This window comes from Haloarcula litorea, from assembly GCF_029338195.1.
GTDB lineage: Archaea > Halobacteriota > Halobacteria > Halobacteriales > Haloarculaceae > Haloarcula > Haloarcula litorea.
Window position 1 is genome coordinate 1,596,543 of sequence record NZ_CP119779.1, and the last position, 54,806, is coordinate 1,651,348.

A 54,806-nucleotide genomic window follows, 5' to 3' on the forward strand; every position below is an offset into this window, starting at 1 on the left:
ACCGGCGTCCCGAGCGGCTACCTGATGGTCCTGTTCGACGAGGTGTCGGCGGTCAACGTCGCCGAGGCGATGATGCCCGTCGAGATGACCGGCGACGAGCTCACGGACCAACACGAGTCCGCTATCGAGGAACTGGGCAACATCATGACGAGCGGGTTCGTCGACGGCTGGGCGAACGTCCTCCAGACCTCCGTCGACCACACGCCGCCGCGGCTGGTCCACGATATGGGTCGGTCCATCGTCGACCCGCTGGCCGCACAGGTCGGCCAGCACCAGGAGCACGCGTTCATCATCGACTCGGAGATGCGGACCGACGACATCGAGTTCAGCGCCGAGATCCACGCCCTGCCCAACGAGAAGGAACTGCGGGCGGCCCTCGACGACTTGGACGTCGAGCGCGCCGACCAGACCGACGCCGACGTCGAACAGATCTTCGAATAATGAAAGTCTACGACGGCAGTCAGACGGACGGGACACAGGACAGCGAACCGGAGCGGGTCAAGGTCGGTATCGCCGAGTACCGGACGACGACGGACTCGGCCGTGTTGACGACCAGCGGCCTCGGTTCCTGTATCGGGGTCGGGATCCACGACGAGCTGTCGGGGGCTGCCGGACTCGTCCACGTTATGCTCCCGACCGCCGACGAGGTCGAGGGCGGCAACCGCGCGAAGTTCGCCGACACCGGCGTGGCCGAACTCGTCGAGGCACTGGAGGAGGCCGGTGCCTCCCGGGAGACGATGCGCGCGAAGATCGCCGGCGGGAGCGATATGCTCGACTTCTCGGAGAACGGCTCCTCCATCGGCTCGCGCAACGTCGAACAGGTCCGCGAGACCCTCGCGGAGTACGACATCCCGATCGTCGGCGAGGACGTCGGCGGGGACCACGGTCGCTCGCTCCGGCTGGAGTCCGCGACCGGGGACCTCGTCGTCAAGAGCGCCAACACCGAGTCGACTACCCTGTAGTCTCGTCAGTGATAGCGAGGCTGCGTCAGACGAGCGGCAGCCGACCGTCTGTCGCGAACGCGGGTGTCGGCGCGTCTCGGCGGCGATCTCCAGTCGAAGCGCCCCTCGACGGGCGACGCGTGGGGCGAGGTGGACTTTATTTAGCAAGCAAACGTACGTATCTTGGGGTTTTGTTATCAACGGTGATAGACTAGACGGAATATTCAAGGGTGTTAGTGGCCTCTATCGAAGACGATGAGTAGTCTCGCTCTCGCCTCGGCGCTCCAGTCGTTCGCGCCGAGCGCGGCCGTGCTCGTCCCCGCGCTCGTAGTGTTGCTCTCGGGCGGGCTGGTCGGTATGAGCATCAAGAACATGTTCGACTCGATCATGTCCGACGACGAGAGCGAGGACGACGGCGACGAGATGGCAGACGGCGGTGGGCTGATGGCCGAAGAGGGCGGCGGTGGCGGCGACGATCTGGGCGGCCTGGGCGGCCTCGACGACGGCGGCGACGATATGGGCGCGTTCGGCGACGACGAGTTCGGCGATATGGACGACGCCGGCGGGGGGCAGGATCTCGACGAACTGGAACACCGCCTCGACGAACTGGAGAACGAGGTCGGGAGCCTCTCCTCGACGGTCAACACGGTGCGGACGGAAAACGAGTCCATCTCCGAGTCCGTCGAGGAGGTCGAGGAGAACGTCCGCAAACTGCTGGACATCTACGAGATGGTCACCCGGGGGGTCAACCCCTTCGCGGACGACGTCGACGCCGGGATGGGCGGCGGGATGGACGGCGACGGCTCGTTCGGCCTGTTCGACGACGACGGCGGGAACGGCGACGAGGAACAGATCGACGACTCGGTCGCCGACGCCGACGCGGAGGGGTTCTTCGACGAGGACCTCGTCGAGGACGACGACGGCGAGATGTCGATGGGCGGAACCGACGAGATGTTCGACGACGGCGGCGACGAGATGGGTGGCTTCGAGGACGACGGCGGCGAGTTCGACGAGGAGTTCGACGACTTCGAGGAGGACGACGACATGAGTATGGACGACGGACTGGACGTGGACGAGGGTGGTAGCGACGACGGTGACGGCGAGGGCGGCAAGTCCTTCGCCGAACTGAAAGACGAGTACGAGTCCGGCGAAGCCGAGTGGGCCGAGGGCGACGAGGACGACGGCGAGGCCGACGACCCGGCACTCGACGACGCGCCCGCCGACGAGGACCAGGCAGACGGGGACGCCGCCGACGCCCTCGCGGACGACGACCTGTTCGACGAGGTCATCGAGGACGAGGCCGACGACACCGACGACCCGTCCGAACTGGTGACGGAACCGCTGTCCGAGGACGATCCCGACGAGCCGGCGACCGACGCCGTCGACGAGGACGCCGCGGCCGGCGGATCACCCACGGACGCAGTCGCCGACGCCGTCGCGACCGACGCCGAGGACGCCGCGGCTACCGAGTCCAGGACCGACACCGACACGGAGGCCGACTCCGAGCCGTCGACGGCCGACCCGGAGCCGGCGGCCGAGGACGACGGCAAGCCCTACCTCGCGACGATGCCCGAGGGGTTCGCCGCCGACCTCATCGTCGTCGAGTGGCTGGAGTTCCTCGTCTCCCAGGCGGGCTACCGCGAGGCCACCCGCGCGATCGACTACTACGAGACCATCGGCTGGATCGACGAGTCCGTCGCCGACGGGCTGACCGACTACCTCCGTGGGTTCGACGACGTCGACGACACCGGCGACGGACTCACCGTCGACCACCACACCGAGAGCCTGCGTTACATCTCGCAACTGGACGAGGACAGCGGGGCCGACGCCGTCGCGCTCTCGAAACTGGTCGGAGGTGGTGCCGATGGGCTTCAGCGTTAGCGGCTCCGCTGCCATCATCTTCGTGGCCGCGTTCATCGGGTTCGGGATGTTCTACACGGCGACGGCCAACAGCTTCGAGCGCGTCACGAACGCCCGCGAGGCCAGCGCCGACCAGGCGCTCGAGGAGGCGAACACGGGGATCCGGCTGGACTCGGTGGTGTACAACTCGACCGCGGACTCGCTCAACGTCACCGCGACCAACACCGGTTCGACCTCCCTGGAGGTCAGCGAGGTCGACGTGTTGGCGAACAACGAGTACCTGACGGGCTACCGGACCGCAGTCGAGGGCGACACCGCGACGGACCTCTGGCTTCCCGCGGAACGGCTGGTCGTCAACGCGACCGGCATCACGACCGACCCCGGCCGCGTGAAGGTCGTCACCGGCCCGGGCGTCTCCGAGATCGACACGACGACGGAGGTGAGCTAGGATGGCGAGCGTCTCCGTCTCGCACCTCATCATCTTCATCGCGTCGATGATGATCGCCGCCAGCGTCGCGGGCGTGTTCACCGAGAGCGTCGGCCGCCTGAGCAACGCCGTCTCCGACCAGGGGCTCGACGTCAGCGGCGAGGTCCGGACCGACGTCGAGATCATCTCCGACAGCGGGAGCTCCGCGGTGTACGACAGCGAGGGCGACGGGAACATCACGCTCCACGTCAAGAACACGGGATCACAGGACCTCGCGGCCGACCCCGGGCAGATCGATCTGTTCGTCGACGGGACGTTCGTCTCCGACTTCGGCGTCACGCTGCTTGCCGACGGGGCCTCCTGGCGGCCCGGCACCGTCGTCCGGGTCGAGATCTCTCAGCCGGGCCTCTCGGCGGGCGACCACCGGGTGAAGCTGATCGTCAACGGCGACGAGGAGGTGTTCGAGTTCCGGGTATGAGTCTCGCGAGCACCGACCTCTTCTCGCTGGGGTTAGACGACCACGACCGGCTGAACAAGGAGCTCGGCGGGGGCATCCCGCCCGGCAGCATCATCCTCGTCGAGGGGGACTACGGGGCGGGCAAGTCCGCGATGAGCCAGCGGTTCAGCTACGGCCTCTGCGAGGAGGGCCACGAGGTCACGTACCTCTCGACGGAGCTGACCGTCGGGAGCTTCCTCGACCAGATGCACTCGCTGTCCTACGACATGGTGAACCACCTGCTGGACGAGAACGTCCTGTTCCTGCACGCCGACATCGGCGAGTCCAACGCCCTGACCGGCGGCGACGACGAGGGCGAGCGCAAGGACCTGCTCAAGCGCCTGATGGAGGCCGAGGTGATGTGGGACGCGGACGTGATCATCATCGACACCTTCGACGCCATCCTCCGGAACGACCCCAAGTTCGAGGCGCTGGTCCGGCAGAACGAGGAGCGCCAGGCCGCCCTGGAGATCATCTCCTTCTTCCGGGAGGTCATCTCCCAGGGCAAGTGCATCATGCTCACCGTCGACCCCTCGACGCTGGACGAGGAGGCCATCGGCCCCTTCCGGGCGATCGCCGACGTGTTCCTCGAACTGGAGATGGTCGAGGTCGGCAACGACGTCCGCCGGCAGGTCAACGTGATGCGCTTCGCCGGGATGGGCGAACAGGTCGGGGACACGATCGGGTTCTCGGTCCGCTCGGGGACCGGAGTCGTGATCGAGTCGCGGAGCGTCGCATAGGAGGTCACAGGACATGACAGACCACGGACGCGCGAAACCGTCGGACGAGCTCCGACAGATGGCCGCTCGCCGCCCGCACCTGCGGGACCACCTCAAGAAGTTCAAGCAGATCACCGGCGAGTTCCCGATGCTCATCGACGAGGCCGACGACGACTACGAGTCCGACCGGCCCAACGTCCTCTACCCGGTCGGCGGCCCCATCTTCTGTCACGTCTACGGCGACGTGGGGCAGGACATGCGGTACTACGCCATCGAGCCGGAACTCGACCAAGACGAGCAGGCCGTCTTCGGCAAGGTCCGCAACCGCCTGCTCCAGAAGAGCGTCAACAAGCCCGCCCCCGAGAGCGAGGCCGAGTACGACGACCGGATCGAGGAGCTGCTCCAGGAGACGACGACGATCCGCGACGAGGACAGCGACAGCGGCGTCCTCACCCGCCTGTCGAACATGGCCAGCGTCGGCAGCGTCGAGGTCACGGAGTCCACCTACGAGAACATCCTCTACCGGCTGAACCGCGACATCGTCGGCCTCGGCCCGCTGGAGCCGGTGATGCGCGACCCGGCCAACGAGGACATCCACGTCATCGGCAAGAGCGAGTGTCACGTCGACCACAGCGTCTACGGGATGCTCGAGACCACCGTCGAGTGGGAGAGCGAGGAGGACTTCGACCAGTGGCTCCGCAACATGGGCGAGCGGATGGGCGACCCGGTCAGCGACTCCGACCCCATCGTCGACTCGACGCTGCCCGACGGGTCGCGCCTGAACCTCATCTACTCCGACGACGTCTCGGTCAAGGGCCCCTCGCTGACCATCCGACAGGGCGACGAGATCCCCCTCTCGATCTTCCAGATCACGAAGTGGAACACGCTCTCGCCGGAGCTTGCGGCGTACCTCTGGCTCTGCCTGGAGAACGAGCAGACCGTCTTCGTCGTCGGGGAGACCGCCTCGGGCAAGACGACGACGCTGAACGCCATCACCTCGTTCATCCCTGACGACGCGAAGATCTACACCGCCGAGGACACCGCGGAGGTGCTGCCCCCGCACAACACCTGGCAGCAGCTCCTGACCCGCGAGGGCGAAGACGAGGGCACCAGCATCGACATGTTCGACCTCGTCGCCGCCGCGCTCCGGTCGCGGCCCGACTACATCATCGTCGGCGAGGTCCGTGGCGAGGAGGGCCGGATGGCGTTCCAGGCAGCCCAGACCGGTCACCCGGTGATGCTGACGTTCCACGCCAGCGACATCGTCTCGATGATCCAGCGGTTCACGGGCGAACCCATCAACGTCCCCGAGACGTTCATGGACGTCGCGGACGTGGCGCTGTTCCAGAACCGCGTCAAGCAGGGCGACCAGGTCCTGCGCCGGGTCACGTCGGTCCAGGAGATCGAGGGCTACTCCAAGGAGATGGACGGGGTCGTCACCCGGCAGGCGTTCAACTGGGACCCCGTCGAGGACGAGATCAACTTCCAGGCGATGAACAACTCCTACGTCCTCGAAGAGCAGATCGCGACGCTGCTTGGCTACGAGGACACCCGCGACATCTACGACGACCTGGAGTTCCGCGCGGACCTCATCCGCCGGGCCATCCAGGAGGGGATCACGGGCTACCACGAGGTCAACGACTTCATCTCCGACTTCCAGCGCGACGGCCTCGAAGGCGTGCCGTTCACCATCTCCAGACCCGACTGATGGCCCAGAGCGAAGCCGACTCCTCCATCGACCTGACGATCACCGAGACCGTCGAGAGCCTCGTCGAATCGTACCGGAAGATGACGATCCCGCTGGAGCGGTATCTCCTCTTCATCCTCGGTCCGGCCGTCGCCTTCTTCGTCCTGTCGACCGTCGCGGCGCTCCTGCTCGACCTCCCCGTGATGGTCCGCGCGCCGATCCCGCTGCTTGGCTTCCTGGCGATGGTGTCGGCGCTTTTCTACCCCAAGATCCTGCTCTCCCAGCGCAAGCGCGAGCTCAACAACCGGTTTCACCTCCTCATCACGCACATGACGGTGCTGGCGACGACGAAGATCGACCGGATGGAGGTGTTCCGGACGCTGGCCAAGGAAGACGAGTACGGCGAACTCGCGATGGAGATGCACCGCATCACCCAGCTGGTCGACACCTGGAACCAGAGCCTCGACGACGCCTGCCGCCGTCGGGCCAAGGAGGTGCCCAGCGACGCCTTCTCGGACTTCCTCGACCGGCTGGCCTACACGCTCGGTGCCGGTCAGTCCCTGGAGGACTACCTCCTCTCCGAACAGGAGCAGATCATCCAGCACTACACCACCGTCTACCGGTCCTCGCTGGACAGCCTCGAGGTGATGAAGGACCTCTACCTGTCGATGATCCTCTCGATGACGTTCGCGCTGGTGTTCGCCGTCGTCCTGCCCGTCCTCACGGGGACGAACCCGACGATGACGGTCAGCGCCGTCATCGTGATGTTCATCTTCGTCCAGTCGGGCTTCTTCCTGGCCATCCGCTCGATGGCTCCCTACGACCCGGTGTGGTTCCACCCGGAGGAGTACCCCTCGCCCATCGAGGGGAAGCTCGACCGCTCGATGTTCGCCGGCGTCGCCCTCTCGGCGCTGCTCGTGTTCGTCACCGTCGGCGGGATGTTCGGCGTCTCGCCGGTGACGCTTGGCGACCTCCTCTTCATGTTCCCCGAGCCGCCGCTGCCGTTCTACGCCGTCGTCCCGATCACCCCGATGCTCATCCCCGGGATCGCCTTCCGCCAGGAGGAACAGCGCATCAAGGGCCGCGACGAGGAGTTCCCGAGCTTCATCCGGGCGCTGGGGGCGACGGAGGGGGCCAAGCAGTCCACCACCGGGATGGTGCTGCGGACGCTGCGCAAGAAGGACTTCGGCCCGCTGACGAGCAACGTCGACGACCTCTACAAGCGGCTCAATATGCGCATCGAACCCTCCGCGGCCTGGCGGTACTTCACCGCCGACTGTCGCTCCTACCTCATCCAGACGTTCTCGGAGATGTACCTCATCGGCCGCGAGATGGGCGGCTCGCCCAAGCAGCTGGGCGAACTCATCGCCGCCAACATGAACGAGGTGCTGCAACTGCGCCAGAAGCGCAAGCAGGCGACGACCACGCTGGTGGGCCTGCTGTACGGGATCACCGCGGCGTCGACGTTCGCCTTCTTCATCGGGCTCCAGGTCGTCAACATCCTGGCGCAGATGTCGCTGGACCTCAACGCCGGCAGCCGGTTCGACGTGGACACGCTCATCAACACCGGCGTCTACAACATCCCGCTCATCGAGTTCCTGCTGGTCATCGTCATCATGTTCTCGGCGATGCTGTCGGCGCTGATGATCCGCACCGTCGACGGCGGCCACAAGGCCAACACCTACCTGCACTTCGTGATCCTCTCGTGGATCGGCGCGCTCACGGGGACGTTCACGAAGTGGCTGGTGACGCAGTTCCTCGCCATCTGAGTTTTACGTCGTCGGGTTTCCTCGCTCGCTTCGCTCGCTGCGGGAACCACTCCTCGCAAAACTCAGTCCAAAACTACCGGCCACTCGCTCCGCTCGTCTCCGGTGAAACGCGGCGCTTCGCGCCGCGTATGCTCGCGTCGGGCCTGCCCTCCCCCAGGTCGCGGCACGGAGGCCGCTCCCGGCCGGACCAGTACGACCGTTCCCGACACGCGGCCGCGACGCTCACGGACTCGCGCGAAAAAAGCCGAAGGGAGCGTATCCGATCAGTCGTCGGCGGGTGCGGCGTCGTCGCCCGCGTCGTGTTGCATCTTCGTGTGGGGGAGCTTGCCACCGTCGGCGAGGATCTCGCGCTCGCGCTCGGAGGCGTCGAGTTCGGCACTGGCCTCCCAGTCGTCGTTGACGCGGATGGTGAACTCCTCCTGGCCGGAGCGGACGGCCTCGGCCACGTCGTCGACGATCTCGACGTCGTCGCCCTGGTCGATCTTCTCGTAGGTCTCTTCGTCGATCTCGAGGGGCACGATGCCGAAGTTGAACAGGTTCGCCTTGTGGATGCGGGCGAAGCTCTGGGCGAAGACGGCCTCGATCCCGAGGTACATCGGACACAGGGCCGCGTGCTCGCGCGAGGAGCCCTGGCCGTAGTTCTCGCCGGCGACGAGCACGCCGCCGTCGGACTCCAGGGCGCGCTCGGCGAAGGTGTCGTCCACCCGCGAGAGGGTGAACTCCGAGAGCTTCGGGACGTTCGACCGGTACATCAGGATGTCCTGGGTGGCCGGGATGATGTGGTCGGTCGTGATGTTGTCCTCCATCTTCAGGAGGGCCTCGCCGCCGACCTCGCTCTCGAGGGGGTCCTTCAGCGGCACGTCGCCGATGTTCGGGCCCTTGATGAGTTCGTCGTCGACGGCCTCGTCGGGCGCGATGAGGTCCGACTCGGAGTTGCCGATGTACTGGTCGGGCATCTCCAGGCCGGGGGCCTCGAGGTCGCCCAGCTCGTCGGCCAGGTCACGCGGGTCGACGATCTCGCCCTTGATGGCCGCCGCGGTGGCGACCTCCGGCGAGCAGAGGTAGACGTTGTCGTCCTCGATGCCCGAGCGACCCTCGAAGTTGCGGTTGAAGGTCCGCAGCGAGACGGAGTCGGAGGCGGGCACGTGGCCGATGCCGATACAGGCACCACAGGTCGCCTCGGAGAAGTTGACGCCGGCGGCCATCATCTCCGCGGTCCAGCCCTGCCGGGCCAGCATCTCGGAGGCCTGCTTGGAGCCGGGCGCGACGATCATCTCGGTCTTCTTGTCGACGTTGCGGCCCTCCAGCATCTTCGCGGCCGGGAGGATGTCCTCGTAGGCACCGTTCGTACAGGAGCCGATGATGACCTGCTCGACGTCGACGCCCTCGACCTCGGAGACGGGCACGACGTTGTCGGGCATCGACGGCTCGGCGATCAGTGGTTCGAGGTCCGAGAGGTCGACGACGATCTCGTCGTCGTACTCGGCGTCCTCGTCGGGGCCGATGTCGACGAACTCGTCTTCGCGGCCGAGCCGTTCGAGGTAGTCGCGGGTCTGCTCGTCGGTCGGGAAGATCGACGAGGTGGCACCGAGCTCGGTGCCCATGTTGGTGATGGTCGTCCGCTCGGGGACGGTCAGGGTCTCGACGCCGGGGCCGGTGTACTCCAGCACCTTGCCGACGCCGCCCTTGACCGAGAGCCGGCGGAGCAGCTCGAGGATGACGTCCTTGGCGGTCGCCCAGCCGGGCAGCTCGCCCTCGAGGCGGACGTTGACGACCTCGGGCATGTCGATGTAGTACGCGCCACCGCCCATCGCGACGGCGACGTCGAGCCCGCCGGAGCCGATGGCGAGCTCGCCGAGGCCACCGGGGGTCGGCGTGTGGGAGTCCGAGCCCAGCATCGTCTTGCCGGGCGCGGCGAAGTTCTCCTTGTGGACGTTGTGGCAGATCCCGTTGCCGGGCCGCGAGAAGTGCGCGCCGAACGTGCCGGCGGCGGAGCGGAGGAAGCGGTGGTCGTCCGTGTTCTTGAAGTCGAACTGGTAGGTCTGGTGGTCGCAGTACTGGGCGGCAAGCTCCGTCTGGACCTCCTCCAGGCCCAGCGCCTCGAACTGCAGCCAGACGAGGGTCCCGGTCGTGTCCTGCGTGAGCACCTGGTCGATCTCGATCCCGATCTCCTCGCCGGGTGTCAGCTCCCCTTCGACGAGGTGGTCGTCGAGAATCTTCTCCGTGAGCGTCTGTCCCATAACGTCCGAACGTGGACGACGAGAAGGTATAAATCCCGCGTATTCCACCCTATTTTTCATCGACCGACAGCGCAGTCCGCGGGTTTCCCCCGCCGAACCGCAGGGTTTTGCCGGTGGCGCGCACAGCCCCCCGTATGTTCAAGAGCGGTCGGTTCCTCGCCGATCACCTCGGGGACGTGCGCGACGACCAGATCCAGCCCAACGGCGTCGACCTGACGCTCGGAGCCGTCTACGAACAGACGGAGCCGGGACGCGTCGGCCGCGACGGCAAGCGCGTCGGCCAGCGGCGCGAACTCGACGCCGAGGACGGCGTCTACGCCCTGGACCGGGGCGGCTACGTCGTCGAGTACGCCGACCGCGTCGCCATCCCCGAGAATCACGTGGGGTTCCTCTACCCCCGGTCGTCGCTGCTGCGCAACTCCTGTATGCTCGACACGGCGGTCTGGGACGCCGGCTACGAGGGCCGGGGCGAGGGGCTGCTGGAGGTCCACCACCCCGTCGAACTGGAACGGGGCGCACGCGTCGCACAGCTCGTCGTCGCCGAGGCCGCCCACGTCGGGACGTACGAGGGGAGCTACCAGGGCGAGAACCTCGAGTGACCTCGGCGGCACCGACCGTGTCACCGCCCCACACTCTACCTTCAAGTGGTATCGGGGAGTAGTATCACGTGGTGGTGGCGGGACGGGGAGTGCCTCTGACAGCGACCCACGTCCGATCCCGCCACCGTCGTTCCGCACTCCCAGATAGGGTTTTAAGTTCGGTCGGCGTCGATTAGACGATATGATAACCGAGTTTCACGTCCAGTCGCCGTTTCTCGCCGGCGTCGGCAGCGTCGCCGACGAGGTCACCGTCCGGCAACTCGACTCGGTCGACGGTCGGTGTCGCGCCGGCGTCTGGGTGGACGGTGCGGACCGGGCCTCGATCGAGGCGGCGCTGGACGGCGACGACGACGTCGTCCGGGCCAGCCACGTCGGAACCGAGGGCACCGGCGAGTGGTACCTCACCTACACCGACGAGGCGACGCTCGCGGCGCTCGCGGGGACACTGCTGCGGACGGACTGTCTGTTCGCCCGCGCCGAGGTCGCCGACGACTGGGCGATCACGGCGCGGTTCCCCGACCGGAGCACGGTGCTGGCCTTCCGGGACGAACTGGTCGAGGACGGGGTCGAGGTGTCCTTCGAGCGGATGACGACGGAGGAACGGGCCCTCGAGGGGTTCGGCGTCACCGACCCTCAGCGGGAGGTGCTGTTGCTCGCACTCGAAGAGGGGTACTTCACGGTCCCGCGCGACGCCGCGCTGTCTGACCTGGCGGCACACCTCGGCATCTCCAGTCAGGCGGCCTCCGAGCGGCTCCGCCGTGGCACCGGATCGCTGGTGGAAAACACGCTCGCAGCCGGCGGAGACCGGGTCCGCCCGCGCCGGCAGTGACGGCCCGACGGCTGCCGGCCAGTTGTTTCACGCTCTGAAACCACGCATCCCCCGTTATATCCGTCGACGGAATACTGTGGCCTATGGATTCGAACGACGGGACAGTGTACCTGATACGGGGCGACGAGGACGACGAGTGGGTCAGCCCCGAACCCGCCGGCGAGGTCATCGCGGACGCCGTCGTCGACGCGACGGACCTCGACGTGGCCGACCTCGAACCGATCGAGTCGTACGCCGACGCCGACGCGCTCCGGGCGGTCCTGGGCGACGGCGACCGCGAGTCGCTGTCGTTCGACGTCGAGGGCCACGAGGTGACGGTCACCGGCGACGGCGACGTGTCGGTGGCGTAGCCAGTATTCCTTTGCCGTCCGGGCGCGTTACCCGAGGTATGACACGCGTCGCCCTCATCGCCCACGACGACGAGAAACCCGAGATGATCGACTTCGTCACCGCCTACGAGGACACCCTCTCGGCGTTCGATCTCGTCGGGACCGGGACGACCGGCAAGCGCATCATGGAGGAGACGGCCCTCGACATCGAGCGCAAGCAGAGCGGCCCCCTCGGCGGCGACACCCAGATCGGGGCGGAGGTCGCCGAGGGCCGAATGGACGCCATCGTCTTCCTCCGGGACCCCCTGACCGCACAGCCTCACGAGCCGGACATCTCGGCGCTGTTGCGCATCTGTGACGTCCACGACGTGCCGATGGCGACCACGCGCACGTCCGCGGAGTACGTCGTCGAGGGGCTCGCGGCCGACCTGCGCGACGACTGACGCCGCGGGGGGTGTGACCCCACCGCAAACGATACGTCGGTCGAATCCTCAGGAACGGTCGTGACCAGAACGGCCGTCGAACGGGGGTTCGAGACGTACCTCTCGGAACTGGTCGACGAGACGTACGCGGCGTTCGACGTGACCGCGGTGCTGAAGGGGTCCCGCGGTGGCGGCGGTCGGGCCGTGAACGAACTGCTGAAGAACAGCCGACCGCTGGACCGCCACGTCGTCCGCCCGCGCCTGCGGGAGTACCAGCGGACCATCCTCCGGCAGTTCGACCCGGTGCTCGACTACGCCGCCGCCGACGACGACTTCGAGGCCTACGCCGACGAGGTGCTGGCCCGCGACCTCTACTGGGACGCGCTGCGGCCGTCGGTGCGGGGCGACCGCCGGGAGACCATCCGCGAGCAGTTGCTGGCCCGCCAGCGCGAGTTCGGCGACGCCCTCGCGCCGCTGGTCGCGGCCGACAGCGACGAGTTCTGGGACGCCGTCGTCGAGGCCTACGACCGCGACCGGGCCGAGGCGCTCGTCGAGGACCACTTCGTGTTCTCGACGCCCCTGCGGGAACACCGGGACGCCTTCTCGTTCGAACTGGAGATCGACCCCGGCGAGGTGCTCGGCGGGCTCGCCCGTGCGCTCCCGACGCTGGAGGTCGAGTTCACCGACGAGGCGATCCGGTCGATGCGGCAGGCCGAGAAGCGTGTCGTCCCGCGGGCGAAGTCGGACGCGGCCGACGCCTTCGGCACGTAGCCCGGGCTGTCGAGCGTCCCGTGTGAAGGATGGCAGATGGCGTCGCGTCGGGTGGGGCGGCGCGACGCCGGGTGGGTGGGTGGTGTGGTGCAGGTGACGACCCCGAAGGGTTGTCACGCAACCGCTGACTGACATCGGCAGGGACGGGTTCGCCGGTGGAAATGGCCGGATGCCACGGTCGGCGTGGACGGTACGTCGGTCACGGGGTGGGAACGCGACCGAGTCTGTCGTGGCCCGGAACCTGCCAGCAGCGGCTACGCTCGCATCGGGTAAAAAGTCTACGAAATATGTTACTTTCGATCCGAGTAAGTTCTTTCGCCAGCGAATCACCGGACGGATGCGCCTAGCGAGCGATAGCGAGTGTGTAAGAAATCACACCTATCGATGCCGTCGGCGGGACCGCTCGTACTCGGCGGCGAACGTCAGCAGCTCCTCGACGGGCTCGGGGAGGGTCGTCAGCGACACCTCGCCGGCCGACTCGTCGTGGGCCACGAGCCCGGCGTCGACGAGCAGCGGGACGTGTGCGTGGACGAGCTCGATCTTGGTCTGTGCCCGCTCGTCGACGTCTGCCGGCCCGCTGGTCGTCCCCCGGCCGACGAGCGTGTCGGCCAGCTCGTCGAGGGGGATCGACTCGCGCCGTTGCAGCGCCTCGAGCACGTCGCGCCGAGTCTCGCTCGCGAGGGCCCTGAACAGGTCGTCCGCGGGTGGTGCGTCGCTCATACCGCCGAGTTCGTTCACATCGAACGAGGGGCCGGTCGAACTGTCCTCGGGCGACATCGGGATGTCTCACTTACGGATTCGGCGGGGAGACTGTTATATGTTGTTGAGCGCCTGAGGGGTCGTCGTCCGGTTCGCCGTCACGCCGGCCCGACCTTCGGCACCTCGCGGACGCGTCGACCCGCCGCCACGCAGAGCGGACGCCACACCGTCAGTCGTCGTACGGCCAGTCGCCGGTGATCCGCATCCCCTCGGCCACGCCCTCTGCTTCGAGTGCAGCGGCCACCTCGTTCGGGTCGGCGTGCTCGTACTCGCGGCGGGTCAGCTCGACGGCCAGCTCGGTCAGGAGGACGACCTGCTCGCGGAGGGTGCGGCGGTCGACCTTGTCCAGCGTGTCGGCGTGGGTGTGGCCCCAGCCGCGGCCGTCGTCGCCCGTCTCGCTCATCGCGTGGACGGCGGGGACGCCCCACTGCGCGAACGGCCAGTGGTCGCTGTGGGGGCTCTGTTCCGGCGAGACGGTCACGGGGTGGCCGAGCCGGTCGGCGACGGCCTCGCAGGTCTCGCCCAGCGCGTCCGAGCCGTGGGTGAACAGTTTCAGCGTCCGGCCCCGGACGATGCCGTCGAGGTTCAGTATCGCCCGTATCTCGTCGTGGTCGCGCGCGTCGGCCAGCCGTCCCGAGCCGACCAGCCCCACCTCCTCGGCCCCGAAGGCGACGAACTCGACGCGGGTCGAGAGGTCGCCCTCGCGGCCGGCCAGGGCCTTCGCCACCTCGACGACGGCGGCCGTCCCCGCGCCGTTGTCCATCGCGCCCTCGGCGATGTCGTGGGCGTCGACGTGGCTGGTCACGAGCACCCGCTCGTCGGTCTCGGGGCCGAGTTCGGCGTGGGCGTTCTGACTCGTCGCGGCGGGCGTCTCGCAGTCCACGGCGACGGTCAGGTCGTCGCCCCCGTGCCGGCGGGCCAGCCGCGCCCCCGTCTCGCTCGCGACGCCGACCGCCGGGATCTCGCCGACGGGGTCGTCCGCAGTGCCGACGCTGCCGGTCGGCGGGAGCATCCCCTCGACGTGGTTGCGGTAGACGAACGCGGCCGCGCCGGCCTCGACGGCGTGGTAGTACTTCTCCCGGCGGTGGATGTACCGCTCGTACCAGTCGGGCACGTCCGAGCGCGCCATCACGACCCTCCCCTCGCAGTCCGCCGCCTCGAAGTCCTCGGGCAGGCCGTAGCCGAGGTCGACCAGTTCGCCGCTGGCCTCTGCGGCCGGCGAGCGCGGCAGCGCGATCACCTCGTGGTCGGCGGTCGCGACCGCCCCGTCGGCCGCCGAGAGCCGGCTGTCGCCCCGCTCCCACCCCTGCACGTCGAAGGTCTCCAGCCGGGCGTCGGCGGCGTGGTCCGCCAGCGCGTCCCGCGTCGCCTCGGCGGCCGCCCGTTCGCCCGCGCTGCCGGCCATCCGGTGGTCGAGGTCGACCAGCCGCTCGAGCAGGGCCCAGCCGGCGTCGCTCGTGAACGTCTCGCCGATCCACTCCGTGTCCGTCATACCCACCCGTCCGGACGCCAGCCCCCTGAATCCCCGGGCGGCGGGGGTGTTTTTGCCGCCGTCGCCACAAGCGGGTCCTATGCGTGCAGCAGTCCTGACGGGATACGGCGAGCCGCTCGCGATCCGGGAGGTCGACCCGCCGGAGCCGGGGCCCGACGACGCCGTCGTCGCCGTCGAGGCCTGCGGGATCTGCCGGAGCGACTGGCACGCCTGGCAGGGCCACGGCGAGTGGGCCGACGACGACGTGGGGCTGGGACAGGTACTGGGCCACGAACCCGCAGGCCGCGTCGTCGAGACGGGCGACCGCGTCGAGAGCGTCGCCGTCGGCGACCGCGTCGTCGTCCCGTTCAGCCTCGGCGACGGCACCTGCCGGCACTGCCGGAACGGCCACGGCAACGTCTGTACCGACGGCTGGGCGCTGGGGTTCGAACCCGCGGTCCCGGGTGCCTTCGCCGAGCGGGTCCGGGTCCCGAAGGCCGAGTACAACCTCACTCGCCTGCCCGACGCCGTCGGGTTCGACGAGGCGGCCGCGCTGGGCTGTCGGTACGCCACGAGCTACCACGCGCTGGCCCACCGCGCGGCCCTCGCCGCCGGCGACCGCGTCGCCGTCCACGGCTGTGGCGGCCTCGGACTGGCGGCGGTCCAGCTCGCAGCCGCGATGGGAGCCCGCGTCGTCGCCGTCGACGTCTGCGAGGCCCCGCTCGAACTGGCCCGCGAGGTGGGGGCCGACGCCACCGTCGACGCGTCGGCGATAGAGGACGTCCCGGCGGCCGTCCGGGCGGCCACCGACGGCGGTGCCCACGTCTCCGTCGACGCGCTGGGGCGGGCCGAGACCTGCCGGAACAGCGTCGCCTGCCTGCGGACCCGCGGCCGGCACGTCCAGGTGGGGCTGACCACCGACGCCGAGCGCGGCGAGGTGGCCCTGCCCGTCGACCGGATCACGCGCTGGGACGTGGACGTGCTGGGCGCACGCGGGATGCCGCCCTCGCGGTACGACGACCTCCTCCGGCTGGTCGCCGACGGCACCGTCGACCCCGGGCAGCTGGTCACCCGCCGCGTCGGGCTCGCCGACGTCCCCGACCGGCTGGCGGCGATGAGCGACTACGACACCGCCGGCGTCGAGGTCGTCACCGACCTCTAGGGCTCACACTTCAGCTCGAGGCGGTAGCCGAAGGGGTCCTCGACGTACACCGCCGGTCCGGTGCCGGTCGCGCCAAGCGGCTCGAAGGCGTCCTGCACGTCGACGCCCGCGTCGGCCAGCGTCGCCTCCACGGCCTCGACGTCCTCGTCCAGCCGGACGGCGACGTGGTCGAAGTTCGTCCGCTCGGGCGGCTCGAAGTCCTCGTCGGGCCAGAGGTGGAGGACGCTGTCCTCGGTCAGCCGGACGGCGAAGAACGGCTTCTCGCCGGCCTCGAACTCGTCGAGCCGGTCGGCCTCGAAGCCCAGCCCGTCGCAGTAGAACGTCAGCGCGTCCGCCTTCCCGCCCTCGGGGATGCGGAGGTTCGTGTGGTCGATCGCGGTCGCGTCCATAGGGGACCGTGAGCGTTCGCGACGGAAAAGCGGCCGGCGACGAGCCGGCGGCCGGCTCAGAGGTTGACGGCGAGCAGCGCCGCCTCGACCACGAGACAGACTGCGAGGGTCGCGTGACAGACCGCGTCGACCAGGCGGCGGGTCCGTCGGGTCCGGGCGACGTCGGTCGAGAGCGCCGCGACCCCACGGAGGACCGCGTACGCGCCGACCGCCAGCGCCGGGACGAGGACCCCACCGACGGCGCGGGGGGCACGGGTGACGCGGACGCCGCCGTCGAGGCCGACGTGCCACCCGACGCGCATCACGCCGGGGAGCGACGGGTACGCCGCGATGGCGACGCCGACGGTGACGGCCAGCAGCGCCAGCGCGGACAGGTCGGCCCGGCGGACAGCGGCACTCATCGACTCACCTCCCCGGCGGTGCGGGCGACGGACTCCTCTACGGCCCCCGCGTCGGCGTCCCCGCCAGCCCCGAACCGACCGGGGCCGTGGTACGCCACCACCGCGAGCGCGAGCAGCCAGACGACCGCGAGCAGGCCGAGGTAGAGCGTCCGCCCGCTCCCGCCCAGCACGGCAGCCGGGAGGTTCGGCGCGGTGTTCCAGCCGCCGTGGAACAGCATCGCCAGCAGGACGCTCCCGGTGCCCTCGTGCAGCCAGGTGAACAGCACCGACAGGCCCACCACCAGCGGGACGTACAGGAGGAACGACTGCCCGCCGTAGCCGCCCACGTCGAAGGCGAAGAGCGGGAGGTGCCAGGCCGCCCAGACGACGCCGATGGCGACGCTGGCGGTCAGGTCGCCGACCCGCTCCCGGAGGGCCGGCAGCGCGACGCCCCGCCAGCCGAACTCCTCCTGGCCGCCGCCCAGCAGCGTCGTGAACAGCAGCGCCAGCGGGAACAGCGGGAGGACGCCGAGCAGTCTGCCGGCGGACGCGTCCGGTCGCGCGGCGAGCAGGCCGGCGGCGACGACCAGGCCGACGGCGACCGGCAGCCCGAGCGCGGCGGCGTACCAGCGGGGTGGGACGCGCCAGGCCAGACAGTCCCGCAGCCACGCCCGGACGCCGTCGCCGCGACAGCGGACGACGACGGCCCCGGCCAGCGCCGGGCCGAACGCGCCGGGGACGGCCAGCAGGATCGAGGCGTCCGGGACTGTCACGAACAGCGGGACCCAGACGCCCCAGGAGATCGAAAGCGTCAGCGCGACGAACGCCGGCAGTCGGTGGGCCGCGACGGTCGCGGCGAACGATGCGCGGAACGAGTCGGGATCGGTGTCGCCCATCACACGACAGGCTACGAGCGGCCCATATATCGAACACCGAGCAGCGCTTCACGCGCTGAAGCGGTCGGTACGACTTTAGGTTCCTTCCCCGACAGTCCACGCACCGTGAGTGAGGACGCGCCGGCGGTCGAGACGGTTGCCGAACTCCTGGCCGACGAGACGGCCCGGACCATCCTCACCGAGACCAGCCAGCAACCCATGTCAGCGACCAGCCTGAAAGAGCGGTGTGCCGCGTCGGGACCGACCATCTACCGCCGACTGGAGCGGCTCCGCGAGGCCGACCTCCTCGTCGAGCGGACGCGCCCCGACCCCGAGGGCGGCCACCACCGGACGGTGTACGCTCCGAACCTCGACCGCGTCACGGTCGTCCTCGCCGACGGCGACCTGACGGTCCGAATCGACCGCGACGAGCGGATGGCCGACCGCTTCACCAGGCTCGTGGAGGGCATCTGAGGATGCTCGGACCCGCCCTCGACGCGCTGTTGCAGGCCGCTGGCCGCCCCTCCGGGACGGTCAGGGCCGCGCTGCAGGCCTACGAGCTGGTCGGCGCACTGCTGGGGCTGTTCATCGCCTACCTCGCCTACCGGGGGTACCGGCGCAACGACAGCCGCCCGATGCTGTTTCTCGCGATCGGGTTCACGCTCGTCCTCGGGCTCCCGCTGGTCATCGTCCCCGTCTACCTCCTGTTGCCGATCTCCGGCGGCCAGGCCGTCCTGCAGGCGGGCATCCAGACGCTGGAGATCGCCGGCCTGCTCTGTATCGTCTACGCGCTGCGGGTCTGATCAGGCCGCGAGGAAGGCGACGACCAGCAACGCCGTGTTGTAACAGCCGTGGACGACGACCGGGACGACGAGGTTCCCGGTCCGCTCGTAGATCGTGCCGAACACCGCGCCGCCGACGGTGACGACGGCGACCCCGCCCACGGCCCCGACGACCGACCCCGTGTAGTTCAGCAGGTGGACCGACCCGAAGAGGAGGCTGGCCAGCCCGACCCCGGCGACGGGGCCGAACGACCGCCGGAGCCGGCCCTGGATCGCCCCGCGGAACAGCAGCTCCTCGGCCGGCGCGACCAGCACGAGCGAGAGGGCGGCGAGCCCCAGGGCCAGACGCGGGTCGGCCGTGATCGGGTCGTCGAAGACGCTCCCCTCTGGCGCGAGCCCCAGCGACGCCAACACGACGCCGAGGCCGACGGCGGCGACGAGCGCTACCACGAGTCCGCCGCCGATGTACCGGGCGTCCCGTCGGTTCGGCCACCTGACCGACACGCCACCGTACCGCCGGACGTAGGCCCCACCGACCGCGAGCAAGGCGATCTGTCCCACGGCCGTCAGCGCCAGGAACGTCACCGGGCTGTCGATGCTCGCCCCGAACACCACCAGCGGGACGGTGAACGCGATCCCGAAGCCGATGCTGACCGCGAGCCCGGCGAGCAACAGACCGATCGCGACGGCGACCGCTCGCCCCCTCCCGCGGACGCTCCGCCGTCCCCGTGACGTGGCCCGTTCGTTGCGCATACCCGCTGTTCGGCCGCGACGAGCAAAAGCGACACCACCGCCCCCTCGTCGCGTGGCGTCGCGACTGTTCGAAGCTTCGGCCAGAACGTCTTTTCAGCTACGGCGGTTTCCTCCACCCGTGTGTAACCACGGCGATGCACTCGACCACGAAGCGCCCCCGTCCCGACCCGCGCGTGTCCCGTCGACGCGACGGCCACGGCACGGCCGCGCTCGCTCCGCGTGTGCAGGCCTCCCCGCTCCGATGAACGGGACACGCATTCGTTCGGTGCCGCACGACCCGACTGCGCGGACGACAGAGGTACGACACACGTGACGTCACCGATCACCCAACTCCGCGACCGCATCAACGAGACGCTCTCCTCGGGGTCCGAGGACGACACCAAGTCGATCCGCGAACAGTCGTCGCTGTTCCAGTGTCGCACCTGCAACACCGTGTACGTCGCCATCGACAAGACCCGCTGCAAGGACTGCGACGACGCCGTCGAGCCGGTCCGGGCGACACTCTCGAACGCGTAGCCCCCGGCGGCGGATCTGAGCCCGACCGCGTGATTCGCTGTCGCTCGCCGCCCCTCTTTGCACGTCCATCGCGTACGCTGCTCGCTTCGTTCGCAGGAAAAGCGGGCGGCGAGGGATTTGAACCGGAGCCAGACGTGCTCGCTTCGCTGCGCGCGACTGGCAGGGCTCAGAATCCCTCGCACAGCACGTTTGCTGCTCGCGTGTTGCTCGCAGCGAAACGCTGCGGGCGGCGAGGGATTTGAACCACGGTCGTTCCGCTTCGCTCCACTCCCTGATTCAAATCCCTCTTCGGTTCGTTATTCGCTCCTCACGTCCGTTCGTCGCAGAATAGCGGGCGGCGAGGGATTTGAACCCCCGACCATCTGGTCCGGAACCAGGCGTTCTGTCCGCTGAACTAGCCGCCCTCGAAGAGACGTACCCGGCGGGTCCGTTTAACAGTTGTGAGTCAGGGCGACTCGCTGGTCTCCAGCGTGAAGTCGTCCGTGGGGTAGGCCACGCAGGTCAGGCAGTACCCCTCCTCCATGTCGTCGTCCATCAGCGAGTCGTTCTGGCTGTGACGGATGTAGTCCTCCGCCGGGCCGTCGGTGATCTGCCCGGCACAGGAGATACACTGCCCCTGTCGGCAGGCGTAGGGGAGGTCCCAGCCCTCGTCCTCGCCGGCGTCGAGCAGGTTCTCGTTGTTGGCGACCTCGATGGTCTCGCCCTCCTTGGCGAACTCGATCTCGTAGTACTCGACGTCGTCCTCGGCGATGTCCGCGGGGTCGAAGCTGTCGTCTTCCTCCTCCTCTTCGCCCTCGGCGAGTTCGGCACCGCCCTCGCCGGCGGGGATGGCGGCCGCGCCGCCGCCGCCGATGGAGCGGTTGTACGGCTCGGGGAAGTCCGTCTCGGGCACCGTCTCGGCGCGCTGCTCGAGCACCTCCTGTGAGATGTCCTCGGGTGCCTCCCACCCGGTCCCCTTCGCGTAGTGGAACGCCACCACGATGAGGGTCAGCGTGGCCCCGCCGAGGAGCCCTGCGAGTGAAACCATATCGGCGGCTATGGAGTACTGGTTTAACTAAGCTTTGGATTCGCCCGTTTCGCCGGACGAGTCGGGGAAACGTGTTCGGCCGACCGCTCAGCGTCTGGGCACGTCGTGGCGGCCGAAGCCGTACCGGAGGCGGCTGGCCAGCCGGCGCGAGAACCGGCCGTCGTCGGCCCGGGACCCGAACCGCTCGGCCAGCGCCTGGTAGATCAGCGGCAGCGGGATCTCCTGTTCCAGCGCCTCCTGGACGGTCCAGGTGCCGGTCGAGCCGCCCTCGACGCGGTCGGCGACGGTTCCGAGGTCGTTGCCCTCCTCGCGGAACGCCTCCTCGCACAGTTCCAGCAGCCACGACCGGATGACAGCGCCGTTGTTCCAGGTGCGCGCGACCGCCTCGAGGTCGAGGTCGTAGCGGCCGTTCGCGAGCAGCTCGAACCCCTCGCCGTAGGCCTGCATCAGCGCGTACTCGACGCCGTTGTGGACCATCTTCACGTAGTGACCCGACCCGGCCGGCCCCATCCGGTCGTGGCCGGCCGACCCGGTGGCGACGGCGTCGAACACCGGGACGAGTTCCTCGTAGGCCCACGCGGGACCGCCGACCATCAGCGAGAAACCCAGTTCCGCGCCGGCGGGGCCGCCGGAGGTGCCACAGTCCAGATACGCCGCCTCCGTCGACTCGGCCCGACGGACGGAGTCCTCGAAGTGGGAGTTGCCGCCGTCGACCACGACGTCGTCGCCGTCGAGGTGGCCGTCGAGTTCGTCCAGCGCGGCGTCGACGGGGTCGCCCGCGGGGACCATCAGCCAGATCCGCTTGTCCTCGCCCAGCGACTCGGCGAGGTCGGGGATCGAGTCGGCCGGCTCGGCCCCCGCGTCGGCGGCGTCGGCGACGGCGTCCTCGTCGATGTCGAAGACGACCACGTCGTGGCCCGCCGCCAGCACGCGATCGACCACGATACGACCCATACGCCCGAGTCCGACGACGCCCAGTTCCATACCCCGAACTCACCGACCGGGAAGGTATGGGTTGCGGTTCGGGTGGGAGCGGTACGCTTTCCAGCGGTCCGTCCGTCGTCACGGTTATGGACGAGCGCGTACGCGAACACGCACGGACCCTGGTCGACTGGAGCGCCCGCGTCGAGGCCGGCGACGACGTCGTCGTCAGCGTCGAGGAGGGCGCACACGACCTGGGCGTGGCCGTCGCCGAGCAGCTGGGCGAGCGCGGCGCGAACCTGGTCGCGACGTACAGCTCCGACGAGCTGACCCGCGCGTACCTGCGGGCCCACGACGGCGACTTCGACGGGGACCCCGACTACGAGCGGGCGCTGTACGAGCGCGCCGACAGCGTCCTGATCCTGAAGGGCACGAACAACACCGCCGGCACCGCCGACGTGCCGGACGAGCGCCGCGCGGCCCACGCCTCGGCCCGACAGGGGGTCCGCGAGGCCCGGCTGGACACCGACTGGGTCTCGACCCAGCACCCGACGCGGGCGATGGCCCAGCAGGCCGGGATGGCCTACGAGCAGTACCGGGACTTCGTCTACGACGCCACGCTCCGGGACTGGGAGGGCCTCGCGGAGGAGCAGGCCCGGCTGAAGGGGCTCCTCGGCGAGGGCTCCGAGGTCCGACTGGTCGCCGACGGCACCGACCTGACGATGTCTATCGCGGGCCGGACCGCGGTCAACTCCGCGGCCAGCGTCGCCTACGACTCCCACAACCTCCCCTCTGGCGAGGTGTTCACAGCACCGGAGGACACCGAGGGCGTCGTCACCTTCGACGTGCCGATGACGGTCCGGGGCCGCCGGGTCCGGGACGTCGAACTGACCTTCGAGGACGGAGTCGTCGTCGACATCGCGGCCACGCAGGGCGAGGACGTGATCCGATCGGTCGTCGAGACGGACGCGGGCTCCCGACGCCTCGGCGAACTCGGGATCGGGATGAACCGCGGCATCGACCGCGTGACCGACAACATCCTCTTCGACGAGAAGATGGGCGGCACCGTCCACCTGGCGCTGGGCCGGGCCTACGACGCCTGCCTGCCCGACGGCGAGAGCGGCAACGACAGCGCCGTCCACGAGGACCTCATCACGACGATGGGCGAGGGGTCCCGGCTGGCGGTCGACGGCGAGACCGTCCAAGAGGACGGGGTCTTCGTGTGGGAGTAGCGAGAGTCCGAGCGCCAGCGAGGACTCTCGGAGACCGCTGCGGCGAACGGAGTGAGCCGCGGCGGAGTAGCGAGGGGCGCGACCGAAGCGGCCGCTGGCCGGGAGCGACCGGAGAGAGATATACGGAAAGGGGTGGGGGGTGGGGGTGGTGGCACCCAAAACGGGTGCAAGCCCGACTTCGACGGTGATAATTAAGAACCTTCCGGCTGAGCAGTCACGTGGTACTGGGGACCACGCCCGTTTCGCCGACTGAGATCGGTGTTCCCCGGCACGCACAGTCCTCAAGGGCCGGGGGCGCTTGGGACCGCTATGGACCCTGCGGAACTGCGGGCGTCGATCCCGGCGCTCGGCAACTGCACGTACTTCAACACCGGAGCCAGCGGCCCGAGCCCTCGGCGGGTCGTCGGGGCCGCCACCGACTTCCTGGAGCGACACGCCTTCGAGGCACCGGCGACGGACCCATACGCCGTCGCGTTCGACGCGCTGGCGGACGCACGCGAGACGGTGGCGGGCCACGTCGGGGCCCCACCGGCGGACGTGGCCTTCACCAACAGCACCGCGGACGGGATCAACCGCGTCGCCGCCGCCGTCGACTGGCGGCCCGGCGACGTGGTGGTGCGGACGGACCTCGAACACCCGGCCGGGACGCTGCCGTGGGACCGCCTCGCGGACACGCACGGCGTCGAGGTCCGCGTCGTCGAGACCGAGGCCGGTCGGCTCGACCCCGAGGCGCTGAAGACGGCCGTCGACGACGCGCGGCTGGTCGTCCTGAGCTCGCTCACCTGGTCCCACGGGACGCGCCTGCCCGTCGGCGAGGTCGTCGACGTCGCCCACGACGCCGGCGCGCAGGTCCTCGTCGACGCCGTGCAGTCGGTCGGCCAACACCCGGTCGACGTGACCGACTGGGGCGCGGACTTCGTCGCCGCCGCGGGCCACAAGTGGCTGCTGGGGGTCTGGGGCGCGGGGTTCCTCTACGTCGACCCCGAGGCCCACGACCGCCTCGAACAGACCCGCATCGGCTACCGCAGCGTCGCGGAGATGGGAGCCGACGACTACACCTACCACGAGGGTGCCCGGCGGTTCGAGGTCGGGACCACCTCGCCGGCACCCTACGTCGCGCTGGCCGAGGCGGTCGACACCGTCGAGGCGGTCGGACTGGACACGATCCAGGAGCGCGTCGAGCGCCTGACCGACCGGCTGAAGGACGGCCTCGGCGACCGCCTGGTGAGTCCCGAGGGGTACGAGTCCGGGCTGGTGACCTTCGACGCCGACGACCCCGAGGCGACCGTCGAGCGCCTGCACGACGAGGGCGTCGTCGTCCGGTCGCTGCCGTACCCCGACGCGGTGCGGGCCTCGGTCCACGCGTTCAACGACGAGCGAGACGTCGACCGCCTGCTCGCCACACTCGGCGAGGATTGATTGCCCGGCCGCCCGGTCTTCAGCTATGGACGAGCGAGACGTCGTCACCTGCTTCCTGCGCGACGGCGGCGAGGTGCTCCTGTTGCGCCGCAGCGAGTCGGTCGGCTCCTACCGCGGCCAGTGGGGCGGCGTGGCCGGGCACGTCGCCGACGACGAGGGGCGGGACAGAGCGCCCGAGACCGCCGCCCGCGCGGAGATCAGCGAGGAGACCGGTCTCGGCGACGCGGTGACGCTGGTGCGGGCCGGCGACCCGTTCACCTTCGCCGACGAGGACTGCGGGACCCGCTGGACGGTCCACCCGTTCCTGTTCGACTGTGACGCCCGGGACGTGACAGCCAACGAGGAGACGACCGAGACCGCCTGGGTCCACCCGCCGGCGATCCTGCGCCGGGAGACGGTCCCGCGGCTCTGGACCGCCTACGACCGGGTGCGGCCCCGCGTGGCGACGGTCCGGGACGACCGCGAGCACGGCTCTGCGTGGCTGTCGCTCCGGGCGCTGGAGCTGCTGCGCGACGAGGCGGCGCTGGCGGCGGTGGGTCGACGGGACGAGCACGAGACGCCCGACCGCGACGGGGACGACTGGCCCGCGCTGGCGGCGCTGGCCCGCCGCGTCCGGGACGCCCGTCCCTCGATGGCGGTGCTGACGAATCGCGTGAACCACGCGATGCACGCGGTCGGCGAGGGCGGGACGCCGGCGGCCGTCGAACGCGCGGCCCGCGAGGGCGTCGAGCGCGCCGTCGGTGCCGACCGCCAGGCCGCCGAGCGTGCGGCCGCCGCCCTCCCGGATCGGGTGGCGACGCTCTCGCGGTCGGGGAGCGTCGCGGCGGCGATCCGCGGGGGCGACCCGGCGGCCGTGCTGGTCGCGGAGTCCCGGCCCGGCGGTGAGGGGGTCGGCGTCGCCGAGTCGCTGGCCGACGCCGCCGACGTGACGCTGACCTCCGACGCCGCCCTCGCCTTCGAACTGGTCGCGTGGGACGCCGACTGCCTGCTGGTCGGTGCCGACCGCGTGCTGTCCGACGGGCGCGTCGTCAACAAGGCCGGGACCCGCGGCGCGGCGCTTTCGGCCCGCGCGACCGGCCTCGACCGTCTCGTCGTCGCGGCCGGCGACAAGGTGGCGGCCGACGACGGCTACGACCTCGAACCCCGCGCCGGGACCGAACTCTACGACGGCGACGCCGACGTCGCGGTCGCGAACCCGACCTTCGACGTGACGCCGGCCGACGCCGTCACCGCGGTCGTCACCGAGGACGGCCGGCTCGACGGCGACGACGTCGCTGACCTGGCGGCGACCCACCGCGAGTGGGCGGCGTGGGACGACGCGAGCGGCGACACGGCCGGGGACGGCGAGTGACCCCGCTCAGTCGTGGCGGGCGACGGCCCGCACCGGCGACCCGTCGCCGCCGGCCAGTTTCAGCGGGAAGACGCACAGCTCGAACCGCTCGGGGACCGCGCCGAGGTTCGCGAGGTTCTCGACGACGAGGCGGCCGGCCCCGAGCAGTTCGCGGTGGGCCGGGACGCCGTCAGGCTCGCCCGGGCCGGCGCGGTCGGTCGGCGTCGGGTCGGGGTTGAGCGCGTCGACGGCGAGGTCGTACCCCTGCGAGACGCAGAAGGCGGCCGCGTCGCGGGTGAGGTAGGGGTGGTCGCGGTACGAGGGGTCGCCCCACCGGCCGCTCCAGCCGGTGTGGACCACCAGCCAGTCGGCGTCCGCCGCCGGTAGCGCCTCGGGACCGATGGCCGAGCGCGGCGCGCGGCCGCGGCAGTCCGCGACGACCGCGTCGCCCGCGAACCGACCGACCGGCAGGTCGTCGACGTCGTCGCCGTCGGCCTCCGTGTGGCTCGGCGCGTCGACGTGGGTGCCGGCGTGGCTCCCGAGCGAGAGGCGGCTGACCCGGTAGCCGTCGGCGTCGTGGGTCGCGTGCGGCTCGACTGACACCGGCGGATCGCCGGGGTAGGTCGGAATCCCCGACTCGACCGGCTGTGTGAGGTCGGTGGTGGGCACGGTGGCGATGCGCGGCCCGGCGGGAAACCGCTGGCGCTCGGTGTCGGGGCCGAGAGCGCGTCAGCGCTCGTCCAGCGCGACCGGGACGCCCGCCTGTGCCACGTCGGCGGCGAAGGCCCGCGAGTCGGCTTCGAGGTTCGAGAAGGTGTTGTAGTGGACCGGCACCACCAGCCGGGGCCGGATCTCCGCGGCCAGGGCCGCCGCCTCGTGGCGGTCCATCGTCGCCCGCGGGCCGATCGGGGGACAGAACACCTCGGTCTCCAGCGTCCGGTGGCCCGGCAACACGTCGCTGTCGCCGGGGTAGTACAGCCGCGTGCCGTCGACCTCGACCATGAAGCCACAGCCGAAGCCCTCCGGGTGGTACGGCGTCCCGTCGGCCAGTGTGTGGTTCCCGTCCGGTCGGTTGTGGGCCGGCGTCGACCAGACCGGCACCCCGTCGACGTCGATGTTCGCCTTGTTCCCCACTTCGACCACCTCGTAGGGCAGCTCGGTGATGGGCGGCAGGTCGCGCTCGACGTCACGACCCTCGATGCCTTCGTAGGCGACGACGGTGGTGTCCTCGTTGGCGACCCGCTCGATGCCGTCGGGGTCGTAGTGGTGGACGTGGGTGACACAGACCACGTCGGCGTCCTCGGCACGGTAGTCGGTCGACGGCGGGTGGCCCACGCCCTCCTCGTGGGGCTCCCACTCGCCGGTCAGCACGCCGTACCGCCCGGGGTCCGTGTAGACGACGGTGTCGTCGCCGGCGACGCGAATGGTCGCGTAGCCCAGCCAGTCGACGGTCACCCCCTCGTGGTGGACGGTCATCACTCGGTCTACCGGCGAGGGCACTGATAAGCGGGCTGGTTCTCGGAGGCGGGCGTTCGGGCCTCGCCGGCGGAGGCCCGACGGGACCGGAGACGCGGGGTCGGCAGCGACGCCGAGGTCCGGGGAGCGCGAAGCCGCGACTACCCGAACTTCCCGGTGATGTAGTCCTCGACGCGCTGGCTCTCGGGGTTCTCGAAGATCTTGTCGGTGTCGTCGTACTCGACGAGTTCGCCGCCGGTGAGGAAGACGGCCGTCTGGTCGGAGATGCGGGCCGCCTGCTGCATGTTGTGGGTGACGATGACGACCGTGTAGTCCTCTGAGAGCTCCTCGACGAGGTCCTCGATCTTCGAGGTGGCGATGGGGTCGAGCGCCGACGCGGGCTCGTCCATCAGGATCACGTCGGGGTCGACCGCGAGACAGCGGGCGATACAGAGCCGCTGTTGCTGGCCGCCGGAGAGGCCGAGCGCGTTGTCGTCGAGCCGGTCGCTGACCTCCTCCCAGAGGGCGGCCTGCTTGAGCGATCGCTCGACGAGTTCGGCCTCCTTCTCGGTCTCGTCGCGGCCCAGCAGCCGGGCGAGCAGCCCCTTCTCGATGTCGCCGTGCTTGCGCGGCCCGTAGGAGATGTTCTCCCGGATCGACTTCGGGAAGGGGTTCGGAGACTGGAACACCATCCCGATGCGCTTGCGGAGCTCGACCAGGTTCGCGTTGGGGTCGTAGATCTCTGTCCCGTCGAACTGCACCGACCCCTCGATGCGGGCGGCCTTGATCCGGTCGTTCATCCGGTTGAGACACCGGAGGAACGTCGACTTCCCGCAGCCGGAGGGGCCGATGAGCGCCGTCACCGAGTTCTCGGGGATGTCCATCGAGACGTCCTTCAGCGCGTGGTCGTCGCCGTACCAGACGTTGAGATCCCGCACGGAGAGTTTCGGCTGTCCGTCGAAGCGGTAGTCGGTCCAGGCGTCCCGGACCTCCTCCTCGCTCTCGCCGGCCGTCGTGACCGAACTCGTCTGTTCGCCTGTCTCGATCTCCGTCTCGCTGTCGATTGCGTTACTCATAGTTGAGCTTCCTCCGGAAGTAGGTCCGTGCGGTGATTCCGACGGCGTAGAACGTCAGGACGACCATCAGCAGGATGAAGGCCGTCGCCCAGCCGCGCGGTGCCGACCCGCTGACGCCGGCGGCGATGATCGCCCACACCTGGGTCGGCAGCGACGCCGACGAGGAGAGCAGTGCCTCGTTGGCGACGAACGGCGGCGACGCGGTGAAGCGGAAGCCGTCGATCACCTGGACGGCCTCCGTCGCGTTCAGCGTCGAGCCGAGCACGAGGATGAGCGGGGCCGTCTCGCCGGCGATGCGACCGACACCCAGGATGACGCCGGTGATGACACCGGGCATCGCAGCCGGCAGGACGACGCTCTTGATGGTCTCCCACTGTGTCACGCCCAGCGCGGCGCTTGCGTCACGGTACTCGTCGGGGACGGCCTTGATGGCCTCTCGGGAGGTGATGAGCACCAGCGGCAAGAGCATAAACCCGAGCACGAGCATCCCGGCCAGCAGCGAGGTGTCGTGACCCAGCCGGGGGATGAGGAACGCGGCCCCGAACAGGCCGAACACGATGCTTGGGGTCGACCAGAGCGCGTTGGTCGCGATCTCGACCAGCGACGTGAACCGGCCCTGCTCGGCGTACTCGGTGAGGAAGACGGCCGCACCGACGCCCAGCGGCACCGCGAACAGGGTCGCGCCGACGACCAGCCAGACCGTGCCGACGATGGCCGGCATGATCCCCCCCGGTTCGGCCCCCAGCGGGATGTACGCCTGCAGCGCCATCGGCCAGGAGAAGGTGCCGTCGTTGGCGATCGAGACGCCGAGGACGGTGAACGAGACCTTCGTGATCGCGACGTGCAGACCGACCAGCGCGAGGAAGCCGGCCGTCGCGGTCAGGGAGAGCGACAGCTCCTCGCCCAGCAGCCGGCGCTGGAGCGTCTCCTCGCTCCCGCTGCGGGCGTAGGCGACGACGCCGGCCGTCGCCGCGCTGACGACGCAGGCGAGCAACGCGGCGGCCGGGACGACGTTGGCCGGTCCGACGCTCGGGACGACGGTCGCGGCCGGCTGGAGGAAGAGGACGACCGTCGACAGGCCGAGCCCGCCGAAGACGCCGACGGTGAACAGCGGCGCGCGGTCCTGTGCGCGGTCGGCGAGCGCCCCGCTCCCGGCGACGATCCCGGCCAGCGGCAGCGCCGCCAGCCCGGCGGCCGCGAGCGCGCCGGCCACGACGACGCCGAACCCGAGCGTGCGCCCGACCGGGAGGCCCAGCGGCGACGCGCCGACCACGGCCAACAGCCCGGCAAGCAGGGCGACGGCGGTGATGACGAGGGGGACGTTCCGCCGGAGCGTCTCGACCCGCTCGAAGTGTGACCCGACGTTCCGGAGGTTCCCGTAGGTCCGGAAGAAGTACACCGTCAACAGCAGCGCGGGAGCCACCAGCAGCAGCGACCCGACCGTCGTCTCCGGCGTCACCGCCAGGAAGGTGTCCAGCGTCCTGGAGTTCCGGTTGACCAGCACGGTGTAGGTGTAGTCGTACGCCAGCCGGTTGCCGGTGACCAGTACGGAGAGACAGACCGCGGCGACGGAGCCGACCACCGCGAGCGGGAGGAGGCGGAACAGCTGTCGTGCGCCCGTGTGCCAGTCGGCCGCGCCCGCGGGCTCGCTGGCGGCCTTCCCCGCGAACACGAGCAGCGGAGCGAGCAGGACGAGCGCCGAGAGCGCGCCGACGGTGAGGCCGTGCAGCGCGTAGCCGACGCCCTTCAGTGTCACGAACACCACGATGGTCACCATCACGGCGACCATCAGGAACGCGTTGAGGTTGATGACGAGGAAGGCCCCGTACTCGCGGCCGCGTGCGCCGAAGCCGGCGCGGCACTTCGCGGCCGACCACGCCGAGAGGATGGTGCCCGAGAGGAGGAAGACCGGGATCACCGCGCCGCCGGTGAACCCACCGGACAGCGTGTCGGGGGTCCACTGCCAGCCGACCCCGATGACGGCCGTCGCGACGGTGAGACCGAGCGTGCCGACGAGCAGCGCCGCCGGCAGCGTCGACCCGAGGTCCTCGCGGGGGAGCACGGTCAGCGCGCCGAGCCCGAGGCCCACGCCGAGCGCGACGACGGCCCACAGCGGCGTGTCGAACCCGACCAGCGAACCGCCGACGGCAGCGCCGACGGCGACACCCACGGTGGTGAACGTCCCGCCGGCCAGCAGTCCCGCGCTCGTCGAGGGCTCCGTGTCGACCAGCTCCAGCCGCGAGACGACCCCGGCGGCGGCGACGGCGAGCGCCTCGACGAGCAACAGCCCGCCCAGTAGGGTCGCCAACTGTACCGGCAGCGCGGCGGCCACCACGGTCAGCAGGAGCGTGCCGACCACCAGTCCCATCCCGATGCCGCGGACGCGCCGGGAGGCGACGGGGGTGACGTTGGCGTAGGAGCCGATCCCGACGGCACCGACGCCGCCGACGACCACCGCGAGCAGCGTCACGAAGAACTCGGTGAGCGCCGCGCCGGACGCGGCCAGCGGGACGGCGTCGACGAGAGTGATCATCCCGAGCGTGAACCCGACGACGCTCAGGCCGATCGCGCCGTCGAGGGCGCGGTCGTAGACGTTCGACTCCGCCGTCACCAGCGTCGTGTCGGTCGCGTATCCCTCGCTCATGCTTGCCCCTTCAGCTTCTCCTGCATCCGGCGTTCGATGTACTGCGAGACGACGCTCATCCCGGCGACGATGACGAACAGCATCACGCCGGCCACGAACAGCACGTCGATGGTGCTGGCCGAGGCGCTGCCGTAGTTGACGGCGATGAGACTCGTCAGCGTGGCGCTGGCGTCGAAGAAGTCGTACAGCGGGTCGGCGAGACCGACCCCGGCCGCCATGATGGCGGCGACGGCCATCGTCTCGCCGATGGCCCGCCCGAGCCCGAGGATGACGCCCGCGGAGATCCCCGAGAAGGCCGCGGGGATCGAGATGCTCTTCATCGTCTGCCACTTCGTCGCGCCCATCGCGACGGAGCCGTCGCCCATCGAGTCGGGGACGCTCGAGAGGGCGTCCTCGCCGACGGAGACGACGGTCGGCAGCGCCATCACGCCGACGACGATGCCGGCGATGAGGAAGCTCGCCCCGTCGTCGAGGAACGACCGTTGGACGAAGCTGTTGAGCACCTGGAAGCCGATGAACCCGTAGACGATCGAGGGGATGCCCGCCAGCACCTCGACGCCCGGCTTGATGATCTCGCGCATCCCGTCGCTGGCGACCTCGGCGATGAACAGCGCGCCGAACAGGCCCAGCGGACCGGCGATGGCCGCCGAGATCAGCGTCACCATCACCGTCGCCCAGATGGCCGGCACCAGCGAGTAGGCTCCGCCCGAGGGGTTCCAGTAGGTCTCGCCCGCCGGCAGGACCGCGTCCAACCAGAAGAACCAGCGGACCTGTCCCTCCTGGACCGGGATGAGCAGGAGCCCGAGCCCGTGTTCGAGAAACGCCGGCAGTGCGCTCGCGAACAGGAAGATCGTGATGAACGTTACCGTCAACACAGTCAACACGGTCGCGACAAGCGTGAGGAGCCGTGCCACCTCGGCCTGGTAGGTCACCAGGCCGACGGCGGTCACGATGACGAACGCCCCAAGGACCGGCACGGCGATGACCGGCCGGAACAGGAACGTGAGGATCGCCGCCACCAGCGTCGCCAGCGAGGCTCCGACGGCGAGTACGGAGCCGTCGGACGCGTCCCCACCGAGTAGCATCTCGCGCGCGTCAGCCCTGACGTCGTCGATCATTTGGTTCGTATCAAAAATAGCCTCGTACTGTTGTGTCTTATATCTCCCGAGTCGCGACGAGCGGCTCGATGGGGGCGTCCGGCCGTCAGACCGGGGTCTGGTCGGGGAGCTTGGCGGTCTGCTCTTCCTGCCGGCGCTTGCTCAGCGTGAAGTAGTCGTTGGGCGCGACGAAGGTGGCCTGCCCGAAGTCGTGCAGGATCATGTTCAGGAAGGCGGCCTCCTTCTTCGAGGTGCCCTGCCAGGAGTACATGTGCAGGTCACGCGACAGCGGGTAGTCGGCGGAGTCCAGCCCGTTCTGGTCGTCCTGGTAGGTGTAGGTCGTCCCCTCCCAGGTCAGCGAGATCGGCGTGACGCCCTGGGTGCCGAGGAACGTCAGCGCGAGGTAGCTGATCGCGTTGTCGGCCTGCGCGATGGCCTGTGCGAGTCGCTGGTTCTGTCCGAAGCGGTTGTCGACCGAGGTGTCCTCCTCGGGGTTGCCGAAGACGTTGGAGACGAAGGAGGTGCGGGTCCCCGAGCCCTTGACGCGGCCCAGGACCTGGATGTCCTTGTCCGGGAGGTCGCTGTCGACCTCCTGCCAGTTGCTGATGCGGCCCTTGTAGAGGTCCTTCAGCGTCTGCCCGTCGATGCCCTCCAGGCCCGCCTCGGCGATCTCCGAGGAGACGACGATCGGCTGGCCGTCGACGCCGACGACGTGGTCGACGAAGTCCTCGTAGGAGTCGCGGTCGGGGAGTTCGTCCTCGACGTTCCCCGAGGAGTTGCCGAGGTCGATCTGCTCCTCCATGACCTTCTCGACGCCGGTCCCGGAGTGCGAGAGGGCGACCGAGGCGGTGAACGGCGGCTCGCTGTCGCCGTCGGCCTCGAAGCCGTACAACCCGGCCCAGTAGTCGGCGAGGTTCTTCTCCGTCTCGATGCCGTACTCGCCGTGGGGCCAGTACTCGCCGTCGCTGGCCGGGCGGTTGGCGTTCCAGTAGGACGCAGCGCGATTGGCGATGGGGTAGACCGTCGAGGAGCCGCCGGCCTCCAGCGGCCCGACGCTCCCGGACTGACTCCCGCTGTCGGTGTTCTCGGTCTCCTCCATCGATTCGCCGTCCGAGGACCCGTCGGAGGAGCCGTCCGAGGAACCGCCGCCCCCACTCCCGCCGTCACCGCTGGAACAGCCGGCGATGGCTGCCGCGCTGGCAGCACCGGAAGTCGCGATGAATTTGCGACGCGAGACGCGGTCGGACAGCCGCTGGTCGTCCTGTGTCATCACCAGAACAGGGGGGTCTGAGTATTAAACCCGTTTATAATAGTGCTACTTGCTAGTGGGAACTGTCCGTACCGCTCCGGAGTCGCAATAGTTCTATATTGTCTATATACCCCGCCTCCGTCCGGCGTATTTCTCTCGACGAACCGCCGCCTCGACGGCCGATATAAGGTGTGTAGTGGTCTCGAATGGCTTCGGCGGCGAGCCCGGCACGACGGCCGTTCGGCCCGTCGACGGGGCCGGCTCCGATCGCCTGGCCCGTGGCTTCGCCGCTCGCCGTCTGGAGGTCCTCCCTAATCGTCGGACACCACGGGATCGGACACCGGCGTATCTTCGTCAGCCAACACCGACCGCAGGGCGAACCGCTTGCGGATCACGTCGGCGGTGAAGATGGCCGTCCCGACGATGATGAGGGTGTCACCGGGCATCCGCGCCCAGAACAGCAGTTCCACGAGCGGCCGTTCGTAGAAGGCCACGCTCCGGGCGGCGTCGTACCCCTGCGTGAACGCCACCTCCAGCTGGAGGAAGCCGACGGGGACGACGGAGACGAGCACCATCAGCGCCAGCCCGAGGTTCCAGCACCAGAACGCGTAGCGGAGCCAGGTCCCGTCCCAGTCGCTGGGGGAGACGCTGATGCGCAGCATGTAGGTCGCCATCCCCAGCGCGAGGAAGCCGAAGGCCCCGAACATCGCCGCGTGGGCGTGGCCGACCGTGAGGTAGGTACCGTGCTCGTAGTAGTTCACCAGCGGGAGGTTGATGAAGAACCCCAGCACGCCGGCCCCGACGAAGTTCCAGATGCCGGAGGCGACGATGAACATGAAGGGGATCGTGTACGGGAAGCTCTCCCCGCCGGCCATCATCGCGCGGTACTCGTTGATGGCCTCGTAGAGGATGAACACCAGCGGGATGAGCTCCAGCGTCGAGAAGGCGCTGCCGATCGGCACCCAGAGGTCGGGCATCCCGATCCACCAGTAGTGGTGGGAGACGCCGATGACGCCGGTCCCCATCACGAACAGCGCCTCGAACATCACGGCTTTGGAGGCGCTCTCGCGTTTCAGGAGGTTCATCGACACCAGCGTGATGGAGACGATGGCGACGATGAAGAACTCGAAGGCCCCCTCGACCCACATGTGGACGACCCACCAGCGCCAGAACTCCGTGACGGCGATGTTGGTCCGTGGGGTGTAGAGCATCCCCGCACAGAACAGCAGGGCGATGGAGCCGCCCGCGTAGAGGATGAGGTGCGAGAGGCCGTACCTGGGCTCGTCGGCCAGCAGCGGCTTGAACCCGCGGTAGGCGAGGCCGGCCCAGACGAGGAAGCCGACCAGCAGGCCGACCTGCCAGAGCCGGCCGACCTCGAGGTACTCCAGGCCCTCGTTGCCGAGGATCCACCAGAGCTGGCCGTCGAAGAAGCCCTGCGCGCCGAGCCAGATGCCCGCGAGGCCGCCGACGGCGACGACGACCAGCGCGCCCAGCAGGCCGTTGACGAACGTCCCCTGCCGGTCGGGCTCGCGGCCGGTCAGCAGCGGCGGGAGGAACAGACCCGCCCCGAGCCACAGCGTGGCGATCCAGAGGATGCCGAGGTCGATGTGCCAGGTCTTGGCGATGGCGAAGGGGAGCCACTGGAGGACGTTCACCCCAAGCAGTTCGCCCAGGCCGAAGAAGGCGGCCCGCTCGATGTAGAAGTGCGCGAGCAGGCCCCCCAGCAACACCTGCGCGAGGAACAGGCCGGCGGCGACGGGGATGAACCGCGTCGCGGCCCGCTGGCCGGGGAACAGCGCCACGTCGTCGGGGTCGGGCACGTCGATGCCCTCGACCTCGGGTTCGGGGAGGTCGACGCTGCGGTAGAGCCAGACGGCGGCTCCCGCGCCCGCGACCAGCAACACCATCGCGACGACGCTCCAGGTCATCGCGGCGGCGGTGGCGTCGTTGCCCGCGCCGGGCGCGTAGGGCCACTCGTTCGTGTAGGAGTGGTCGCCCGCCGGCCGGTCGGCGTGGCTGAACCACGCCGTCCACATCGCGAAGTCCGCGAAGTTCCGGGCGGCGGACTCGCTCTCGATCATCCCCTCGGGGACCCCGCGCTCGTGGCTCCCCTCGTGGTAGCGCTCGACGTACTCCTCGCGGACCTGCTCGTGGGCGTACACCTCCGCGGCGGAGTACCGGACCACGTCGCCGTCCGCCCGGCGGTCGAGCCGCCCCTCGACGCGGGTGGCGATGGCGGCCTGCCGCTCCTCGGAGAGGGCGTCGTAGTCCGTGCCGTAGTCCTGCTGGGCGTGGTACTGACGCATGTACTGGACCTTCAGGTCCAGCGCGTCGGCGGTGTAGTCGACGCCGTAGTACGCGCCGTTGCCCAGGATCGAGCCGTGGTTCATCAGGCCCGCCTTCTGGAAGGTCGTCTTCCCGGTCCGGATGTCCTCGCTCGTCGCGACCGTCTCGCCGTTCGGCCCCTCGATGCGCTCGGGGATCGGCGGGGCCTTCTCGTAGGCCAGCGCCGCGCCGGCTCCCATCACGACGAGGTTGACGACGAACGCGACCACGAGGAGTCGCGCGAGCGTCTGTCTGGTCACCTGCATACGGGTGGATCTCCCCCGCCCACACGTTTCAACGGCCGACGGCGTTCCCAGCCGACGGCAGGGTGGCCGAATATGTTCGCACCCGTCGAGCGCTGTCGCTTCTCACCGGCCGGGAACCGCGGGGGTGTTTTACCGGGCTGGACGTTCGACCCTCGCGTATGGCATCAGTCACGGTCTCCCGGACCTTCGACGCCGACCCGGGTACCGTCCGTGCCGCGATGAGCGACACGGCGGCGTTTATGCGCGGCGCGGGGTTCGACGGCGTCGAGTACGACGGCGACCGCCTGCACATCGAGAACCGGGTCGGGATGTTCGACATCGAACTGGAGCTGGACGTCCTCGACACGGACGCCGCCCTCGCCTACGAGCAGGTCGAGGGGGTCTTCGAGTCGATGCGGACGGAGTACCGCGTCGAGGGCGAGGCCGACGGGACGACGGTGACCGCCACCACCGACTACGAGTCGACCCGGCTCGCCGTCGTCGGCAGCCTGCTCGACGAGAGCGTCGTCCAGCGACAGCGCCGGAAAGAGCTGGCGGCACAGTTCGACTGGCTGGCCGAGCGGGTGGAGTGACGAACATGTTCGACGAAGGACGCTGGCCCGTGGCGGTCCTCCCTTCGGGTATGACCGCGAGCCACGACGACGTCGCCCCCGTGACCGACCGCGTCCACGAGAACTCCTGGTCGGCGAACTTAGAGACCGAGGCCCACGCCGAGGACCGCAGCCTGGTGGTCGAGCAGGCCGCCGACGCCGTCGCGAAGACGGCCGCCGGCCACCACGTCAACCTCGTCACCCACGCGGCCCACGGCCACCCCGAGGAGTACCTCTACGCGGAACTGGACGAGCGCTTCGACGGCATCGACTACGAGTACGTCAGCCAGTGTGGCTGTGGGGGCCACGTCACGAAGGTGCACGTCTGATGTTCGACGACCTCGACCTCGACGAGCGACCGCTGGTGTTCATCTGGGAGCTGACCCAGGCCTGCGAGCTGGCCTGCAAACACTGCCGGGCCGACGCCCAGCCCCAGCGTCACCCCGACGAGCTCACCACGGCCGAGGGGAAGGCGCTGCTCGACGACGTCCGGGGGTTCGGCGAGCGCCAGCTGGTCGTCCTCTCGGGCGGGGACCCGCTGGCCCGCGAGGACGTGGTCGAGCTGGTCGACTACGGCACCGACCGGGGGCTCCAGATGACGCTGACCCCGAGCGGGACCTCGTCGCTGACCCCCGCGGCGCTGGCCGACCTCGACGACGCGGGCCTGCGCCGGCTCGCGCTGTCTATCGACGGCGGCGACGAGGCGGCCCACGACGCCTTCCGCGGCGAGGACGGGAGCTTCGCCGCGACGATCGAGGCCGCCGAGGCCGCCCGCGAGCAGGGCATCCCGCTGCAGGTCAACACCACCGTCTGCGCCGAGACGGTCGGCCAGCTCCCGGCGATCCGGGACCTCGTCGCCGACCTCGGCGCGGTGCTGTGGTCCGTGTTCTTCCTCGTCCCCGTCGGCCGCGGGAAGGTGCTGACTCCGATCAGCCCGGACCGCGCCGAGTCGGTGATGGAGTGGCTCCACGACGTGGCCGACGAGGCCCGCTTCGGCGTCAAGACGACCGAGGCACCCCACTACCGCCGGGTCGCCGCCCAGCGGGCCGACGGCGACCGCGACGGCCTCCGCCGCCGGAGGGGCGTGCGTGCGGGCAAGGGCTTCGCCTTCGTCAGCCACACCGGCGAGATGTACCCCTCCGGGTTCCTGCCCGAGTCCGCCGGGAACGTCCGCGAGGATTCGGTCGTCGACGTCTACCGCGACTCGGAGCTGTTCCGGGCGCTGCGTGACGACGACGCCCTGAAGGGTGACTGCGGGGCCTGCGAGTTCCGCGCCGTCTGTGGCGGGAGCAGATCCCGTGCGTACGCGCACACGGGCGACCCGTTGGCGGAGGACCCGCTGTGTGCCTACGAACCCGACCAGCCGACCGAGCCAGCGCCCGCAGACGACTGACCGCGCCCCAAGCGACTTGCCCGCGGCCGACGTGACGGCCGACACGCTGCTGTCGGCCCACGGCTTCGCCCGGCCCGACGCCGACCCGGTGTACTATTACAGCCCCGGGCTGGACGTGGTCGCCTCGCGGAGCAGGCGTGCGCCGGCGCGACTACCGCCGCGACCCGACGGCCGCGACCACGAGCGCGGTATGCAGAGCGGCCCCCGCGAGGGTCCCCGCCTCGCCGGCGACGACGGCCGGGGGGACGCCGAGCGCCAGCCCGCCGAGCTGTGCCGCGAGACCGACCGCCAGCAGTCCGACGGCCGCGCGGGCGGTCCGGTCGGTCGAGAGCCGCCAGCGGCCGACCGACGGCGGGTAGAACTGCAGCGTCGCGCCGACGACGGTCAGCCCGAGGAAGCCGAGCAGCATCGTCCGGTAGTGGGCCGCGACCAGTCCGGTCGGACGGCCGGCGAACGCGAAGTGGAGTCCGAGCGCCACGCCGAGGAGGCCGGCGACGGCGGCGGTCCCGACGGCGGCGAACCCGATCCGCCGGCGCTCCGAGCGAACGAGCGCCCGCAGGAACCAGAGCGCGAACCCCGCGACGGCGACCGTCTCGACGACGGCACCGACCGCGAGCCACGGCGGTCGGCGGAGTCCCACGGCGAGACACAGCGGGCCGACCGCCCCGGCGGCGACGACGACGGCGGCCGTCCGCCGGGACGCCGGGACGACCAGGAAGCGGGGGAACAGCCGGAAGCCGACGCCGAAGACCAGCAGCGCCGCCCCGCCGGCCGCCAGCAGGTGCGACACCTGGGCGGGGAGCGAGAGGGGGACCGGGAGGCCCAGCGCCCGCCCGAGCGCGAGCAGGCTCCCGGCCCCCAGGTACGCGAACACGACCGGCACCGCCGCGTTGGCGACCCGGTCGACGGGGCGGCGGTCGGCGTTGGCGTCGCCGGTCCCCGTCTCCCCGCCGGTCGGGTTCGTCCGAACCGTCCAGGCCAGCGTCCCGAGGAAGACGGCGACGCCGGCGGTCCACAGCCCCCAGCCGACCGGCGCGAGCCACGGAATACCGAGGTGGGAATCGACTGCGAGCGCGGCGACGCCCGGCACGGCCAGCGGGAGCTGGACCGCCGGTGCCCGGGGCCACGCGAGCGTCCGGTCGAAGTACGACGGCACCAGCGCGTAGGCCTTCCCGAAGACGGTGTGGAGGACGAAGCCGTACAGCCCCAACAGGACGACGAGCCGGCGGCTCGCGCCGGAAAGCAGCGCGACCTGCCAGCCGACCAGGAACGCGACCCCGGCGAGCACGAACCGCCGGGACCCCCGGGAGCGTGCGGCCGCACCCATCGTCGAGGACTGCGTCGCCCAGCCCCGTAGAGGCTGTGCCGAACGCGCTCGCCGCGTTCCCAGCGCCTGGGAACGCCCCTGACGGGCTTTGTAGCTCGTCGGGAACGGTCACGTATGGTCGAGAAAGCACGCCGGTCGGCCGTCGGCGATCACCCGCGGGGCGGCGACGCCCGCGAGTGGGAGGTGTTCGTCCGCGAGGCACAGTCCGAGCCGATGCGCCACGTCGGGAGCGTCAGCGCGCCCACCGTCGAGGTGGCCCACGAGCAGGCGACGCGGCTGTTCGCGTGGTTCGCCGACGACGTGTGGCTCTGTCCGGCCGCGGAGGTCTCGCGGTTCTCCACCCACGACCTGGACGACGACGCCGAGCCGGCCCCCCACCCCGAGGGGGAGGAGGCGCGCACCCACGAGCTATGATCTCGGTCAGCAAACTGCTCTGTGACCTGGACGCGGAGGGCGACGGGCTCCGGTACGACGCCGCCGAGGAGTCCGACGCCGACCAGATCCGCGAGGAGAAACAGCGCCGCCCGGTCGTCGTCTGGAACCTCACCAAGCAGTGCAACCTCTACTGCGAGCACTGTTACGCCGCCGCCACGGAGGAACGAGCCCCGGGCGAGCTGTCGACCGCGGAGGGAAAGCGCCTGCTGGACGACCTGGCCGACTACGGCGTCCCGGTCGTCCTCTTCTCGGGCGGCGAGCCGCTGGTCCGGGACGACCTCGTGGAACTGGTGGGCTACGCCGCCGACCGCGGCATCCGCCCCGTCCTCTCGACTAACGGCACGCTCATCACGCCCGAGAAGGCCGCCGACCTCCGGGACGCCGGGCTGGCCTACGCCGGCGTCTCAGTCGACGGTCTGCGCGAACGGAACGACGCCTTCCGCGGGCAGGAGGGCGCGTTCGACGCCGCGGTCCGGGGCATCGAGGCCTGCCTCGACGCCGGCCTCAAGACCGGGCTGCGCTACACCATCACCCAGCGGACCGCCCCCGACCTCGAAGACGTGGTCGACTTCCTCTACGACGTCGGCGTCGACCGCTTCTGCTTCTACCACCTCGACTACGGCGGCCGCGGGGCCGACATCAGCGACGCCGACCTCGCCCCCGAGGAGAAACGCCGTGCCGTCCGGCGGGTCTGTGAGATGACCCGGGAGTACCACGACCGCGGCGAGGAGATCGAGACGCTGCTGGTGGGCAACTACTGCGACGCCGCCTACCTCGTCGAGTACGCCCGCGAGCAGCTGGGCGACGCGACGGCCGACCGCATCTACGAGTACCTCCGGCGCAACGGCGGCGATCCGGCCGGCGAGCGCGTCGCCGACGTCGACTACCAGGGCAACGTCCACCTCACCCAGTTCTGGCAGGGCTACTCGCTGGGCAACGTCCGGGACCGCGCGTTCGGCGACATCTGGGACGACGAGACGAACCCGCTGCTGTCGGCGCTGCGCGAGCGCGAGACGCACCTGACCGGGAAGTGCGCCGACTGCCGGTACCAGGCGGTCTGTCGCGGGGCCTCGCGGCTGCGTGCGCTCGGCGTCCACGACCACCCCTTCGGTCCCGATCCTCAGTGCTACCTCGACGAGCGAGAGGTCTCGGCCGAGGGCGGGCCGAGCCCGGCCGCCTCCGACTGACGCGCTTCTCGTCCGCCGCCCCTCGACTGTGCCGCCCGGTCTCCTCCCTGCCACTCCAGCGTATATAAACGGGGAGCGAACATCTTCGCCGCTCGTTCTCGTCCCCCGAGAACGCGTTTCACGGCCCGAGAAGGCGGTTCACGGTATATGTGGCTGCCCACCGCAGGTCTACCTGTACGGAGGGCCACCAGATGTCGACCATCCCAACCGCGACCCGCCGCCGCGTGCTGCAGGCGCTCGGTGCCGGCTCCGCCGTGATGGCGGGGTGTGCCGGCGCACCGGGCGACCCGGCGGAGGAACAGGCCACCGAACAGCGGACCGAGCCCCAGGAGCCATCGATGAATCCCGCAAAACCCACCGACACCGACCGTGTCGCAGCCGACCCGACCGACATTCCCGACCCCATCGATCGCTCGACGCCGACGTCCCATACCGTCGAGCTGACGACCAAGGAGCAGGTCGCCGAGGTCGAACCCGGCGTCACCTACACCTACATGACCTTCGACGGGCAGATCCCCGGCCCGATGATCCGCGTGCGCCAGGGGGACACCGTCGAACTGACGGTCACCAACGAGTCCGGCAACTCGATGCCCCACAACATCGACCTCCACGCCGTCCGGGGGACCGGCGGCGGCGCGGAGGCGTCGATGGTCGCGCCCGGCGAGACGGCCACGTTCGAGTTCAAGGCCACCTACCCCGGCTCCTTCATCTACCACTGCGCCGTCCCGAACCTGGACATGCACATCTCCTCGGGGATGTTCGGGATGATCCTCGTCGAGCCCGAGGAGGGGCTGCCCGAGGTCGACAAGGAGTTCTACTTCGGCCAGCACGAGCTGTACACGAAAGGCGAGGCCGGCGAGGAGGGCCACCACGACTTCGACATGGAGGCGATGGCCGACGAGGAGCCGACCTACGTCCTGATGAACGGCGAGAAGTACGCCATCACGCCGGACCGCTACGGCGCGCCGACCCTCGAAGTCGGTGAGACCGCGCGGGTGTTCTTCGTCGCCGGCGGTCCGAACCTCGACTCCAGCTTCCACCCCATCGGCAGCGTCTGGGACGAGGTCTGGCAGCAGGGGGCGATCGCCGGCCCGCCCAACAGGTACGTCCAGACGACGCCGGTCAAGCCCGGCTCCTGTGCCATCGCGACGCTGCACGCGGAGGTGCCCGGCCCGATCAAGTTGGTCGACCACGCCCTCTCCCGGGTCGCGCGCAAGGGGATGCTCGGAATCATCAACCGCACGGGCGAGCAGAACACCGAGGTCTTCGACCCCGACCCCTGATCGACCGCGCCGTCGCTCGCCGCTCACTCCGTTTCTGTCCGCTCGTCGCCGCCGTCGGCCACCAGCGGGAGCTTCTCGCGGCCGAACCACGCGAACTCGCGCGGGTACTGGCCGGTCGCCCGGAGGTCCCACGGGTCAGGGTCGTCGACGCGCGGCCCTTCCAGCCACGACTGGACGAGGTTCCAGAGGAAGATCAGCTGGCCGACGACGAGCAGGACGACGCCCACGGTCGCGAGCTGGTGCAACAGCGTGAACAGGTCGATCGGCCCCGCGGTCACCGCGTAGGTGGCGTACCGCCGGGGCATCCCCGCGTAGCCCAGCAGGATCATCGGGAAGAAGGTGACGTTGGTCCCCACCATCGTCAGCCAGAAGTGGGCCTTCGCCAGCGAGCGCTGGTACATCCGGCCGGTGAAGACCGGGAACCAGTAGTAGATGCCCGCGAAGATGGCGAAGGCGATGCCGCCCATGATGACGTAGTGGAAGTGCGCGACGACGTGGTAGGTGTCGTGGAGCACGAGGTCGACCGGGATGGCCGCCTCGAAGACGCCGGTGACGCCGCCGACGATGAAGTTCGCGACGAAGCCGACACAGAACAGGAACGGCGCGGTCGTCCGCAGGCTCCCGTTCCACATCGTCGCCATCCAGTTGAACGTCTTGACGGCCGACGGTATCGCGATGGCGATGGAGACGGCCATGAACGAGGCCCGCAGGCGGGGGTCCATCCCGGTCGCGAACATGTGGTGGGCCCAGACGCCGAACGAGAGCACGCCAAGCGCCAGCGTCGAGTAGACGACGAACTTGAAGCCGAACAGCTTCCGACCGCAGAACTTCGGCAGGATGTAGCTGACCAGTCCCATCGGCGGGAGCACGAGGATGTAGACCTCGGGGTGGCCGAAGAACCAGAACAGGTGCTGCCACAGCAGCGGACCGCCGCCCTCGACGGCGAAGAACGTCGTGCCGAGGTTGCGGTCCAGCAGCAGCATCACGATGGCGCTGCCAAGCAGCGGGAACGCGAACAGGATCTGGGCCGACTGCACCAGCACCGTCCAGGAGAAGATGTCGAGGGTGGCCCAGGTCACGTCCTCGCCGCGCTCGGTGAAGATGGTCGCGATGAAGTTGATCGCCCCCATCGTCGCCGCGACCCCCGAGAGGTGCAGGCCGAGCAACATCAGGTCGACGCCGGGGTTGGGCTGCTCGACCGACAGCGGGGCGTACATCGTCCAGGCCGTCTGGGCCGGCTCGACGGACTCGAAGAACGGCGCGCCGATGAGCCCGCCCCAGATGAGCAGCGCCGCCGGCGGGAGCAGCCAGAACGCGATGGCGTTGATCCGCGGGAAGGCCATGTCGTCGGCCCCGATCAACAGGGGGATGAAGTAGTTCGCGAACGCCGCCAGCATCGGCGTCCCGAACAGGAACAGCATCGTGATGCCGTGGGTGGTCAGCAGGCCGTTGTACAGCGAGGTGCCGATGAAGTCCTCGGCGGGGAACAGCAGCTCGAACCGCATCAGGACGACGGCGACGCCGCCCCACGCGAACGAGAGCGTGGCGAACGCGCCGTAGAGGATGCCGATGTCCTTGTGGTCGACGGTGGTCAGCCAGCGGACGATCCCGCCCGGCTTCTCGGCGTGGGTCCGGTCGCGCGTGACGGTGCCCCCGACGGTCGGGGCGTAGGAGCGCCAGTCCTCGAGCCGGGCCAGCGCCGCCGTCACCCCGACCAGCAGCGCGGCCATCAGCGCCGTCGTGACGAGTGCGAGTGGTGCCATCGTCCGGACGGGTTCCCGCTACCGCCCCGTAGCGGTTGTCGGGAACATCTTCGCCCGGGTCAGAACGGGAGCTCTTCGTCGGTCGCGACCTCGTCGTCGGAGCCGCCCCCGTCGGCCGGGTCCTCGGGGACGGTCCCGGTCTCGCGGTAGGTCCGTTCCATCTGCTCCAGCTTCCCGTTGATGGCGACGGACTGGTGGTGCATCGGCGCGACGCGGACGCGCACGAGGTCGTACTCGTGGCGCTCGGCCAGCCCGTTCCACGCGCGGAACGCCCCGACGGTCAGCGTGTCGCTCTGCGGGCAGAACTCCGTCGTCGGCGTGAACTCGGCCCGGAGGACGCCCGCCTCGTCGGGGTCCCGCGCGTACCGGAAGCCGGCGTCGGGGTGGCGGTGGTCTAAGTTCAGCCGGGCGAGGTTGTAGCCGAATGTCATGTCGTAGACGCCGCGCTCGGCGAACAGCCCCATCGTCAGCCGGTGGAAGGCCGCGTGGTCGGGGCCGGTCAGCACGTCGCCGTCGAGGAACTCCCCGGGGTCGGGGAGGTGCTCGGCCCGGAACTCGTCGTAGTCGTCGAAGCCCGCGTCGTCGCCGCCGCGGATGCCCGAGAGGAGGCTCATACCCGAAGGTGGGGACGCCGACCGGCAAGAGCTGTCCCCGAACGTGTTCGGCGGAAGCCCGGTGGCCGAGGGCGGCCACGCGCCGGTATGGGCAAGACCAGCGTCGACGCCGAGCGCACCCACGACGACGAGCGGTTCGTCGCCCGCACCGTCCACGAGAGCGAGCGACAGAAGGTCGTGCTGGGCTACTTCGAGCCGGGGCAGTTCATCCCGGTCCACGCCCCCGACAGCGACCTCGCCGTCACCGTCGTCGAGGGTGAGGGGACCGTCCGGGACGGCGAGGACGACCACGCCGTCGAGCCGGGCGACGTGGTGACCGTGCCGGCGGGCACCGCACGCGGCGTCCGCGCCGAGGGCGGGCGGCTGGCGGCGACGCTCGTGACCGCGCCGCCGCCGACCGACGCCGAGCACGACCCGGTGCGGCGGGGCCTCCGCCGGGGCGAGTTCGAGCCCGAGTGACGAACATATTCGGGACAAGCCGCACCCGCCGCCGCGGCGAAGCACCGACGATGCCAGCGACGACACTCGACCTCCGCGAGACGCCGCCGCGGGAGCGCCACCCGAAGATCCACGACGCCTTCACGGCACTGGACCCCGGCGAGACGCTCCGCATCGTCAACGACCACGAACCGAAGCCGCTGTTCTACGAGTTCCAGGCAGAGGTCGACGCCTTCGACGCCGACGGCTACGAGTGCCGGCGCGAGGGCGACGAGAAGTTCGTCGCGGACCTCCCCAAGGAGGCGTAGGATGAGCGAGTCGTCGGCCGACGCCACGGAACGGGTCTCGCTCGCCGACCTGGACGGCCCGGGCCGTCAGCCGCTGTTCGAGGGCGAACCGAAGACGGTCAGGCTCGCGCTCGACGCCGGCGAGGAAGTCCCGGCTCACCGCCACCCGGACCGGGAGATCGTCTGTCACGTCCTCGACGGGGAACTGACGATGCGGCTGGGCGACGACGCGCTGTCGCTGTCGCCCGGCGACGTGGTGCGGTTCGACGGCGAGCAGGACATCTCGCCGCGGGCGGAGACGGACTGCGAGGCGCTGTTGGTGCTCGCGCCCGCCGCCTGAGACGGGTCGGCGACCGACGATTAGCCGCTACTCCTCCGGGCCGAACAGCGCCAGCGCCGTCTCGACGGCCGCGTCGTCGCCCGACGCGGCGAGCTGGCGGAGCCGCGCCTCCGGCACCGCGAGCAGCCGGTCGACCAGCCGCTCGCTCAACCGCTCGACGGCCTCGCGCTGGGCGTCGGTCAGCGCCTCGTCGTCGAGCTCGCGGAGCGCGCGCTCGAACTGCTCGGCCTGTACCTCGGCCCCGCGAGTACGGACGGTCCCGATGGCCCGCTCGACGTCGCGATCGCGCTCGGACGCGGCGTCGGGCACGCTCATCCGTCCCAGATCACCGTCACCGTCACGTCGTCGGTCTCGACCGTCTCGTAGGCGTACCCCCGGTCGTCCAGTTTCGGGTAGAGGTGCTGGGGCGCTCGGTCGTTGTACTGGACGAGGACGGCGTCGTCGTCGAGGGTCGCCAGCGTCTCCAGCGTCTCCGTCAGCGGCTTCGGCGGGCCGAGCGACCGCACGTCGAGCCGCTCGGTGGGGGCGTCGGTCGGCGCGTTCGTCTCCGGCAGCGGGAGTTCCGTCGACATACCCGTTCGTTGTCGCCGCCGCGCCCACGACGTTTCCCCGAACGTGTTCGGCCACACCCACAGCAGGCCGGCACCGCTACTCTCCGGTGATGAGCGCGATCCCGGGCGACATCGACGCGGACGCCGGCCCTCCGATGACGGTGCCGCTGCGCCACTTCGTCGTCGCGCTGGCCTTCCTCGTGGCCGGCGTGGCCGTCGGATTGGCGGGCGGCCGCCGGGGCCACCTCGCACAGGTCCACCTGTTGCTCGCCGGCTGGGTGTGTCTCACGATTATGGGCGCGATGACGCAGTTCGTCCCCGTCTGGTCGGGGGTCGCGCTCCACTCCCGGCGGCTGGCGGCGCTGCAGTTGCCGCTGGCGGCGGCGGGATTCGCGGGACTGGCGGCCGGCTTCCTCCTCGGGGTGCCCGCCGTCCTACCGGTGGCCGGCGTCGTCGCCGTCGCCGGCGTCTGGACGTTCGCCTACAACGTCGGCCGGACGCTCGCGCGCGCGCCGTGGGACGTGACGACGCGGCACTTCGCGGCCGCGCTGGCGTGGTTCCTCGCCGTCACCGCTGCCGGTCTCGTGCTGGCGCTGGACCACGCGACCGGCGTCCTGGCGTCCGTCGGCGTCCCCCGCGTGCGCCTCTCGACGGCCCACGCGACGGCCGCCGTCTTCGGGGCCGTCCTGACCACCGTCGTCGGCGCGCTCGCCCAGCTGGTCCCGATGTTCACCCAGACGGACGCGACCCGCCTCGACCGGTGGCTCCGGCGGTTCGAGCGCGTCGGCTACCACGCCGGCGTCGCGCTGCTGGCCGGCGGACGGCTGGCGGGAGCCGCGCCGGTCGCGCGTGTCGGCGGCCTGCTCGTGGCCGCGAGCCTCGCCGCCGTCGCGGTCGGCCTCGCGGGGCGGCTCCGCCGGGCCCCCGTCGAGCGCTCGCCGATGCTGACTCGGTACGCCGTCGCCGCCGTCGCGCTGCTGTGCTGGGCCCCGCTCGCGGCGCTGGCGTGGCTCCGGGACCCGCTCGCCTACGGCGCGCTCTTCGGCCACCCGGCGACCGGGGCGCTCCTGCTGGTCGGCGGCGTCGGCTTCGTCGTCGTCGGCACGCTGTACCACGTCGTCCCGTTCATCGTCTGGGTCCACCGGTACAGCGACCGGCTGGGGTTCGAGAGCGTCCCGATGGTCGAGGACCTCTACGACGGCCGCGTGGCCGCCGCCGACGGCGTCGCGCTGTCGCTGGCGGGGCTGCTGGCGCTGGCGGGCGAGGCCGGCGTCGGCCCCGACGGGGTCGGGCTGGCCGCCGGCGCGGCCGCGCTCTGTGGAGCCGTCCTCGTCGCTGCGAACCTCGTCGGCGTCCTCCTGGCCCACAGCGCCGACTCGCTCCCGGCGGTGCTTGGCGGGCGGGTCGCCGCCGACCTGTTCGACCGCTGACTCACGACGGCGCGGGCTGCTCGGTGTACAGCGAGTAGGTCAACACGGCGAAGCCGGTCGCGGTGAACAGGCTCTGGACCGTCGAGCTCAGCGCGACCGGCAGGCCCAGTAGCTGGTGGACCCCGCCGGCCAGCATCGCCCCCGCGGTGACGAAGCCGATGCCGACCCACAGCGCCCGCATCGCGGGCGACCCGGTCCGGCGGTACGCCTTGTAGGTGAGCCACGTCAGGACGACGCCACAGAGCAACGTGACGGTCTTGGCGGCCACGAGCAGGACGGTGTCGGGGTACATCGAGCGGAGTGACACGGCCCGGTCAAAAATAGCCGGCCGGGGGTTACCAGCGACTGAGAAGCCGGCCGAACGTGTCCACGCGCGGAACCGAATATGTTCGGGAACACTTATCCCGCCGTTCGGCGAACATATTCGCATAGACGATGCCACGCGCCGAACTCACGCTCACGGTGCCCGACGACGTCTGGATCGGTGACGTCTCCCGGCGGTACGACGCCGCGACGTTCCGCATCCTGTCGGCACTCCCCGGCGAGGACACCGGCGTCGGACTCGCGGAGATGACCGCCGCCGACCTGCCCGAACTGCTGAGCGACGTCGAGGGGTACGACGCCGTCGACTCGCTCGAACTGCTCGGCCACCGGGAGGACACCGCCCTGGTCCAGTTCGAGACCGACACGCCGCTCCTGCTGTCGCCCGTCCAGGGGTCCGGCGTCCCGCTGGAGATGCCGTTCACCATCGAGGACGGCGAGGCGCGCTGGGAGATCACGGCCCCGCGGCACCGCCTCTCGGAACTCGGCCGCCAGCTCGACGAGTTCGGCATCCCGTTCCAGGTCGAGCGCATCGAGCAGGGCGTCGAGGCCGACCGCCTGCTGACCGAGACCCAGCGCGAACTCGTCGACGCCGCCGTCGAGTCGGGTTACTACGACACGCCCCGGGAGTGCTCGCTGACCGACCTCTCGGAGCGACTCGACATCGCGAAGTCCACCTGCAGCGAGACGCTCCACCGCGCCGAGGAACAGATCATCAAGGAGTTCGTCGACCGCGAGCGGGCCGGCCCGTCGCTCTCGTGAGTGTCGCCGTGCGGTCCGGCGGTCCGGCCGCTCTCGCTGGGACATCTGTTTACAACGTCGGTTGTAGTCGTCTGCGAAATCTATTTGTGGATATTTTCGAAAATGCACTGTATGCCACATCCTGGGCCACCGCGCTTTCTCGCCGTCGGGGAGGCCACGCAACTGGCTCCTCGCGACCCCGACCCGGCGGCGACCTATCGCTGGCGCATCGTCGACCGCCCGGCCGCGAGTGGGGTCACACTCGAGGACGCCCCGGTCGTCCGGTTCGAACCGGACGCGCCCGGCGTCTACACCGTCGCGCTCGACGCGCCCGACGGGACCCACGAGCTGACGGTTCGCGTGTTCCCCGGTGCCATCTCGGTCCCGGGCCACTTCCTCGACGAGTTCGCCGGGACCAGCGGGGGCGAGGACGGCGGGACCGTCACCGACGCGCCCGCGAGCGGCAGCGGGTCCGGAATCGGCGGCCACGTCCGTCACGGCAGCGGGGGTCGGCCCCGCGTCCACCTCTCGGCCGAGGTCGACGACGGCGTCGTGACCGTCGAGGCGGACGCGACCGCGGGCGTCGGCGGCACCGACGACGGCACGCTCGGCGTCGAGTTCCGGGTCGACGACCGCGACCGGACGCCCCGGAGCTTCCGCGCCGGGGACCGGACGGCGGTGTTCGGACTGGACGACGTCGAGGGGTCGGTCCGGGTCCACGCCGTCGCGCGCGGCGGGCAGTACAGCGTCCCGGAGGTCGTCGAGGTACACGCCGACGGCACCGTCTCGTTCCCGAACGAACCGCCGACGTGGGCCACGGAGATGTCGATCTACGAGATCTACGTCCGCGGGTTCCGCGACCCCGATCCGGACCAGTCGGTGTTCGAGGCCGTCACCGAGAACCTCGACTACGTCCGGAGCCTCGGCGTCGACACGATCTGGCTGACGCCCGTGCTCCAGCACGACGGGTTCGACCACGGCTACAACATCACGGACTTCCACGAGATCGCCGACGACCTCGGGACGGAGGCGGAGTTCGAGCGACTGGTGGCGGCGGCCCACGACCGTGACATGAACGTCCTCTTCGACCTCGTGCTCAACCACGCCGCGCGCGACCACGAGTTCTTCCGGCGGGCCGAGGCCGGCGACCCCGAGTACCGCGACTGGTTCGAGTGGAACGACGACGGGGGCCCCGAGACCTACTTCGAGTGGCCCTACATCGCCAACCTGAACTTCCGGAACCTCGCGGTGCGGCGACACCTCCTCGATGCCGTCGACAAGTGGGCCGACTACGTCGACGGGTTCCGGTGTGACATGGCCTGGGCGGTGCCCACCTCGTTCTGGCGGGAGATCCGCGACCGCGTCCGCGCGCGAGACGAGACGTTCCTCCTGCTGGACGAGACCATCCCCTACGTCGCCGACTACCACCACCAGGCCTTCCAGGCCCACTTCGACACCGAACTGTACGCCGCCCTCCGGGCCGTCGGCGAGGGCGACGCCGACGCCGACGCGATCACCGACGCCGTCGACGAGCGGACGCTGACCGGGTTCCCCGACCACGCCGCGTTCCTCTGTTACATCGAGAACCACGACGAGCGCCGGTACGTCGCGGACTGCGGGCGGGCGGCGACGGCGGCCGCGGCCGGCGCGCTGTTCACGCTCCCCGGGGTACCGATGCTCTACGCCGGCCAGGAGATCGGCGAGCGGACCCGGCGCGGCGAGATCCACTGGGACCACGCCGACGAGGGGCTGCGCGAACACTACCGGCGACTCGCCGAGGCCCGCGAGGCGACGCCGGCGCTCGGGCCGGCCGGCGACTACGAACCGGTCGCCTACGAGAGCGACAGCGACGACGTCGTGGCATTCGCCCGGGAGGCCGACGAGCGGTACGTCGTCGCGCTCCACTTCGGCGAGGGGACCGCGACCGTCGCCGTCCCCGGCGAGCGCGTCGCCCCCCGGGACGTGGTGACCGACGCCGACCTCGCAGGGACGGGCGACGCCGTGGCGGTCGACAGCGTCGCCGTCCTCCCGACCGAACCGACAGACACACCAGCGGACAGCAACTGATCGCAGGGTATGATTCCGACACACGAACCGGACTGGCACGAGGACGCGGTCGTCTACTCGCTCGACGTGAAGACGTTCAACGACAGCGACGGCGACGGCTGGGGCGACTTCCAGGGCGTCATCGAGCGGCTCGACTACCTCGACGAACTCGGCGTCGACTGCCTGTGGCTGCGCCCGTTCTACCCGAGCCCGCTCCGGGACAACGGGTACGACGTGGCCGACTACCGGGCCGTCGACGACCGGCTCGGGACGCTCGCGGACTTCCAGGAGCTGTGCGAGCGGGCCCACGAGCGCGGGATCCGCGTTCTCACCGACCTCGTCTTCAACCACACCTCGACCGACCACGAGTGGTTCCAGCGCGCCCGCGAGGACCCCGACTCCGAGTACCGCGACTACTACCTCTGGACCGACGACGTCGAGGGGTCCTACGAGACGATCAACATCTTCCCGGACCGCGAGGACGGCGTCTGGACCTACGACGAGGTCGCCGGGGAACACTACTTCCACCAGTTCTACGGCTTCCAGCCGGACCTCAACGTCGCGAACCCGGCGGTCCAGGAGGAGATCTTCGACGTGTTGCGCTTCTGGATCGACCAGGGTGCCGACGGCTTCCGCATCGACGCCGCCCACCCGATGCAGCAGGCGAAGGGCCGCTACGGCCACCGGCTGGACGAGCCGATGGAGCTGTTCAAGCGGATGCGCCGCGTCGTCCGGGAGGAGCAGGGCGACGCCATCCTGCTGGCGGAGGCCGACGACCAGCCCGAGAACCTCGACCACTACTTCGGCGGCGGCGAGGCGTTCGACCTGCTGTTCAACTTCGTGCTGAACGTCCACCTCACCTACGGCGTCGGGGTGAAAGACACCTGGCCGCTGTACCGAGCCAGCGAGGTCCTCCCCGACATCGAGGGGGTCGGCCAGTGGGCGACGTTCCTCCGGAACCACGACGAGTGGAACCTCCTCAAGCTCCCCGACGAGACCATCGACCACGCCCGCGAGTACTTCGGCGACGACGACGGCGACTCCTGGATCTTCGGCCGCGGCCACCGGCTCCGCCTGGCGGACATGTACGACGCCGACCACGACCGCATCGCGATGGCCCACAGCCTGCTGCTCTCGATGCCCGGGACCCCCGTGTTGCTCTCGGGCGACGAGATCGGGATGGGCGCGGACCTCTCGCTGCCCGAACGGGAGTCGGTCCGGACGCCGATGCAGTGGGACGACACCGAGAACGCCGGCTTCTCGTCGGCCGACCCCGAGGACCTGTACAACCCGGTCGTCGACGAGGGGCGGTTCGGCTACGAGCGGATCAACGTCGCCGACCAGCGCGGCGACCCCGACTCGCTGTTCTCGCGGGTCCGCGACCTGATCCACGCCCACCACGACACCCCGGTCATCAACGACGGCGAGTACACCATCGTCGACGCGGGACCCGAGGACGTGTTCGTCCACCGCATCGACCACGAGGGGACGGCCCTCCTGTGTGCGCACAACTTCGCCGACGAGTACCGCGAGCCGGTCTGTGGGTTCGTGGACCCGGACGTGACGACCGAACAGGTCGTCGGCACCGGCGGCTACCACGCCGAGGACGGCGGCGTCACCTTCCTGCTGGACCCGTGTGACTACGTCTGGCTCCGGGCGGAGCTGTAGGGCGGCTCCGTGGCTCCGGCGGCCGCCTCACCGCCGCTCGGCGAACTCGCGGACGACCGCCGACTCGGCCTTCCGGACGAGCTCGCCCGCCGTGCTGGTCGAACAGTCCAGCTCGGCCGCGACGTCCGCGATCGTCCCCGACCGCGGGACCTCGTAGTAGCCGACGGCCACCGCCGCGTCCAGCGCCGCGCGCTGGCGCTCGGTCAGTCCCGACGGTGACCCCGCCCGCTCGAACGCCTGGACGCGCTCGATCGCGAGCGTCCCGAGATCGGCGAGATCGTCGTGGAACCCGCTGAGCGCCGCGGTCTCGCCGACGGCCTCGAACCGGACCGCGCCGGTGTCGAGGAACACCACGGGCGGGCGAAACAGCACGTCCGAGGCTCCGACGGCGTCGAGGATCGGCCCCGCGAACTCGTAGTCGTCCTGCGAGAGGAACGCGTAGGTACCGTCCCGGTCCGGGACGAAGGTGGCCGCGACCAGCGAGTCGACGCCGGCCACGACCCGCTCGGTGGCCCCGCGGTCCCCGTCACACCAGAACAGCGTCGTCGCGTCGCCGGTCGGGGACCACAGCAGCAGCTCGGCGCGGGAGAGCTCGGCCGCGTCCACGAGCCGTCGGTGCAGCGGGTGGACGAACCGATCGTCGTAGGTGACCGAGAACTGGATGCGTTTCATACGGCCGTCGGCCGACAATCGGCGAGGCCACACATCAATCACCGTGGTCGCCGCGGCGGCGACCGGCGTGTCCCGCGGCCGCTGGCTCGACGCCACCCGACGCCCGCGCCGTCATCGGTGGGCCGCGAGGGCGTCGGGGCCGGTGCGGAGGAGCGTCCCCAGGTGGTCGGCGTCGTCCGACACCGTCAGCCGCGCGGTCGGGATCGCGGCCGCGAGCCGCCGCGCGCCCTCGACGGGGACGTTCGTGTCGTTCGCGCCGTGCCACAGGCGAACGGGGACCGAGAGGTCGCCGTACCGTATCCCCCAGTCCGTCGCCGCCTGCCGGAACTCGGTGACAGCGCCGCGGCCGTCCCCGGCGACCGCCTCCACGAAGTCCGCCCGCACGGTCGCCGCGGCGTCGTCGGGGACGGACTCGGGCTCGGCCGTGTACTGGCCGACGACGAACGACGGGTCGAGGCGGTCGGCCAGCCACGCCTGACCGCGGAAGAGGCCCGCCAGTACGGTCGGCGTCGTCGCCGCCAGCCGGCCGAGGAGCCGCTGTACCGCGGGGGTGTGGTCGCTCCGCTCGGGCGGGGTCGCCCCGGAGAGCAGGTCGACGCGAGTGACTCGCTCCGGGTCCGTCGCCGCCGTCGCGAGCGCGTGGGGCGCGCCGCCGGAGAACGCGACCAGCCCCGCGGTCTCGACGCCGACGTCGTCGAGGACGCTCGTGACGACCCTCCCGGCGTCGCGGATCGAGCGGTCCGGCCAGGCGTCGGACCGTCCGTACCCGGGCCTGTCGACCGCGAGCAGTCGGACGCCGTGGTCCCGGGCGGCCGCGTCGAGCAGGCTCCCGAGCCGGCGCGACCCCGGCGTGCCGTGGAGAAAGAGGACCGCCGACCCGTCGGACCGGCCGTACTCGCAGTAGGCGAGCCGTCGGTCGCGTCCCCGGCCGACGGCCACCGTCCGATAGTCGTCGCCCGCGGCGTCGGGGCGTGTCACGTGCGATGTCGTCGCCATCGTGTCTCCCTACCCGACGGGACGGGGAGTCGGTGGTGCCGGATGAGTACGGTGATTTATAAATAGTACGGCCGGGGCCGCCGACCTGTCCGTGTCGACCGACAGAACGGTGCGTCCGGGGCGGGCGGCGTTTTCGACGGCCGTACCAGTACGCCTTTTCGGTCCCGGCCACAACCGCGCACGTGATGGCCGTTCACTCCGCCACGGGCGAGCCGACAGCACGGGCCGGCCCGCCTCGCACACCGGCCGGTTCGCTGCGCCCGGATCGGGCTGTGACGCGGGCGATCGGGACCCTCGCCGCGCTCCGGCTCGTTCCGACGGCGGCCGCACACGGTGGCACCGCTCACGCCCGGACGCTCCACCGGCCGCTACTGCTGTTCGTGGCCGCGGGCGTCGCGGTCCTCGGTGCGGGCCCCGCGCTGGTCCGGCGGACCGGACCGACCGGCCGCGTGCGGTCCCCCCGCGGACACGGAACGGGGCCTCCACGACCCCGGAGTGAGGGGTGGC

57 protein-coding genes and 1 tRNA gene (1 of these 58 only partly in view) are annotated in these 54,806 nt (G+C 70.4%); 33 read left to right on the forward strand and 25 right to left on the reverse strand.

Translation table 11 applies throughout. The features are described from left to right. The 8 genes from P0592_RS08520 to flaJ form a co-directional block, all read left to right on the forward strand. Positions 1 to 441 carry the end of a chemotaxis protein CheC gene (locus P0592_RS08520; RefSeq protein WP_276273846.1) on the forward strand. It extends 783 nt beyond the left edge of the window, so 441 of the gene's 1,224 nt are visible here — the last part of the coding sequence; its start codon lies off the left edge, out of view; the stop codon is at positions 439 to 441. Beyond that, positions 441 to 962, forward strand: a complete 522-nt coding sequence (locus tag P0592_RS08525) for a chemotaxis protein CheD (protein WP_276273847.1) — start codon at positions 441 to 443, stop codon at positions 960 to 962. Before P0592_RS08520 ends, P0592_RS08525 begins: the two co-directional genes overlap by 1 nt. Positions 963 to 1,196: 234 nt before the next feature. Beyond that, the gene (locus P0592_RS08530; RefSeq protein ID WP_276273848.1) at positions 1,197 to 2,822 is read left to right on the forward strand and encodes a FlaD/FlaE family flagellar protein; all 1,626 of its coding nucleotides are present in this window, start codon (positions 1,197 to 1,199) and stop codon (positions 2,820 to 2,822) included. After that, the gene (gene arlF / locus P0592_RS08535; RefSeq protein WP_276273849.1) at positions 2,806 to 3,249 is read left to right on the forward strand and encodes an archaellum stator protein ArlF; all 444 of its coding nucleotides are present in this window, start codon (positions 2,806 to 2,808) and stop codon (positions 3,247 to 3,249) included. Before P0592_RS08530 ends, arlF begins: the two co-directional genes overlap by 17 nt. Position 3,250: 1 nt before the next feature. Continuing rightward, complete coding sequence (gene arlG / locus P0592_RS08540) at positions 3,251 to 3,706, forward strand: archaellum stator protein ArlG (protein WP_276273850.1); 456 nt, start codon at positions 3,251 to 3,253, stop codon at positions 3,704 to 3,706. Then, positions 3,703 to 4,464 carry an archaellum protein ArlH gene (arlH, locus tag P0592_RS08545; RefSeq protein WP_276273851.1) on the forward strand — a complete coding sequence of 254 codons (762 nt, stop codon included), beginning with the start codon at positions 3,703 to 3,705 and terminating at the stop codon, positions 4,462 to 4,464. The genes arlG and arlH overlap by 4 nt, the downstream gene beginning before the upstream one ends. Before the next feature lie 13 nt (positions 4,465 to 4,477). Continuing rightward, a complete protein-coding gene (locus P0592_RS08550; protein ID WP_276273852.1) occupies positions 4,478 to 6,151 on the forward strand; it encodes a type II/IV secretion system ATPase subunit in 1,674 nt (557 codons plus the stop codon). Continuing rightward, entirely contained in the window at positions 6,151 to 7,899 is a 1,749-nt protein-coding gene (gene flaJ, locus P0592_RS08555; RefSeq protein WP_276273853.1) for an archaellar assembly protein FlaJ, read from the forward strand. Before P0592_RS08550 ends, flaJ begins: the two co-directional genes overlap by 1 nt. 263 nt (positions 7,900 to 8,162) lie before the next feature. Here flaJ and P0592_RS08560 read toward each other — a convergent pair whose 3' ends face one another. Further along, positions 8,163 to 10,139, reverse strand: coding sequence for an aconitate hydratase (locus P0592_RS08560; RefSeq protein ID WP_276273854.1), 1,977 nt, complete (start codon positions 10,137 to 10,139; stop codon positions 8,163 to 8,165). Positions 10,140 to 10,273: 134 nt separating this feature from the next. Here P0592_RS08560 and P0592_RS08565 point away from each other — a divergent pair, with 134 nt between their 5' ends. From P0592_RS08565 to P0592_RS08585, 5 genes are all read left to right on the forward strand, one after another. After that, positions 10,274 to 10,738, forward strand: a complete 465-nt coding sequence (locus P0592_RS08565) for a deoxyuridine 5'-triphosphate nucleotidohydrolase (RefSeq protein ID WP_419181122.1) — start codon at positions 10,274 to 10,276, stop codon at positions 10,736 to 10,738. 181 nt (positions 10,739 to 10,919) lie between these two features. Continuing rightward, a complete protein-coding gene (locus tag P0592_RS08570; protein WP_276273856.1) occupies positions 10,920 to 11,567 on the forward strand; it encodes a helix-turn-helix domain-containing protein in 648 nt (215 codons plus the stop codon). Positions 11,568 to 11,650: 83 nt separating this feature from the next. Continuing rightward, positions 11,651 to 11,917, forward strand: coding sequence for a HalOD1 output domain-containing protein (locus P0592_RS08575; protein WP_276273857.1), 267 nt, complete (start codon positions 11,651 to 11,653; stop codon positions 11,915 to 11,917). Positions 11,918 to 11,955: 38 nt separating this feature from the next. After that, positions 11,956 to 12,339 carry a methylglyoxal synthase gene (locus tag P0592_RS08580; RefSeq protein WP_276273858.1) on the forward strand — a complete coding sequence of 128 codons (384 nt, stop codon included), beginning with the start codon at positions 11,956 to 11,958 and terminating at the stop codon, positions 12,337 to 12,339. Positions 12,340 to 12,399: 60 nt separating this feature from the next. Further along, the gene (locus tag P0592_RS08585) at positions 12,400 to 13,089 is read left to right on the forward strand and encodes a hypothetical protein (RefSeq protein WP_276273859.1); all 690 of its coding nucleotides are present in this window, start codon (positions 12,400 to 12,402) and stop codon (positions 13,087 to 13,089) included. Positions 13,090 to 13,467: 378 nt separating this feature from the next. Here P0592_RS08585 and P0592_RS08590 read toward each other — a convergent pair whose 3' ends face one another. Both P0592_RS08590 and P0592_RS08595 read right to left on the reverse strand, forming a co-directional pair. After that, positions 13,468 to 13,809, reverse strand: coding sequence for a DUF7344 domain-containing protein (locus P0592_RS08590; protein WP_276273860.1), 342 nt, complete (start codon positions 13,807 to 13,809; stop codon positions 13,468 to 13,470). A 208-nt stretch (positions 13,810 to 14,017) separates the two neighbouring features. After that, positions 14,018 to 15,340: a M28 family peptidase gene (locus tag P0592_RS08595; protein ID WP_276273861.1), complete on the reverse strand. Its 1,323-nt coding sequence runs from the start codon at positions 15,338 to 15,340 to the stop codon at positions 14,018 to 14,020. A 79-nt stretch (positions 15,341 to 15,419) separates the two neighbouring features. On the opposite strand from P0592_RS08595, the gene P0592_RS08600 reads away from it, so the two are divergent. Further along, positions 15,420 to 16,481, forward strand: coding sequence for a zinc-dependent alcohol dehydrogenase family protein (locus tag P0592_RS08600; protein WP_276273862.1), 1,062 nt, complete (start codon positions 15,420 to 15,422; stop codon positions 16,479 to 16,481). Here P0592_RS08600 and P0592_RS08605 read toward each other — a convergent pair. From P0592_RS08605 to P0592_RS08615, 3 genes are read right to left on the reverse strand one after another with little or no spacing between them, the layout of a single operon-like run. Next, positions 16,478 to 16,870: a VOC family protein gene (locus tag P0592_RS08605; protein ID WP_276273863.1), complete on the reverse strand. Its 393-nt coding sequence runs from the start codon at positions 16,868 to 16,870 to the stop codon at positions 16,478 to 16,480. The genes P0592_RS08600 and P0592_RS08605 overlap by 4 nt on opposite strands. 56 nt (positions 16,871 to 16,926) lie before the next feature. After that, entirely contained in the window at positions 16,927 to 17,271 is a 345-nt protein-coding gene (locus P0592_RS08610; RefSeq protein WP_276273864.1) for a hypothetical protein, read from the reverse strand. Beyond that, positions 17,268 to 18,146, reverse strand: a complete 879-nt coding sequence (locus P0592_RS08615) for a CPBP family intramembrane glutamic endopeptidase (protein ID WP_276273865.1) — start codon at positions 18,144 to 18,146, stop codon at positions 17,268 to 17,270. The genes P0592_RS08610 and P0592_RS08615 overlap by 4 nt, the downstream gene beginning before the upstream one ends. 105 nt (positions 18,147 to 18,251) lie before the next feature. On the opposite strand from P0592_RS08615, the gene P0592_RS08620 reads away from it, so the two are divergent. Beyond that, entirely contained in the window at positions 18,252 to 18,599 is a 348-nt protein-coding gene (locus P0592_RS08620) for a winged helix-turn-helix domain-containing protein (RefSeq protein WP_276273866.1), read from the forward strand. Between the two features lie 2 nt (positions 18,600 to 18,601). Then, positions 18,602 to 18,928, forward strand: coding sequence for a DUF7521 family protein (locus tag P0592_RS08625; protein WP_276273867.1), 327 nt, complete (start codon positions 18,602 to 18,604; stop codon positions 18,926 to 18,928). Here the strand turns inward: P0592_RS08625 and P0592_RS08630 are convergent, their stop codons facing one another. Beyond that, positions 18,929 to 19,660: a CPBP family intramembrane glutamic endopeptidase gene (locus P0592_RS08630; protein ID WP_276273868.1), complete on the reverse strand. Its 732-nt coding sequence runs from the start codon at positions 19,658 to 19,660 to the stop codon at positions 18,929 to 18,931. It abuts the gene before it with no gap. 309 nt (positions 19,661 to 19,969) lie between these two features. On the opposite strand from P0592_RS08630, the gene P0592_RS08635 reads away from it, so the two are divergent. Continuing rightward, a complete protein-coding gene (locus P0592_RS08635) occupies positions 19,970 to 20,176 on the forward strand; it encodes a hypothetical protein (protein ID WP_276273869.1) in 207 nt (68 codons plus the stop codon). A 331-nt stretch (positions 20,177 to 20,507) separates the two neighbouring features. On the opposite strand, the gene P0592_RS08640 is transcribed toward P0592_RS08635, so the two are convergent. The 3 genes from P0592_RS08640 to gnd form a co-directional block, all read right to left on the reverse strand. Beyond that, positions 20,508 to 20,580: transfer RNA gene (locus P0592_RS08640), tRNA-Arg, on the reverse strand. Between the two features lie 41 nt (positions 20,581 to 20,621). Continuing rightward, complete coding sequence (locus P0592_RS08645) at positions 20,622 to 21,203, reverse strand: 2Fe-2S iron-sulfur cluster-binding protein (protein ID WP_276273870.1); 582 nt, start codon at positions 21,201 to 21,203, stop codon at positions 20,622 to 20,624. Between the two features lie 87 nt (positions 21,204 to 21,290). Further along, positions 21,291 to 22,187 (reverse strand): phosphogluconate dehydrogenase (NAD(+)-dependent, decarboxylating), encoded by an 897-nt coding sequence (gnd, locus tag P0592_RS08650; RefSeq protein ID WP_276273871.1) that lies wholly within the window; start codon positions 22,185 to 22,187, stop codon positions 21,291 to 21,293. Positions 22,188 to 22,273: 86 nt separating this feature from the next. Between gnd and P0592_RS08655 the strand changes: the two genes are divergently transcribed. The 3 genes from P0592_RS08655 to P0592_RS08665 all read left to right on the forward strand — a co-directional run bounded on the left by P0592_RS08655 (position 22,274) and on the right by P0592_RS08665 (position 26,126). Continuing rightward, positions 22,274 to 23,356 (forward strand): aminopeptidase, encoded by a 1,083-nt coding sequence (locus P0592_RS08655; protein ID WP_276273872.1) that lies wholly within the window; start codon positions 22,274 to 22,276, stop codon positions 23,354 to 23,356. 309 nt (positions 23,357 to 23,665) lie between these two features. Further along, positions 23,666 to 24,775 carry an aminotransferase class V-fold PLP-dependent enzyme gene (locus P0592_RS08660; protein ID WP_276273873.1) on the forward strand — a complete coding sequence of 370 codons (1,110 nt, stop codon included), beginning with the start codon at positions 23,666 to 23,668 and terminating at the stop codon, positions 24,773 to 24,775. 25 nt (positions 24,776 to 24,800) lie between these two features. Beyond that, positions 24,801 to 26,126, forward strand: coding sequence for an eIF2B alpha/beta/delta subunit family protein (locus tag P0592_RS08665; RefSeq protein ID WP_276273874.1), 1,326 nt, complete (start codon positions 24,801 to 24,803; stop codon positions 26,124 to 26,126). A 6-nt stretch (positions 26,127 to 26,132) separates the two neighbouring features. Here the strand turns inward: P0592_RS08665 and P0592_RS08670 are convergent, their stop codons facing one another. From P0592_RS08670 to P0592_RS08700, 7 genes are all read right to left on the reverse strand, one after another. Continuing rightward, entirely contained in the window at positions 26,133 to 26,774 is a 642-nt protein-coding gene (locus P0592_RS08670) for a cyclase family protein (protein WP_276273875.1), read from the reverse strand. A gap of 60 nt (positions 26,775 to 26,834) precedes the next feature. Next, a complete protein-coding gene (locus P0592_RS08675; RefSeq protein ID WP_276273876.1) occupies positions 26,835 to 27,581 on the reverse strand; it encodes an MBL fold metallo-hydrolase in 747 nt (248 codons plus the stop codon). Positions 27,582 to 27,721: 140 nt separating this feature from the next. Next, on the reverse strand, positions 27,722 to 28,636 hold the full coding sequence (gene pstB / locus P0592_RS08680) for a phosphate ABC transporter ATP-binding protein PstB (RefSeq protein WP_276273877.1): 915 nt from the start codon (positions 28,634 to 28,636) through the stop codon (positions 27,722 to 27,724). Next, entirely contained in the window at positions 28,629 to 31,280 is a 2,652-nt protein-coding gene (pstA, locus tag P0592_RS08685) for a phosphate ABC transporter permease PstA (RefSeq protein WP_276273878.1), read from the reverse strand. Before pstA ends, pstB begins: the two co-directional genes overlap by 8 nt. Next, positions 31,277 to 32,398: a phosphate ABC transporter permease subunit PstC gene (gene pstC / locus P0592_RS08690; protein ID WP_276273879.1), complete on the reverse strand. Its 1,122-nt coding sequence runs from the start codon at positions 32,396 to 32,398 to the stop codon at positions 31,277 to 31,279. Before pstC ends, pstA begins: the two co-directional genes overlap by 4 nt. 85 nt (positions 32,399 to 32,483) lie before the next feature. Continuing rightward, the gene (locus P0592_RS08695; protein ID WP_276273880.1) at positions 32,484 to 33,647 is read right to left on the reverse strand and encodes a PstS family phosphate ABC transporter substrate-binding protein; all 1,164 of its coding nucleotides are present in this window, start codon (positions 33,645 to 33,647) and stop codon (positions 32,484 to 32,486) included. Between the two features lie 290 nt (positions 33,648 to 33,937). Next, positions 33,938 to 36,217: a nitric-oxide reductase large subunit gene (locus P0592_RS08700; protein WP_276273881.1), complete on the reverse strand. Its 2,280-nt coding sequence runs from the start codon at positions 36,215 to 36,217 to the stop codon at positions 33,938 to 33,940. A 158-nt stretch (positions 36,218 to 36,375) separates the two neighbouring features. Here P0592_RS08700 and P0592_RS08705 point away from each other — a divergent pair, with 158 nt between their 5' ends. From P0592_RS08705 to P0592_RS08715, 3 genes are read left to right on the forward strand one after another with little or no spacing between them, the layout of a single operon-like run. Then, positions 36,376 to 36,789, forward strand: a complete 414-nt coding sequence (locus tag P0592_RS08705) for an SRPBCC family protein (RefSeq protein WP_276273882.1) — start codon at positions 36,376 to 36,378, stop codon at positions 36,787 to 36,789. A gap of 50 nt (positions 36,790 to 36,839) precedes the next feature. Then, positions 36,840 to 37,136, forward strand: coding sequence for a CGCGG family putative rSAM-modified RiPP protein (locus tag P0592_RS08710; protein WP_276273922.1), 297 nt, complete (start codon positions 36,840 to 36,842; stop codon positions 37,134 to 37,136). Beyond that, positions 37,136 to 38,200, forward strand: a complete 1,065-nt coding sequence (locus P0592_RS08715; protein WP_276273883.1) for a radical SAM protein — start codon at positions 37,136 to 37,138, stop codon at positions 38,198 to 38,200. Before P0592_RS08710 ends, P0592_RS08715 begins: the two co-directional genes overlap by 1 nt. Before the next feature lie 151 nt (positions 38,201 to 38,351). Here P0592_RS08715 and P0592_RS08720 read toward each other — a convergent pair whose 3' ends face one another. Next, complete coding sequence (locus P0592_RS08720; protein ID WP_276273884.1) at positions 38,352 to 39,527, reverse strand: hypothetical protein; 1,176 nt, start codon at positions 39,525 to 39,527, stop codon at positions 38,352 to 38,354. Positions 39,528 to 39,641: 114 nt separating this feature from the next. On the opposite strand from P0592_RS08720, the gene P0592_RS08725 reads away from it, so the two are divergent. The 3 genes from P0592_RS08725 (at position 39,642) to nirK (ending at position 42,432) form a co-directional block, all read left to right on the forward strand. Beyond that, on the forward strand, positions 39,642 to 39,941 hold the full coding sequence (locus P0592_RS08725) for an Htur_1727 family rSAM-partnered candidate RiPP (RefSeq protein WP_276273885.1): 300 nt from the start codon (positions 39,642 to 39,644) through the stop codon (positions 39,939 to 39,941). After that, entirely contained in the window at positions 39,938 to 41,149 is a 1,212-nt protein-coding gene (locus tag P0592_RS08730; protein WP_276273886.1) for a TIGR04347 family pseudo-SAM/SPASM protein, read from the forward strand. The genes P0592_RS08725 and P0592_RS08730 overlap by 4 nt, the downstream gene beginning before the upstream one ends. Before the next feature lie 191 nt (positions 41,150 to 41,340). Further along, complete coding sequence (nirK, locus tag P0592_RS08735; protein WP_276273887.1) at positions 41,341 to 42,432, forward strand: copper-containing nitrite reductase; 1,092 nt, start codon at positions 41,341 to 41,343, stop codon at positions 42,430 to 42,432. Between the two features lie 23 nt (positions 42,433 to 42,455). Here nirK and P0592_RS08740 read toward each other — a convergent pair whose 3' ends face one another. Together P0592_RS08740 and P0592_RS08745 are read right to left on the reverse strand one after the other, a co-directional pair. Further along, complete coding sequence (locus P0592_RS08740) at positions 42,456 to 44,195, reverse strand: cbb3-type cytochrome c oxidase subunit I (protein WP_276273888.1); 1,740 nt, start codon at positions 44,193 to 44,195, stop codon at positions 42,456 to 42,458. A gap of 59 nt (positions 44,196 to 44,254) precedes the next feature. Continuing rightward, positions 44,255 to 44,809: a DUF7998 family protein gene (locus P0592_RS08745; protein ID WP_276273889.1), complete on the reverse strand. Its 555-nt coding sequence runs from the start codon at positions 44,807 to 44,809 to the stop codon at positions 44,255 to 44,257. An 87-nt stretch (positions 44,810 to 44,896) separates the two neighbouring features. Between P0592_RS08745 and P0592_RS08750 the strand changes: the two genes are divergently transcribed. From P0592_RS08750 to P0592_RS08760, 3 genes are read left to right on the forward strand one after another with little or no spacing between them, the layout of a single operon-like run. Next, positions 44,897 to 45,268, forward strand: a complete 372-nt coding sequence (locus tag P0592_RS08750) for a cupin domain-containing protein (RefSeq protein WP_276273890.1) — start codon at positions 44,897 to 44,899, stop codon at positions 45,266 to 45,268. Between the two features lie 50 nt (positions 45,269 to 45,318). Then, complete coding sequence (locus tag P0592_RS08755) at positions 45,319 to 45,555, forward strand: DUF2249 domain-containing protein (protein ID WP_276273891.1); 237 nt, start codon at positions 45,319 to 45,321, stop codon at positions 45,553 to 45,555. 1 nt (position 45,556) lies between these two features. Further along, positions 45,557 to 45,874: a cupin domain-containing protein gene (locus P0592_RS08760; protein WP_276273892.1), complete on the forward strand. Its 318-nt coding sequence runs from the start codon at positions 45,557 to 45,559 to the stop codon at positions 45,872 to 45,874. Positions 45,875 to 45,901: 27 nt separating this feature from the next. On the opposite strand, the gene P0592_RS08765 is transcribed toward P0592_RS08760, so the two are convergent. Further along, positions 45,902 to 46,189, reverse strand: a complete 288-nt coding sequence (locus P0592_RS08765) for a glutamyl-tRNA reductase (RefSeq protein WP_276273893.1) — start codon at positions 46,187 to 46,189, stop codon at positions 45,902 to 45,904. After that, positions 46,186 to 46,446: a DUF2249 domain-containing protein gene (locus P0592_RS08770; protein ID WP_276273894.1), complete on the reverse strand. Its 261-nt coding sequence runs from the start codon at positions 46,444 to 46,446 to the stop codon at positions 46,186 to 46,188. The genes P0592_RS08765 and P0592_RS08770 overlap by 4 nt, the downstream gene beginning before the upstream one ends. Before the next feature lie 89 nt (positions 46,447 to 46,535). On the opposite strand from P0592_RS08770, the gene P0592_RS08775 reads away from it, so the two are divergent. Then, entirely contained in the window at positions 46,536 to 47,855 is a 1,320-nt protein-coding gene (locus P0592_RS08775) for a hypothetical protein (protein ID WP_276273895.1), read from the forward strand. Between the two features lies 1 nt (position 47,856). Here P0592_RS08775 and P0592_RS08780 read toward each other — a convergent pair whose 3' ends face one another. Then, positions 47,857 to 48,147, reverse strand: coding sequence for a DUF7521 family protein (locus tag P0592_RS08780; protein ID WP_276273896.1), 291 nt, complete (start codon positions 48,145 to 48,147; stop codon positions 47,857 to 47,859). Between the two features lie 143 nt (positions 48,148 to 48,290). Between P0592_RS08780 and P0592_RS08785 the strand changes: the two genes are divergently transcribed. The 3 genes from P0592_RS08785 to P0592_RS08795 all read left to right on the forward strand — a co-directional run bounded on the left by P0592_RS08785 (position 48,291) and on the right by P0592_RS08795 (position 52,631). After that, complete coding sequence (locus tag P0592_RS08785; protein ID WP_276273897.1) at positions 48,291 to 48,938, forward strand: helix-turn-helix domain-containing protein; 648 nt, start codon at positions 48,291 to 48,293, stop codon at positions 48,936 to 48,938. A gap of 111 nt (positions 48,939 to 49,049) precedes the next feature. Beyond that, complete coding sequence (locus P0592_RS08790) at positions 49,050 to 50,984, forward strand: alpha-amylase family glycosyl hydrolase (protein ID WP_276273898.1); 1,935 nt, start codon at positions 49,050 to 49,052, stop codon at positions 50,982 to 50,984. 9 nt (positions 50,985 to 50,993) lie between these two features. After that, on the forward strand, positions 50,994 to 52,631 hold the full coding sequence (locus P0592_RS08795; protein WP_276273899.1) for an alpha-amylase family protein: 1,638 nt from the start codon (positions 50,994 to 50,996) through the stop codon (positions 52,629 to 52,631). Positions 52,632 to 52,658: 27 nt separating this feature from the next. Here the strand turns inward: P0592_RS08795 and P0592_RS08800 are convergent, their stop codons facing one another. Then, on the reverse strand, positions 52,659 to 53,303 hold the full coding sequence (locus tag P0592_RS08800; RefSeq protein WP_276273900.1) for a helix-turn-helix domain-containing protein: 645 nt from the start codon (positions 53,301 to 53,303) through the stop codon (positions 52,659 to 52,661). 111 nt (positions 53,304 to 53,414) lie between these two features. Beyond that, positions 53,415 to 54,299 (reverse strand): alpha/beta fold hydrolase, encoded by an 885-nt coding sequence (locus P0592_RS08805; protein ID WP_276273901.1) that lies wholly within the window; start codon positions 54,297 to 54,299, stop codon positions 53,415 to 53,417. Between the last annotated feature and the right edge of the window lie 507 nt (positions 54,300 to 54,806).

Excerpts from the sequence above, each read along its gene's own strand:
- P0592_RS08525 (WP_276273847.1), top strand. The coding sequence starts at position 441 with ATGAAAGTCTACGACGGCAGTCAGACGGACGGGACACAGGACAGCGAA.
- P0592_RS08530 (WP_276273848.1), top strand. The coding sequence starts at position 1,197 with ATGAGTAGTCTCGCTCTCGCCTCGGCGCTCCAGTCGTTCGCGCCGAGC.
- arlF (WP_276273849.1), top strand. The coding sequence starts at position 2,806 with ATGGGCTTCAGCGTTAGCGGCTCCGCTGCCATCATCTTCGTGGCCGCG.
- arlG (WP_276273850.1), top strand. The coding sequence starts at position 3,251 with ATGGCGAGCGTCTCCGTCTCGCACCTCATCATCTTCATCGCGTCGATG.
- arlH (WP_276273851.1), top strand. The coding sequence starts at position 3,703 with ATGAGTCTCGCGAGCACCGACCTCTTCTCGCTGGGGTTAGACGACCAC.
- P0592_RS08550 (WP_276273852.1), top strand. The coding sequence starts at position 4,478 with ATGACAGACCACGGACGCGCGAAACCGTCGGACGAGCTCCGACAGATG.
- flaJ (WP_276273853.1), top strand. The coding sequence starts at position 6,151 with ATGGCCCAGAGCGAAGCCGACTCCTCCATCGACCTGACGATCACCGAG.
- P0592_RS08560 (WP_276273854.1), bottom strand. The coding sequence starts at position 10,139 with ATGGGACAGACGCTCACGGAGAAGATTCTCGACGACCACCTCGTCGAA.
- P0592_RS08565 (WP_419181122.1), top strand. The coding sequence starts at position 10,274 with ATGTTCAAGAGCGGTCGGTTCCTCGCCGATCACCTCGGGGACGTGCGC.
- P0592_RS08570 (WP_276273856.1), top strand. The coding sequence starts at position 10,920 with ATGATAACCGAGTTTCACGTCCAGTCGCCGTTTCTCGCCGGCGTCGGC.
- P0592_RS08575 (WP_276273857.1), top strand. The coding sequence starts at position 11,651 with ATGGATTCGAACGACGGGACAGTGTACCTGATACGGGGCGACGAGGAC.
- P0592_RS08580 (WP_276273858.1), top strand. The coding sequence starts at position 11,956 with ATGACACGCGTCGCCCTCATCGCCCACGACGACGAGAAACCCGAGATG.
- P0592_RS08590 (WP_276273860.1), bottom strand. The coding sequence starts at position 13,809 with ATGAGCGACGCACCACCCGCGGACGACCTGTTCAGGGCCCTCGCGAGC.
- P0592_RS08595 (WP_276273861.1), bottom strand. The coding sequence starts at position 15,340 with ATGACGGACACGGAGTGGATCGGCGAGACGTTCACGAGCGACGCCGGC.
- P0592_RS08600 (WP_276273862.1), top strand. The coding sequence starts at position 15,420 with ATGCGTGCAGCAGTCCTGACGGGATACGGCGAGCCGCTCGCGATCCGG.
- P0592_RS08605 (WP_276273863.1), bottom strand. The coding sequence starts at position 16,870 with ATGGACGCGACCGCGATCGACCACACGAACCTCCGCATCCCCGAGGGC.
- P0592_RS08610 (WP_276273864.1), bottom strand. The coding sequence starts at position 17,271 with ATGAGTGCCGCTGTCCGCCGGGCCGACCTGTCCGCGCTGGCGCTGCTG.
- P0592_RS08615 (WP_276273865.1), bottom strand. The coding sequence starts at position 18,146 with ATGGGCGACACCGATCCCGACTCGTTCCGCGCATCGTTCGCCGCGACC.
- P0592_RS08625 (WP_276273867.1), top strand. The coding sequence starts at position 18,602 with ATGCTCGGACCCGCCCTCGACGCGCTGTTGCAGGCCGCTGGCCGCCCC.
- P0592_RS08630 (WP_276273868.1), bottom strand. The coding sequence starts at position 19,660 with ATGCGCAACGAACGGGCCACGTCACGGGGACGGCGGAGCGTCCGCGGG.
- P0592_RS08645 (WP_276273870.1), bottom strand. The coding sequence starts at position 21,203 with ATGGTTTCACTCGCAGGGCTCCTCGGCGGGGCCACGCTGACCCTCATC.
- gnd (WP_276273871.1), bottom strand. The coding sequence starts at position 22,187 with ATGGAACTGGGCGTCGTCGGACTCGGGCGTATGGGTCGTATCGTGGTC.
- P0592_RS08655 (WP_276273872.1), top strand. The coding sequence starts at position 22,274 with ATGGACGAGCGCGTACGCGAACACGCACGGACCCTGGTCGACTGGAGC.
- P0592_RS08660 (WP_276273873.1), top strand. The coding sequence starts at position 23,666 with ATGGACCCTGCGGAACTGCGGGCGTCGATCCCGGCGCTCGGCAACTGC.
- P0592_RS08665 (WP_276273874.1), top strand. The coding sequence starts at position 24,801 with ATGGACGAGCGAGACGTCGTCACCTGCTTCCTGCGCGACGGCGGCGAG.
- P0592_RS08675 (WP_276273876.1), bottom strand. The coding sequence starts at position 27,581 with ATGACCGTCCACCACGAGGGGGTGACCGTCGACTGGCTGGGCTACGCG.
- pstB (WP_276273877.1), bottom strand. The coding sequence starts at position 28,636 with ATGAGTAACGCAATCGACAGCGAGACGGAGATCGAGACAGGCGAACAG.
- pstA (WP_276273878.1), bottom strand. The coding sequence starts at position 31,280 with ATGAGCGAGGGATACGCGACCGACACGACGCTGGTGACGGCGGAGTCG.
- pstC (WP_276273879.1), bottom strand. The coding sequence starts at position 32,398 with ATGATCGACGACGTCAGGGCTGACGCGCGCGAGATGCTACTCGGTGGG.
- P0592_RS08695 (WP_276273880.1), bottom strand. The coding sequence starts at position 33,647 with ATGACACAGGACGACCAGCGGCTGTCCGACCGCGTCTCGCGTCGCAAA.
- P0592_RS08700 (WP_276273881.1), bottom strand. The coding sequence starts at position 36,217 with ATGCAGGTGACCAGACAGACGCTCGCGCGACTCCTCGTGGTCGCGTTC.
- P0592_RS08705 (WP_276273882.1), top strand. The coding sequence starts at position 36,376 with ATGGCATCAGTCACGGTCTCCCGGACCTTCGACGCCGACCCGGGTACC.
- P0592_RS08710 (WP_276273922.1), top strand. The coding sequence starts at position 36,840 with ATGACCGCGAGCCACGACGACGTCGCCCCCGTGACCGACCGCGTCCAC.
- P0592_RS08715 (WP_276273883.1), top strand. The coding sequence starts at position 37,136 with ATGTTCGACGACCTCGACCTCGACGAGCGACCGCTGGTGTTCATCTGG.
- P0592_RS08720 (WP_276273884.1), bottom strand. The coding sequence starts at position 39,527 with ATGGGTGCGGCCGCACGCTCCCGGGGGTCCCGGCGGTTCGTGCTCGCC.
- P0592_RS08725 (WP_276273885.1), top strand. The coding sequence starts at position 39,642 with ATGGTCGAGAAAGCACGCCGGTCGGCCGTCGGCGATCACCCGCGGGGC.
- P0592_RS08730 (WP_276273886.1), top strand. The coding sequence starts at position 39,938 with ATGATCTCGGTCAGCAAACTGCTCTGTGACCTGGACGCGGAGGGCGAC.
- nirK (WP_276273887.1), top strand. The coding sequence starts at position 41,341 with ATGTCGACCATCCCAACCGCGACCCGCCGCCGCGTGCTGCAGGCGCTC.
- P0592_RS08740 (WP_276273888.1), bottom strand. The coding sequence starts at position 44,195 with ATGGCACCACTCGCACTCGTCACGACGGCGCTGATGGCCGCGCTGCTG.
- P0592_RS08745 (WP_276273889.1), bottom strand. The coding sequence starts at position 44,809 with ATGAGCCTCCTCTCGGGCATCCGCGGCGGCGACGACGCGGGCTTCGAC.
- P0592_RS08750 (WP_276273890.1), top strand. The coding sequence starts at position 44,897 with ATGGGCAAGACCAGCGTCGACGCCGAGCGCACCCACGACGACGAGCGG.
- P0592_RS08755 (WP_276273891.1), top strand. The coding sequence starts at position 45,319 with ATGCCAGCGACGACACTCGACCTCCGCGAGACGCCGCCGCGGGAGCGC.
- P0592_RS08760 (WP_276273892.1), top strand. The coding sequence starts at position 45,557 with ATGAGCGAGTCGTCGGCCGACGCCACGGAACGGGTCTCGCTCGCCGAC.
- P0592_RS08765 (WP_276273893.1), bottom strand. The coding sequence starts at position 46,189 with ATGAGCGTGCCCGACGCCGCGTCCGAGCGCGATCGCGACGTCGAGCGG.
- P0592_RS08770 (WP_276273894.1), bottom strand. The coding sequence starts at position 46,446 with ATGTCGACGGAACTCCCGCTGCCGGAGACGAACGCGCCGACCGACGCC.
- P0592_RS08775 (WP_276273895.1), top strand. The coding sequence starts at position 46,536 with ATGAGCGCGATCCCGGGCGACATCGACGCGGACGCCGGCCCTCCGATG.
- P0592_RS08780 (WP_276273896.1), bottom strand. The coding sequence starts at position 48,147 with ATGTACCCCGACACCGTCCTGCTCGTGGCCGCCAAGACCGTCACGTTG.
- P0592_RS08785 (WP_276273897.1), top strand. The coding sequence starts at position 48,291 with ATGCCACGCGCCGAACTCACGCTCACGGTGCCCGACGACGTCTGGATC.
- P0592_RS08790 (WP_276273898.1), top strand. The coding sequence starts at position 49,050 with ATGCCACATCCTGGGCCACCGCGCTTTCTCGCCGTCGGGGAGGCCACG.
- P0592_RS08795 (WP_276273899.1), top strand. The coding sequence starts at position 50,994 with ATGATTCCGACACACGAACCGGACTGGCACGAGGACGCGGTCGTCTAC.
- P0592_RS08800 (WP_276273900.1), bottom strand. The coding sequence starts at position 53,303 with ATGAAACGCATCCAGTTCTCGGTCACCTACGACGATCGGTTCGTCCAC.
- P0592_RS08805 (WP_276273901.1), bottom strand. The coding sequence starts at position 54,299 with ATGGCGACGACATCGCACGTGACACGCCCCGACGCCGCGGGCGACGAC.